Raw genomic sequence first — 56,119 nt, forward strand, 5'->3', positions numbered from 1 at the left:
AGTCTCCACTTCCCGAACAGGGTTGATCAATATGTGGATCTGTGACTTATGCTGACACAGAACTATGAACACCCTCGTTTAACATGACCAGGGCGACCAAATTGATACATCAACTGTTAGTTACGACCACAAATTGAGATCAACTTCCCATTTGTCGTTTGACACTCAAAAATTTTCGCCTGCCCATGCTGACATAAGCTCGCCGAGAGCGCATATATGCTGGAAAACAAATTACCAGCATTCCAATTTCTCCAAATCTAGATACTGAACCCACGCTGTTTGTTTGAGACGCGATTTTTTATGGTTAATAAAATTATCGTACAACAACATGATTTCTCGCGATATACAGATTGCAGGAAGATTACTTCAGACTAAAAATGGCGACTGGCATGCTGTTCCAGAAAATCACGTCCTTTTTCCAACACGTGAATCATGAATTCAGGTAGAGTCATTTCTCACTCTTACATCAATTGACTTTTTCATTATTTTTTATATCTATTATATAATCCTCTAACTCCTGAAAATTTTTCCTATAATCAATATTATGGCACTCAAAAAATGCATCTTCATCACCCTTATTTTCAATATTAACAACATTAATCAAAGCAGGTTCTTTATTCAAAAGTAATGTGTAATAATATCCATCACGAACTTTAACAAGTATTTCACCAGAACTGTCAAACTCCACGTACTCGGTCACTATGTTTCTAGATACAATAAATTTATCATCCTGAATAATTGAAATCGAACCATCTTTTATGGATACATCAACTACTCCACTATAACCATCATCCATTTCATATTCCGGATAAGTATCAAAATCTCCATGTATCATCTTACCTTGGTGTAAATCATTACAAACCAATTTATATTGAAAATCATTAATTACTTCTTCTGCCTTACAATTTATGGATAAAATAATAAGAGCTGACGTGAACATTCTATTAATTTTCATCCTGCAAACCCTGTCCATGCAAAAGCACCATCTCCATGATGTCCAACATGAAATTTTTGACTGTAATTTAACTTCTTCATTACTTTTTTGATCTTTTATTTATAAAAATCTCCAGAAATATCTTTACTTCTAGAAATTTTCATTGTTATCATTTTAATTATTAAAACAGTCTTGCTGATTTTATCACTATTACATAACATCAAAAAAGTCATATTTATCAAAAAATTCACTTCACTACCTCCATGTTATTAGACTTTATTTTTTATATACTTTATCAATTTTTCTGTTTCATCTTTTGTATTTGGGTTTTTGCACGTAAATATTTCTTCTTCATTCCCTTCATTTTCAAGATTGACATATTCAATATTTGACAATTCATTCATAAACGCAAAAGTGAAATATTTAGATGATGAAGCAATAACAGTAAATTGTTCACTATTAACTTCAACCGAATCGGATTTTATATCTATTAAAGATACAAGTAATCCTTGATGGTAAATTGTTATTTCATCATTTAGCAACTTGAAATCAATAATACCACTATATCCATCATCCATTTCGTATTCAGGATAAGACCCTATTTTACTATCGTAGATCATTCTCCCCTTCTGTAAATCATCACATGTAAATTCATAATTAAATGAATCAGAATTCACTTTTGCAGAGATATTAATTAAAAAGAACAATACTATAATATAAATAACTTTATGCATTCATTAACCACCCCTACCTTTCTCCGGATATTTTATCCCCAATATATACTTAAGATTTACTACTTACCAGTTGATTCACAATGAATAACTTCTTTATTCAAATCAATCTTACATTTTTGCTCATTCCAAGGAGCTACCACAAAAAACTCTAATACCACACCATCAAACTTTAGCATATATGGAAAAATTGTAGGATAATCAGACTCAAGGTTTAATTTACTTGGTAAAAGTTCGCAAAATCTTTTTTTAGTGCTTTTTGATTTATTGGCTACAATAATGCACGGGTCATCACTCTTAATATAAATTGCTCCCATAGACTCATCCTCAGGTAACTCTTTCCAAGTTTGATAGTATTCATAATTCTCAATATTTTCAGCATAAATGTATGTAGAGCTAAATAGTAATGCAAAAATGATTATTATTTTCATTTCAAATGCCTTCTTCTTCGTATAAATCTATTGTTATCAACTTTAAACTTAGTAACCCAAAAACTCTGATCATTCATAACAGTATAAAAGTCTGAACTAGCTCCACTTTTACTTTCTTGCAAATCCTTATAAATGGCTGGTACAACTTTTCCTCTTGAATTACCACGTTTATCATTACTTCCTGTGTAAACACCGACATATACTAAATCAATAATTACCTCTCTTACATTTTCAGGTAAATCATCCCAATCTAAATCATTCCCATTTATATAAGCGTTTCTAACATCATCTTTTGTTGTTAACCTTTTCGCATCATCTTCATAATAACCATAGATTCCCGTGAATATATAATATTGCATTTTTCTTGTTATTACTTGCTCACTTTCAGGTACTTTATTATTAAGTGTCAAGTAATATTCATAAGCTGAACCTTTAGTTTTACCCGCACCATCTAAGAGCCAATCATATAATTTTTTTGAGATTTTATTACAGCTTAAATGCGCGTCATCCAATATTTTCTTCACTTCAGACTTTGATCTTTTCCCTATATCAAGACCTCGTCCTATTGTAATACCTGAATCCCCGATCACCTCACCACTTTTGTTTGGCACATGTGGTTTTCGAGTAAAAAACACATTACCTGGGATATCATTACCTTCACTATCAAAAGTCAATTGACCATAGGGTACTTTCAACCACTTTTCATCCATTTCATCATCTAATAAAGAAGTGACACCCAGCGGCCAAAAATGCCACACCTCTGGCTTTAGTTCTAGTTTTTCAGGGTTGATGTCCTGCATCCAACTGGTGTTATCGATGCGCTCTTTTTCATGGATGGCAAAACTGTCGTATGACTGTACAAAATTTTTACGAAATTCCGACGACATATAACTTTCAGTTGAATCAAAATATCGGCTTAAACTCGCTTCTGCCAACTTTTGGCTCATTGCCAATACTTGATTAAACCAGTGCTCTTCAGCCTTGAAATACCACTCACTCGGGTGCTTGGCGATTACTTTTTCAAGTCTGTTAGTGGCGGCCTGATAGAAGGCAACCAGTTCGTTTTCTGAGATCTGACCGTCGTTATCTGTGTCGATTGCGCGGCGAATGTCGTTGAAGAAGGTGTTTGCCGGCTCCATGACGCCGGTACTGCTGCTGCCATCGATCACCTGAAAACCATGTTCTTCTTGTCCACCAGCCAGCGCTTTCAGGAAATATTCCGGCGGGCGATCGTTTGAGAACACTTCAAGATGAACGCGATATTCCTGATCAATATTGCCCTGGGCATTTTTCAGGTACTCGTACTTACCCAGATAACCCAGGTGTTCGCCGGCTTTAATGTTCATCGGTAGTTCAGGCACCTGGACGGTACCATCAGCGACGATGGGCAAATTATTTTCCGGGCCATTTTGGGTGTGCCATGGTGGCATTTGTTTGGTTAACGGCTCAGCCAAATTGTTCCAAAACTCCTCTGGATTGGTGCCTTCACCGTATTGCTTAATGGCCAGCCAGACCTCTTGATTCAGCTTCTGATCGGCTTCATTCTGAATCTTAACTTTATCCTTATTACCAACATACTGACCGACGCAAACCACCTTGACCTTAAGAAAGTCATATTCGGTATTTCTAATCTTGTCTTTGGTTACTGTTGCTCGTGAAGGATCAATAAGCTTCAGGATTGAATCTTTAGGCAGTAACACTTTCTTGTCAAAATCTGCACTTCCCGGCTCACTCCGAGAGTTCCAGTTCTTTTTCAAGCGGATATAGGATATCTGACTCGCACTCTCCGCCGCTGTGATTGAATCCTGGATTTCTTTCTGCGATTGCAAATGCATGTAGAGGGAATAGAAAGTATAACTTTCGTCTTCTTTATCCGGGTTCTGGAAGGTATGGCGCAGCAGGCAGAAGTTGTTGCTGTAACTGGATGTGGTCTCCTGATACTGTGTGGTCGGGTATTCTTCCGCCATGCGATAAGCCACCAGCTCACCGTCGGCCATGGCCTGAACTGGCTGGAAGTGCTGTGCCCAGAATGCAATGCGGTTATTGAAGTGAATGCCACCGTGCCAGCCACGGCCTTTGCTGATGATGTAACGGCCGCTGGTCTGCCCGTTCAGCAGCACCTTCAGCGCGGAAACATCGTTGAACTGGCTACCGTCGACCTGACAGATGGGAAATGCGGTTTTCATGCTCGTGTCACCTTAGTCTGAATACACATCGAGGAACGGAATCAGGCTTTCCTGTCCGGTGTTTGCTGTTGTGAAAACCACAGCAGTCACCTGGCCGACCGTGGAACTGTAACCGGAAACCTGGGTGTTTGTCACAATACTTTCTTCTGCGTTTTCAATTAGCTGCACCAACTTCTCACTTAACGAAGAAAAATATTGTGCCGTAATGTCCGGCAGAAGCCGCTTCAGGGTTTTCAAGCCGTCTTCATAGCGGGCAATCCCTTCTACTATCACGGTGCGGTGCTCGTATTCAGCCTGCAGTTTAATAAAGGCGAGATAATCGGCTATCACACCGACAAAATTGTCGATGTATTGACTGAACGACTGAGCGACAGCGTCCCAGTCCATATTGCGGATGTATTCGATACTGTTGCCTGTGCCGTGATAGCGCACACCACCCAGTAAAAAGGCCGGCGGCAGAAACTCGTCCGGTGTGAACAAGGCATCGAGAATATGACCCTGCGGATGGCACAGTGGCGCCAGGCTGTGAATCAGCGGTACGTAGTGATCGACTGTGTCTGCGTCGCGTTGAATCCAATCCAGTGCTGACACAAAGCATTCGCCAAACACTTTATGCTGATGTTCGGTGGCGAAATACGTGGCGCTGAACTGGCTTTCAAACCGCACCAGTGATTCGAAATCCGGATCAGAGAAGGTTTCCGACAGCAAAACGCCCCAGTCGTTGCGTACGCCACTGCGTTCCTGCCAGAACGGCACGCGATTGCCTGCCACGGCTGAGCAATAGCTGAATAAATCCGGGTACGGGTTTTCGACGCTATTTTCCGGCAGGTTATTGTAAGGCTGATACGGATCCTGAGATTCCTGAATATTGAAGAGACACAGGGTTTCTTCCAACCCGCTGACCACGGCCTGTCCGGAAGCATCCAGAGTGCCGCTGCCCAGCTCCGCCCCGCCTTCATCGGTAACCGTAAAAGGCGCATTTGCCAACGGAGCACCCGTTGGGTATCGGCAACTCAGGGTGACATCAAACGTTGCGGCTTCGTCTGGCGGTACCTCGACACTGGCTTGGGATACGCCAGACAGGCACATGGTATTGGCTTTGTTCATGGTCATCATGTCGGACAAGCGGGCAACCCCTTCGCCTTCGATTTTGACGGTTGCAGAGGCGGTGACAAAAGCGGCTTCTCCCTGAATTACACCAGAGACTATGCCCTTCTTGTCTCCGCCTTCATCGCCGGTACTGGTCGAGAATTTGCTGGGTTTGATCGCGATACTGTTGCCACCGTCCATGGTCACCGTTGTCGTTCCATCCACCAGATCGGCCGATTTGGCTTCATTGGAATAAGGAATCGGCACAACGGGTGGCCCGCACTGTGTCATACAAACATCCGGAATATCGGCGTTTGCTACGCCCTCCGAGCCTTGGTGGACAATACTCAACCCATCTGCACTTACTGTTACCGGCATTACCCGTCCTCATCTCATCAATAATTAGGCCATTTTATCAACAAGATAGGATTGCTTTCTCACTGGAATCTCAGTGAATAAGACGGATATGACTGTCGATTTAACGGTTTACCCCGAAGTGAGAAGCGGATTCCGTTTCTGTCCTGATGATTCGCGTTTGCTTTTATGACCTTGATTATCTGGTCTTATGATCTTTTCTTAGAGCGAAGACATGCCATGACACAACAGTATTATCCAGAACTGAACCGACTGAGACAGATTTTAATTCTGCAGTTATGGTAACTAAGTAGCGTGATTTTCTGAACGCATATGCAACAATGAGCTAATCTTTTATGTGAGTAACCTCTGTCGGGGAAGGCGAGGCCTATGTTGTTATGCCACCACTCTTTTTTAATCATTGACGATAGTCATATGGCTATTGCACTGACGCGCTCTATGCTGACTAATGCCGGTGTGCCCAACTCACACATTCAGGCCGCCACAGACAGCCTGAAAGCGCTTCGGTTACTGCGAACTAACCAGTTCGACGTGGTACTTTGTGATTACAACATGCAGCACCATATTGATGGCGGACTTATTTTTGAGGAAATCAAACATAATCATCTGTTATCACCCAGCAGCGTCTTTATCTGTGTGACCGGCGATAACAGCCAGAAAGTCGTGACCCATTTTCTGGAACTGGAACCCGATGATTATCTGATTAAGCCGTTTCGTTTTTCTGATTTCATTTCGAGAATCGAATACGTACTGGAGCGAAAAACGGTATTGAAGGTATTACTGACTGCTATTGATGAAAAACAGTACGAACAAGCCCTGCATCTCGCCTCGTCACTAACCCAGGACTTCCCCAAATATAAGGGCTACATCACACGCATACAGGGTGACTGTCTGTTGCGGTTACAACGCCATCAGGAAGCTGAAACCCTGTATTTAAAGGCCTGTACGGAAACACAACATATCTGGCCCATGATAGGGTTTGGTAATGCACTGCAAGGCTTGGGAAAACTCAAGCAGGCACAAGAGATTTTCCATAAAATACTGGCAAAACATCCGTACCACCCCAAAGCCCGCCAGGGGCTGGCTAACTGTCTGATCAGACAAAACGAACTGCCGCAAGCCTTACAACATTTTCTGATGCTTCATAAAATCAATCCAGCTAACCCGATCCGGGAACTTATCATTGCCAACTTATATGCCCACCAGCAGAACCATAATAAAGCCGCAACCGGCTATCAGCGTTTCATCCGCAAAGTCGCAGATACCAGCCAGTACAGTTATGGCGTGGAAGTGAACGCCGCCATCTCACTGCTATTGGCCAGCATCTATTCCCGTGATGCCAAACACACAACACAACTGATTGATGAAGCCCGTAGTGCGCTTGTTCAGCTAAATCAGAAAGCAGTGAAAGAAGATAAACGGCTCGAAAATCACCCCAGCTTTCTGGTTGGTCTGGCGATACTCGCCTGCATGCGCGGGGAGATTCAAAATTGCTACAGCATCGCAAGTCAAATTGACATGGATAGCGTAGAGACAGATGACTTTTACACCGCGTTGAATCTGGCACGTATGTATGGATTTTGTGGTATGCCGGACATGTATGAAGCGGCAATGGTCAAAGCGCGGAAAATTTGCGGTCAGACAGAAGATGAAGGACTGATGCTCAGTCAGATTGAGCTGCTGAACGGCTTTCAGGATGAAATTTACCAACGGCTGAGATTGGGGGGCGCACTGGTTAAGAAGGCACAGTCATACCGGCAACAAAACCTTGCCAATCAAGCGCTAAAACACGCTTATCGTGCTTTTTTCATCGTACCGTTTCACCATGAGCTGTGTTTTTTAATACTGGAACTCACCGCACTGGCTACCCCTGTCGGGCTACAGCATGATGAGGTCAATGAGATTCTGAAATCCTGCTACTGGCTTTACTGCCATGATAAGCGCCCTACTGAACAACAGAAACGGCGCGCGCTGGATCTGTACCGGTTAGCGGCCATGCGAGTGGCGTAATGCTCATTAGATCAAGGTGCGATCTCCCACATCAGCCACTAGGGATCCAGGTTAAATACATTATTGTCGAACAGCGAAGTGACGATTTCTGTGGCGGTTGAACTGATATCCAGATCCAAGCCGCCCAGGTCCAGGTTTTCCAGCACCACATTGTGCTCCCCACTCACCGTACTTACTGCCAGATTGATGCTGTCGCTGGTATCGATATTGGCATCAATGTTATCGAGCAGACGGGTTAAGTTATCAGCGCCGCCGTCCGGTAAAACATCCGACAAGGTCAGTACATCTTCACCGGGATTCAAATCTGTAAACACATCGGTATTGGCCGGCGTGGTGACAGACGAAGTATTGATTACAAAATTATCGGCACCTTCCCCGCCGGTTAAGATGTCATCACCGGGTCCGGCAATCAGGGTATCGTCACCGGCCAGTCCGTTCAGCGTGCTGCCCGAAGCTTCCGCTGCCAGCTGATCATCCGCTATGGTGGCAAAGCTGATATCAAGCAGCAGAGCGCCATTATTAAATAAAGTTTCCAGTTTTTCTCCGTCGGTTAATCCGGCCGGATCTTCGCCAAGCAAGCTGGCCTGACTGACACCTTCCAGCACTATGCTCTGCACAAGGACACCGCCGTCAAGAATATTGAGCAGCGTATTACTGCCACTGTCGGCCAGTTGAATTTGAGCAGTCAGATCATCAAAGGAACTGCTGCCGGAAGTATCCACCGCTTCGGTCAGATCCAGGCCGTCGATGCCGGCTTCGAAATCTTTCACCGTGTCCGTGGCTTCATTGCCGGCCGTGCCTAAATCAGCCGCAATCCACCTGAACAGATCACGAACCCCGTCACCGGTGCCACCTTCTTCACCGCCCCAGAGAATGTCATCACCTGCACCACCGACCAGAATATCCTGACCTAAGCCGCCAATCAGAATATCATCGCCATCCCCCCCCAGCAGCGTGTCCCCGCCATCCGCACTGATGACCAGATTCGGTGCGCCGCTGTCACCGGCCCCGATTTCCCCGCCGGTATTGGCCGGATCATCGACGCGGACTTCAATCGCGACCGGCGCTGATTCTGCCTGACTGCCGTCTACCTCTTCAGAAACCGCAACCACGGACAGATTGCTGATCCCTTCCGGCAAATTACTGACCAAGATATCACTGAGCTGTGCCGCAGTGACCGTCCAACTGCCATCGCCATTGTCTGTCCCGACCACAGCCCCGGTGCTGTCGACTAACTGACCCGTGCCGAGATTGCGAATCTGCACCGTCAGAGTTTCATTCGTATCTCCCGCGACGGCTTCAAGTCCCAGTAACGGTATGACCGCACCGAGCGCACCCCGCATCACTGCGGTCTGCGGGACAGACAGTGTCAGTGTCGGCGGTGTAGCCACCGGCGTCACCGTGACATTCACTGTGGTTGTGGCAGTTTTCGGGCCGTCAGTCCCAACGTTGCCCTGATCATTAACCGTCACTGTGACCGTATCTGCGCCATTGAAATCCGCATTTCCCTGATAATCCACACCCGCAGCCAGAATGGCATTGATCTCATCCAGGCTGCCTTCCAGCGTCACTGCGCCTGTCCCGTTATCGGTCACGATGACCGACGAACCACCGGGGACAGTCACGGTCAGCGTGCCCTGATCCGCGCTCAGCGTGGCGGTCATCACGCCGGTTGATCCGGCTTCGCCGAAATCAACATCAGTGACGGATAAACCGCTGAGAGTCAGTACCTCCTCTTCCGCCACGGTCTGATCGGGCAATGCTGGCAATTCAGGTGCATCATTGATGGCCTGCACTTGAATGGTCACCGTGTCACTGTCTTCCAGCGGGCCGCCAGCGCCCGTGTTGCCCTGATCATTGGACGTCATCGTCAGCGTGACATCGCCATTGAAATTCAGGTCCGGCGTAAAATTCAAACCACTGCCAAGCAGTGTGTTGATGTCTGTAACAGAGCCTTCCAGCACTAAGGTGTCTGTCCCGTCACCGGTGATCGTCAGCGCGCCCGTATTGCTGCCGCCCGGCACAGCAAGCACGCCGTCGCTGACGCTCAGTGTCACCGTCATGGTACCCTCGGACGTTTCATCCACGTCCACATCCGTGACCTGCAGTGCCGTGATCAGCAGTGTGTTATCTTCATCCACCACCAGCGGATCCGACGGTACTTCATTCACCGGGGCATCATTCACCGGATCGATATCCACCGTGATTGTGGTGAACACGGCCTTGTCGTCGGTGGCCACATCGGTTTGATCCACGGCGCGGATTTCAAGGTTCAGTTCGCCATTCCAGTTCTCTCGGTTGGCATCGCCCGGCACAAAGACCAAACGGTCCAGATCAGCACTATCGACCGTGACCAGCCAGGTGCCGTTGCCGTTGTCAGTCACCGTTCCGCTGGCACCGTCTGGCAGCGCAATACTGCTGGATTCCGGTACATTCGACACCAGAACCTGCAGCGTTTCCGGCGGATTTTCAGTCACATTTGCCGCCCCGTTCGTATTACTGGGCGCGTCATCGAACGCTTCAATATTCAGGATCAGATCGATGTTCTGATCTTCCGTGCCGCTGGCCGTCGGCGTGACATCGGTATCGACCCGATCTGCCACCGGATCGACCTGCAGTGTGAAGGTCGCAGTCTGTTCAGACGGCGTCGACAAACTTTCCTCCTGAGTGAAGACCGTCACCCCAATTTCTGCGTTTCCGCTGAAATCCATCGGCGGTGTGATTGTGACACTGCTCAGATCAAAGCTCGTACTGCCCGGTGGCACAGCAATGGTCCATTCACCGCCGCCATTGTTGGCCGCACCGCTGACCACAAACCCTTCCGGCACGTTGGTCAATTTGACAGAGAGAATTTGCTCGGAACCATCAATGTCGACGACTGAGCCCCCCAAGCCCGACAGACTGATGGCCGTGTCTTCATCGCCGACCAGCGGCACATCGGTGCCGACAAAATCGACCGAATCATTCACAGCGACCACCTCAAAGGTCACCGTATTACTGAAGGTTGCAGTATCACTTTCTGTCGCCGGTCCGGTGGTAATGTCATAACTCGCGGTATCTGTCACTTCAACCGACAGCGACAACGACACAGTGCCGCTGAAATCCTGCGCGGGCTGGAAGACAATGCTGTCCAGCTGGCTCAGATCCGTAATCGTCAGTGAGCTGACCGGATTCCCATTGCTGTCGAGCAATGTCCCGGTTGCCGGATCGGTGACAGTCACCACAACCTGAGTGATGGTTTCCAGCCCTTCCGCCTGTGTGGTACTGATATCGCCGACAGAGCCCGACACATCCAGAATGATTTGCCCGTCTTCATAGGCCGTGCCAGTCTGGATGACTTCGGCTTCGCCGCTGTCCGACACAGGTTGCAGATCCGCATCCAGCCCCTGCGTTTCCACCACGCTTAATGTGAAGTCCGGCTGATCCACCACAGGTGAAATACGGATGGGAATCTCATCAAGCTGCTGATCGGTATCGCCGCTGACCGTGTCTGTATTCACATACTGGACACTGATCGTAAAGTCCCCGGCAAAATCCTGCGGCAGATTCAGGCTCACGCCGCTTAAATCAATGGTGCCGTCCGGATTCACCGTCGTTTTGATCACATACTGATTGGTCACAAAGTTAAAATCAGTGCCGGAAATCGTCACGCCCGGTGGCAAGCTGCCTGCATCAATCACCAGCGATAATTCATCATCACCCTGATCACCTGCAGTGCTGTTCAGGCTGACGATCTGATTCAGAAAGCTGCCAAGATCGACCTGCGTGTCTTCCGTCCCTGTGACTTCAATCGTCTCGTCAATCTGAATCTCAGCAGCGACCTGATCCTCCGCGCCACGGGTGAAAGTCACCTGCACCGTATCGGTAAATTCCACCAGCGCGCTGACGTCGCCATCATCACTGAGATCCTGCACCCGGCCTGCCACTTCTACCGTAGCTGTGCCGTTAAATCCCGGTGGCGGGATCACGACAATCTGATCCAGATTGCCATCCGGCACATACCAGCTGCCATCTCCGTTGTTAATCGCGCCTTCGACCACAAAACCGGTCAGCAGATTACCGCCCGCATCGCGGAAGGTCAGAACCACATCGGTCACGACTTCATCACTGCTCGGATCCAGATCCAGGAAGTGAATCGAACCCTCCGAGCCGCCGCCCCCAGTCAGATCCAGACGGTCGCCCACCACCAGCGTATCGGTAAAAATGGGATCGCCATTGGTGTCTGTCCCGGTTTGAATGCCAATGACGCCATCCGGCTCGACCACAGCCGTGATATTCAGCGTGACCGTGCCAGCCACTTCTTTGGTTGCCACAGCCGGTGAATCCACATCGTTCTCTTGCACCATCACCAGGGTATTGATTGTGACATCCAGATCCGAATCTTCCGGCGCAATCAGCTGAAGCTGTGCCCCACCCTCCAGTAACGCAAATTCCGCCGCAGTCAGGGTGACAGAGCCGGAAGCATCCACCGTCAGGGCAGTGATAGTTCCGCCATTGTTAATTTGCAGGCTGTAGCCCGGATCGGTCGGTATATTCTGAAGCGTCAGCCCTGTGGCAAACTCTTTACTGTCGCTGAACGGTGGCTGCCAGTTGATGGTCACCGGTTGATCTTCCAGTCCCTGACTGGTCTGGGTGTAATCCCCGGCATCAATGACCGGCTCGATGTGAATCACAATCTGGCTTTCCTGTTCCAGTTGATCCCCATCGTTTTCTGTCACCACCACTTTGGCGTTCAGCACAATATCTTCGGTGCTGTGCAGAGGCGGCCTGACCGTAATCGTTCCGGCATCCAGCTTCACTTCATATTTCGGGGTGCCTGTGGCCGGGTCAATCCCGGCATAAACAATCGACTGAGGATTCCCATCGGCATCAAAGAACTGTGTGCCTTCCGGGATATTGCTGATCACCAGCGAGAGGGTTTCCGACGTATCCGTTGGCGCTAATACCAGCTCTCCGGAAATCACACTGAAATCAAGCACCGCTTCTTCGTCTTCATTGATCGTAGTTTCCACCCCCGGCAATCCACCGTCCGGCAGCTCGGTCCAACTGGTCCCGCCAATGTCAAAGTTCGGCGAATCAGCGACACCCGTCAGATCCACCTCGATGGTTTTCGCCGGAATCACCCGCTCATCGGTCGCCGTGGTGGTGGTGCCGTCTGCCAGAGTAATGTCTACTTCATCACGGACAACGCCTTCCACGGTGAACGAAAAATCGACATTGCTTTCAGGCACCGGTTGCAACTCAATCTCGCCGATGTCGGTATACGCAAATTCATAGACACCATTGGCATCCGGGGTGAGTGGTGTGCCGTTTTGCAGCAGTACGGCGCCATCGGGCAGGTCGGAAATCCGGACGAACAGGGTTTCGACACCAAAATCATCGGCGGTGTCATCCAGCTCGGTCAGGGTGATATGGTCACTGAGCGGAATGGGTTCATCTTCCAACCCTTCAACGCGTGTGACTTTGAGCTGTGCATCGTCCGCCACCGGCAGCACATTGATCACCACTTCCTGCACCACAGACTGGGCAGTTTCCGAACCAGCCAGAGGGTTCAGTGTTTCTGTACTCTGCGCGATCAATTCAAGGCGAATATCACCACTGAAGTTATCCGCCGGGTCGACAGCCAAGGTATTGATCTGACTGACAGGCACCAAGAAAGACCCGTCGCCTTGATCAATCAGCCCTTCACCGACTATCTGTCCCTCGCCTTCGACAATGCGCACAATGTATACCAGCTCTTCGGAGCCGTCGGTATCTTGCAGCAAGGCGTTGAATGACGGGCCGATATTGATGTTATCGCCATCTTCCTGCCCGTTGCCGTAGTGAACCTGTGCCGCGCCGTCCCAGACAGGCACATCAGCAATGCCCTGCACATCGACGGACAAGGTGCCGGTCAGTTGAGCAGGCGGCGTACCTTGTGTGACGTCAATCTGGGCGGTCACGGTGAAATCCAGCAAGAAGCCCGGCTCGGCAGCCGTCGAATAATCGGGCTCTGGTACAAAGGTCACCCCTTGCAGTTCAAACACACCGTCGCCGTCGGGATCAGTAAACGCGCTGGCAGGAATTTGGACCTGGCCGCCGCTCGGGGTGATCAGCACACCGTTAAAATAAAAATCCCCGTGCGGGTCAGCCGGCAGAACAATAAAAACATCACCTATGGTTTCGCCTCTGTCCTGATCGCCCAGGTCGATCGACATGGTGACAGGAATCCCCAGCGCAGGATCGGCCAGACTCTCGTCCGGGTCCGGATTGCGTCCCTGCTCTTCCACGCCCTGCGCAGGACCCACAATGAGCACCGGATTGTCATCAGTGATAGTCAAATTGATCAGGCTGGTGTCCAGATCGTTATCGCCATCGAGCACTTCGAACGTCAGCGTGCTGGTCAGGGCCGCATCGGCATGATCAATGTCAGGCTCTGACACGAAAAACGCGTCACCTTCCGGGTGGACGAATAACTGACCAATCAACTGGCCGCTTTCAAATATATCTACCGCGACAAACCCGCTGGCATCCGGCGCCCCGCTCGCTAAATCGGTCCGGTTACCGTCTGCGTCAATAATGGCCGTCACTTGGGCATCATCGGCCCCTTCCTGGCTGACCGCCAGCAGATCCAGCGTGCTGCTTTTCTGGCCTTCCACTAAGGTATCGAAAGTCACATCAGTCGTTACCGGCAGGTCATCATTCACGGTGACCGACAGGGTGATCGCACCGCTGGGATCATCATCCTGATCAACAGCTGTGACGGTGAAATCCAGCTGCAGGCTGGTATCGTCATCCGGTTGCTGGTGATCAAGCGCCCCGGTCAGCGTAAAGCTGTAACTGGCTGTCACCACATCAAAATCCAGAATGAACACTGTGACGCCATTGGCCTGCCCCAGATAAGTGTCTGTCCCGGCGTCATACACCAGAGTCACAGGATTGCCGCCTGAGGTCAGTCCGGTATTGGCGGCGTTAAAGGCATCGACATCCACGATAAATTCCGCCACTTGATCAGAGCCGGAATCCAGCGTGATCTGGCCGGTAGCAGACTCGCCGTCACCGCCGGGATTGGTGCCCGGATGGACGCCATTGCCGCCATCCAGATCGGCTTCTGTCACGCTCACCGCTTCAATGGCAGTGAGTACAGGATCATCACCGTCTTGAATCGTCACATTGACCGGCACCAGATTATCGAGAAAATCACCATCGCTATCCTGCACCTGAACCGGCAATTGGAATTGAATCTGATCATTTTGCGACACCACCAGGCCTGAGGTGTCTGTCCCGTTATGATCCAAGGGGGCAAGCTGCTCAACCACCAGTGTGATATCAAGCCCTGCGCCATCGGCGTTCTGGGTGGCGACCAGCGTCGCGGTCAGCACGGTTGCACCACCAGCGGTCAGGCTCAGTACCTTGGTCGCATTATCCCAGTTTGCTGTCACCGGCAGGCCGCTTGCGGTGATTTCCGCCTCCAGCTCACTGATCAGCTGGGCCAGCGTGGCAGCATCAAGGGTGACTGTGGCCGGGTCGAGCCGGTCGACACCCGGATTGATCGTTAACTCTGTCTGTCCCGAGACCGGATAACCGTCGGCCGGATCGGCCGGGGTGAGATCGCCTTCAGTAAAGACAATGGTATTCACACCGGTAAAGCTGCCGTCGGCGTTGGTGCCATCGGCAATGGTGATTGTTATCGTGCCCGGTGCGCTGACATCACCATCTCTGTCCTGTGCCAGTACCGTCAGGGACAGATTATTGTTATCCGGCGCATCAAACTGATCGAGCGGCTGGGTCTGGTTCACCACATAGTTGCCGTCTGTGTCTAGGGTGATTGTCAGCACAGTGACTGAGGGATCATCGGTGCGGGTCACTGTGATCGTATCGCCGCTGACCAGATAATCAGTGTCGAAGCCATTGCTGGTCAGGTTGTCCAGCGCGGCCTGCGTCGCATCAAAGAACACAGCAACAATATCGTCACTGCCGGTATCCACCGCTATGCTGCCGTTACCGGTTGCCACTCCGTCATCGCCTTCATTGAGGCTGGCACCGGAATCGCTGCCAAATGCCGGCAGATCACCGTCGATGATCGCAATCCGGGTCACATCCGGGGTTATCAGTAAATCACCGTCACTGTCGGCGATCTGCAAGGGCACATCAATGCGAATGTCGCTGCCATTGGCCAGTACGATGTCGCCGTTGAAATCGACATGCTCTAACGGGCGGAACTGCTCCACACTGGCGGCCACATCCACGTCGCTGCCATTCTGGGTGGCCGTGAATGTCACGGTTAATACAGGATCATTGCCGCCCGTTGTCACCAGGGTAATAGTGACAACGCCATCGACGGATTCATCGACAACTGCGGTTAACGCTTCACCGTTTGAGGTCAGAGCGGACAGCTCATTTTGCAGCGTGTCTGCCGCACCGGCTTCCAGCATCAGGGTGCTGGCGACCAGATCATCCGTCACGGCAGCAATTGCAAAGGTAGTGGCGTTATCAACCGGGTAGGCGTCTGCCGGAACCGTGGTGTCCAAATCGCCTTCGGTGATGCTGAGGGTTCGGTTGCCGCCTTCCGGATCCGGGCCGTCGGTAATATTAATGATCAGATTGCCCTGATTACTGCTGTCACCGTCCTGATCAACAGCGATAAGCGGCAGCACCAGCTCGGTGGCATCCCCTTCCTCCAGTTGCTCCAGCGGCAGATGCTGCACAACCGTGTATGTACCATCGGTATTCACAGTGACCGTCAGTACGGGAGTGCCGTCTGTGTCTGTCACCAATTCGATGACATTGCCTGTCACCGTATAACTGGTGTTCACACCGTTTGAGACCAGATCCTCCAGCGATGGCTGATTCTGTGCAAATTCAAGTGTGGCGATCGCATCGCTGCCAATGTCCAGCGGTATGCTGCCGTTGACCGTCTGTTCATCCAGGGTTTCAGTGAAGTTGGTGCCGCTGTCGGTCCCGAGTGAAGGCAGAACGCCATCGGTAATGGTGACCTGGGCATTGACAGGCTGCTGCAGTGAATCACCATCCACATCCGCAAGCTGTACCGGAATACTGACCACCAAATCCGTGCCATTGACCGATACCAGCCCGGTATTATTACCGGCTTGATGATGATCAAGCGGTAAATGCTGGGTGGTCGCAAAGCTGAGCGTCACATCCTGGCCGTTCGCAGCCTGTGCGGCGGTCAGGGTTATCGTCAGGGCAGGCGTACCGTCAGACAGCGCGCCGGTCAGCTCACCCGTTGCGGAGTCATAGCTGAACGTCAGCGCCTGTCCGCCTGATGTCAGCTCTGCTTCCAGTTCATCAATCAACCCCTGCAACTGAGCGGGGTCGATTTCAATCGTAGACGGGTCAAGCCTGTCCTCCCCTGCGATAACATCCGCCGTGGTTGAATTGGTGGCCGGGTAGCCGCTCGGTGACAGGTCGGGCTCGGCCAGCGCAAGGGCAATCGTTCCGCCACCGGCAGGATCATCGCCGTCGGTCACAGTGACAGTGATAATGCCGGTATTGGTATCGCCATCCTCATCTGTGATGATGAGGCTCAGCGGCAGATCCAGGCTGTTGCCGGTATCCTGATCCAGAGTGCCGATCAGCAGCGTATCGTAGCTGCCATCTTCTGCAACAGTGACTGTCAGTATGAGATTACCATCGGCATCACTCACTGTGATTTGATTGTCACTGACCGCAAAGCTGACTGACTGGCCATTGCTGCTGATACCGGATAATCCGGGCTGATCGGGCGCAAAATTCAGAGTCGCTATGGCATCTGAGCCGATATCCACACCAATGTTGCCACCGCTGTTCAGCACGCCGTTATCCATGGTTTCATTTACGGTGACGCCTGTATCTTCCAGCAGCGCGGGAATATCGCCATCGCTAATCGTCACCGTCGCGTTAACCGGTGTAATCAGGCTGTCGCCATCGACATCATCGGCCTGGACATTGAAATTTATGGCAATACTGTCGCCGCTGACAGACACGAAACCATCGCTGTTGCCTGCCAGATTATGGTTGAGCGGCAGGTTCTGAGTGACTGCCAGATTGAGCGACACATCATTGCTGCCTGTGACCTGAGTGGCTGTCAGCACAATACTGACAGCGACTGTGCCGTCAGCCAGTGCGCCCTGCAGCACCCCGGTGGCCGGATCATAGCTAAACGTCAGCGGCGATGTACCCGATGCCACTTCGGCATTGAGTTCATCCAGCAATGCCTGCACGTCGGCCGGATCGATTTGTACCGACTCCGGCACTAATCTGTCAGCGCCTGCGGTAATGACGATATCTTCACTGTGGCTTTCCGGATACTGGGTGGGATCAGAATCCGGCTCGGTGATAGCAACAGCGACACTCTCTCCGCCAGCGGCATCACCGCCGTCGGTAATATTGACAGTGATAGTGCCCGGCGTGGTATCTCCGTCATCATCGGCCAGCAGCACGTTCAGCGGTATCACCAGAGGATCAGAATCTGTCTGATCAAAAGTGCCTGTCAGGGTGACATCGTACGCACCGCTCTCGTCAATACTGACCGTCAGGATCACATTACCGCCAGCGTCGAGCACCTGCAGCGTATCATCATCTACCCGGTTAACCGTAACCGCTTCGCCATTACTCTGTATCCCCACCAGGCCCGGCTGAGTCGGTGAAAACGTCAGGCTGGCAACCGCATCGCTGCCGATATCAATGCCTATGCTGCCGGGCAAAGTGGCACCCTGATCATCAGTTTCGTTCACTGTGACTTGAGTATCATCGAGAAAGGCCGGCAGCTTACCGTCAATAATAGTCACGGTAGCAGCAACCGGTTGCGCCAGTGGGTCTCCATCCGCGTCGCTGGCCTGAACAGGCAAATTAATCAGAATCGTCCCGCCATTGACAGTGACAAAACCGTTGCTATTACCGTTCAGGTTATGATCAAGCGGCGCATTCTGAATCACATTCAGTGTCAGGCTGATATCATTGCTGCCCGCCACCTGTACGGCAGATGGCAGAATACTGAGAACGACAGTTCCATCTGCGAGTGTGCCTTCCAGCACCCCTGTCGTCACATTGACGGCAAAAGTCAAAGCTTGTCCGCCTGAGGTCAGCTCTGCATTCAGCTCTGTGACCAGCGCCGCAAGCTGAGCTGGATCGATCTCGACAGTTTCCGGTACTAACCTGTCTTCTCCTGCTGAGACGATCACGGTTGCAGTGCTTTCAGCGGGATAATTACTGGGCTCCAGCTCCGGTTCATTCACTGTCACCGCAATCACTTCACCGCCCGGAGGATCTTCGCCATCAGTGACAGTCACAGTGATCAGCCCCGTATCCTGATCACCGTCATTATCTGTGATGACGAGGTTCATCGGTATGTCCAGCGAATCGCCGGTCAGATGATCTAACGTGCCAGTCAGTATCACACTGTACTGACCATCAGGTGTGATCGTGACCGTCATGATCACTGTGCCATTATCATCCTCCAGCGTGATCTGATCGCCATTCGGGACCAGAGTCAGCGGATTGCCGTTACTGGTGAGCGTCAGATCCGGCTGGGTATCGTCAAACACCAGTGATGCAATACCGTCGCTGCCGATATCCAGGCCAATGGATCCTGTCAATGTCTGGCCGTTATCAGCCGTTTCATTGGCAGTTACCCCGGTATCCACCAGAAACTCAGGTAAATCACCGTCATTGATCACTACAGTGATCTCTGCTGGTGTCGCTAAACTATCACCGTCGGTATCTTCGGCATTCAGCGGCAAGGTTAATGCAATCGTCTCACCGTTAGTGGTGATATATGGCGAGATCACTGCGCTGTCGAGATGATCTAACGGCACATGCTGGGTTACTGTGATGCTGACCGCCAGATCTTTACTGCCGGACTGAGCCACGGTAAAACTGATTGCTAACGCCAGTGAATTGTCTGGCAACCTGCCTTCCAGCACACCTGTTGTTGGATTGACCAAGAAAGTGATGGTCTGCGCATCCGAGGTCAGTACCGCGCCCAGGTCATCAAGAATGGCTTGTAACTGCGCCGGATCCAGCGCCAGCGAATCGGGCACTAAGCGGTCGGCGCCAGCCAATATCACAATGTCATCGGTGCCGGTCTGCGGATAGTTATCCGGCTCAGAATCAGGTTCAGTGAAGGTAATGCTGCCTGTTTCTCCGCCTGCCGCGTTGTCACCATCCTGAATCGTCAGGGTGATCTGCCCCTGCGCTGTATCGCCGTCGTCGTCCGTTGCCAGTACCGCCACAGGCAATATGATCTGGTCATCGGCGCTCAGCTCATCGAACGAATCGGTGATGATCACTTCATAACTGCCGTCAATGCTGATGGTCGCGGTCAGAATGACACTGCCGGAGGCATCGGATATCTGCAGCTGATTGTCACTCACGTTGTAGCTAACCGGATTGCCGTTACTGGACAGGGCGCCAATCGCATCAGCCAGTGCCTGGTTATCGATGATAGTAACGGAGGCTACATCATCGCTGCCGATATCCAATACGATCTGGCCTGCGACGGCAATGCCGTCATCCGTTGTTTCATTGACGATAGCACCACTGTCATCACCAAAAGCGGGAAACACACCGTCTGTCATTGTGCTGGTGACCAGCACAGGATCATCCAGAAAATCACCGTCTGTGTCCTGCGCCTGCACCGGAACAGTGATCACTATAGTATCGCCGGATACTGCAACCAGCCCTTCGCTGTTCCCGCTCTGATTATGATTTAAGGGGAGATGTTGTGTCAGCGTGGCACTCACCGTCATATCCAGGCCATTGGCCGCCTGAGCAGGCGTCAGCACAATATCGACGGCCAGCGTGCCGTCCGGTAAGCGTCCTTCGATTGTATTCGTCTGTGGAAGGTAAGTGAATGTCAGGGGTTGATCGCCAGATTGTACTTCTGAGGATAACTCAGCCAGTAATGCAGCGCTCTGCGTAGTATCAACGGCCAATGTTGCAGGGTCGAGTCTGTCGACACCCGCTGTCACTGTGACTGAATTTGTGTTTGCTACCGGAAAGCCGCTTGGCGACAGATCCGGTTCAGTGACAGCTAAATCAATCGTTTCTCCGCCCGGTGCATTGCTACCGTCAGTAATGATCAACACCACTGTGCCAGGCGTGGTGTCTCCATCAAAGTCGATGGCTGTCACCCCCAGATTAAAGACGGTTTCATCTGAGATCAGCTCATCAATAGGCTGGAACAGTGTGAAAGCATAGGCACCATCCAGTGTAATACTGACGGCGAGGACAGTATTGCCTTGAGCATCCACCAACGTTAACTGGTTACCATCGACGCTCAGCGTCGTTGGCAAACCGTTGCTGGTCAGCCCGTTCAGCGCCGGTTGATCCGCATTAAACACCAGGGCTTCAATAGCATCACTGCCGATATCCAGTGGTACGTTGCCCATCTGCACCACGCCCATATCTGCCGATTCATCCAGACGTGTACCTGGGTCTGCGCCAAAGGCAGGATCCGTACCGTCCACAACAGTGACTGTCACGCTGACAGGAGTATCTAAGGCATTACCGGCGACATCAGCACCCTGCACATCTGCCAGAATCGTCAGAACATCATCAGCGATAGCAACCCTGCCGCCAGCACCGCTGTCGAGGTGATCAACCGGACCACTCAACACAGTCGTTAACGTCACAACCACATCCCGGCCACTCGATTCAGCCACCAGAGAAACAGTGATAACAGTTTGCCCCTGACTTTCCCCGACAATGGCATTCTGGCCAGCGTCAAAACGGAAAATGACGGGCTGACCGCCAGATGTCACTTCGCTGTTGAGTTCATTCAGTAAAGCATTCAGAGTGCTAGCGTCAAAAGTAAAACTGGTGGGATCGAGCGGTAGTGTACCGGCTTCTATCAGCACAACTGACGTTGTTTGGCTGGGATAGGTGTCCGGCGCTAAATCGCCTTCCGTCACAGACAGTGAAACAGATTCCCCGCCACCTGCGGCGTAGATGACATCCGTATCTTCGTCTGACTCAGGAAACACAAATTCATAATCTGTATCAAAGCCCGCTTCGGTAAGTATGCTGTCGCCATCATAATCAACAACCACGAAACCACTGTTGGCGGCCTCACCACTGGAACCTGCAGCAGCAGCTTCAAACACTTCCGTTGGATCTTCCCCGGCCAGGATCAATGCCTGGAGCTGTTCGATATCCAGCCCAACCGGCGGTGCTTGATCGCTGTCAGGCTGTTCAAACTGAACATCATCGGCAAGATCCGACACCCAGACTCCGGCGCCATCCAGCAAAACACAGGTCGGACAGGGACGATCGACCAACACAGGCTCACCGTTTTGCATCATGACATAACGGGCATAGCCGTTCGCGACCACCAGCTCATCGGGCTGAACCTGGTAGGCGAAGTCGACCGGTTTCACCGAGCCATCGGGCTTGATAACAAACACCACTCCGTTTTCAACGGTCAGGGTTGCCAGACCATTTGAGACAGACTCTGCCATAACGCCTCGCTGACACAGGGAAGCAATAACCTTGTCGTGAGCAACGATGTCTTGCCATTCGCTGACTCACTGTCGGGTCAGTGTTCCTCATCTGATAATTAAGAATTGTAGAATAGAAGTGATACACATCACCTTTTCTTGTTCTATCCTTGTCAATACGGAGTTATTCAGTGGGTTAGCATCACACTGTTATCGATTTCGCATTCGGACTAATAGCCAAACTACTGAAGTCGGAGCGGGAAGTTGAGTGTTTAACCAGGTTATTTGCTCTCAGTCTTGCTATTGAGACAATTTCGCAGCTTCAACAAGAGCGCCGACAGATATGAAGACGCCGTCAGTGAACCGCAAGCATCTTGATTTTGTGGATGATAAAACCGCCGCTCTGCTGCTCAACACACCGAGCAGTGCCAGGCTAATACTCTGGGTTATTGTTATTTTCTTTATCGTGGCAGGTGTCTGGGCATCCCGCGCACAGCTGGAACAGGTAACGACAGGAAGCGGGAAAGTTATCCCCTCCTCCCAGCTTCAGGTGGTGCAGAACCTCGAAGGCGGTATTGTCAAAGCGCTGATGGTAAAAGAAGGCGAACAGGTACAAAAAGATCAGCCCCTGCTGATGATTGACGACACCCGTTTCCAGTCCGACTTCAATGAAAGGGCACAGGAGCTGGCCAGCGCCCAGGCCGATGCCATCCGGCTTGATGCCTTGCTCGATAATGTCACGGTTAATCAGACAAAAAAAACCGTGTCAGTATCCCGCCCGCCGCTGGTTTTTCCTGACACCTTCCTCAGCACGTATCCGGATCTGGTTAATCGTCAGCAGGCCGAGTACAGCGATAATCTGTCAAATATTGAAAGCCAGCTCGCCGTTGCCACCCAACAACTGCAGCAAAAGCAGCAGGAACTGATTGAAGCCCGCTCCAGGCTAAGCGGGCAACGACAAGGCTACAATCTGGCCAGCCGGGAATACAACATCACCAAGCCGCTGGCAGATGAAGGTGTGGTGCCTGAAATAGAGCTGCTGAAACTGCAACGCCAGCTCAACGATACCCGCAAAGAGATGCGCTCTACTGAGCTGCAAATCCCTGTCATTGAAGCGGCTATCCGGGAGGCTGAATTCAAGCGTCTGGATGTCGCCCTCAAATTCCGCTCAGACATTCAGGCCGATCTCAATCAGGCCACGGCCAGACGCGATGCACTGAACCAGTCCAGTATCGGTTTAGAGGATAAAGTCCAGCGCACCCTGGTGCGCTCTCCGGTCAATGGCACGGTGCAGACCCTGTATTTCAATACCATAGGCGGTGTGATTCAGCCCGGCATGGACATAGTCGCCATAGTACCGACCGAAGATAACCTGGTGATCGAAGCAAAAGTGCTGCCACAGGATATTGGCTTCTTACGTCCAGGTCTCAAGGCAATGATTAAATTTTCGGCTTATGATTACACTGTCTATGGTGGTTTAGAGGGCACACTGGAGCAAATCAGCGCCGATACGATTCAGGATGAAGAAGGCAACAGTTTTTATCAGGTAAAAATTCGAACAGAAACAAACAATCTCGCGGATAACAGCGGTGAGCAGCTGCCCATCATACCGGGAATGACAGCGTCGGCCGATATCATTACCGGCAAACGTACCGTGTTGCAGTATTTACTGAACCCGATACTGAAAGCCCGCAATTCCGCCCTGAGGGAGTAGACCAATGCACTATCCGTACACCAAGGTATGTACTGCACTGACCCTGGCGCTGATCACCGGGCTGGCCTCGGCACAATCGCTGGAGCAGGCGGTTGCCCAGACGTTGTCTTCCAACCCGGAAATCAAAGGGGCCTATAACGATTTCATGAGTCGCTATGAATCTATCCGGGCATCGAGAGGGCAATATCTGCCTTCTGTCGATCTGGAGGCCGGCATTGGCTACGAAGACTACGATGACACCACCAACAGCACGGGTGATTATAATCCGTCGGATGCCACCATCAGCATCAGCCAGCTAATCTGGGATGGTTCCATCACCTATCACGATATCCAGCGCAATAAGTCCGAAGCCGAGGCACAACGCTATCAGTTACTGGCCGATGCGCAGGACAAAGCGCTGCGGGTCGCAGAGGTGTATCTCAATGTTCTGCAGGCGCAGGAAGTGCAGACACTCTCGGAATCGAATTACCAGATCCACCAGCGAATTTATACCGATATCAAAAAACGCACCGATGCCGGTATTGGCTCGATTGCTGATTTGTCACAGGTCGAAGGCCGGCTGGCACGGGCAGAGTCCAACCTGATAGCTTCACGTAATAACGTGCAGGACAAAGTGACGGAGTTTTACCGGGAAGTCGGTGAACAGCCGGTCAATCTGGTTCAGCCGGAAGTGGATATCAACTACCTTCCCCCATCGCTGGATCGGGCCATCGAGATAGCAAGGGAAAACAACCCGACACTGAAAACCGCCAGCAATGATATTGATGCGGCCCATTATCAGTACAAGCAGGAACGCGGGGATTTCTGGCCGACTTTCTCGATTGAGGCCTCTCAGGAGTGGGGCGAAGATTTGGAAGGCACACCCGGTCATACCGACGAATTAAAAGCCGGGTTACGCATGCGTTATAACCTGTTTAACGGCGGTACTGATATGGCAGAAAGCCGCCGGGCGGCGTACCAGATCAATAAATCCAAAGATATTCGGGACAGAGCGCACCGTCTGCTGGATGAAAGCACCCGGCTGGCCTGGAGCGCTCTGGAACTCTCTGAACGCCAGACCCAGTATTTACAAAAGCACGTCGATGCATCGGCCCGTACCGTAATCGCCTATGAGAAACAGTTTCAGATTGGGCAACGTACTTTGCTTGATGTACTGAACACAGAAAATGAACTGTTTGATGCGCGCAAAGCCTATTTGCAAGCCTTTTACGACGGCATACTGGCCAGATACAGAGTCCTGAATGCCACGGGTAAATTGCTGGATGAAATGCGTGTGGATATCCCGGACAAATGGGCTGAGTCAGTGCGCTGACGAGTAAGGAGGTGACATGCAACGACAAGTGATGTGTTTCTTGCTGACACTCGTACTGCCGGGCTGCTCAACCACGGTATCGGATCCGCCCGTCGCCGAACAGTCGCGTGATCTGCTGGATCAGGATTCAGACGGAGTGATCAATGCGCGGGAGCGATGTGCCGACACACCACTGCCGGCTGTGGTGAACAATGACGGCTGTCCTGAGTTAGTTGAAAGTAAGCGCACCAATCAGCTGCATATCTTGTTTGCGAACGATTCTGATGTCATCCCGTCAGGTTTTCGCAGCCAGATTCAGAAAATGGCCGCCTTTCTGAAAGCCTATCCGGAAACGGCAATTGAGCTTAAAGGCTATGCCAGTCCGGTGGGGGCATCGCCGCATAATCTGGATTTATCCAAACGCCGTGCCGCGAATGTGCGCACATTGCTGATTGACCAGGGTATCACGCCTGAAAGAGTCAGAACTGTTGGCTTCGGAGATCATGAACCGGTACCGGGACAGACACGCGAACAGACCAATATCCTCAGCCGGCGTGTGACTGCAACCGTGACGGGGGCCGATGCCGGGGTGCTGGAACGCTGGACTATCTTCACCACAAGGAATCAATAACACCATGACAGTACGGCTTACTCCGGCCCCCTGCTGGCAACGCCAGTGACGCGGTGGCTGTTGATGACATGGCTATTACTTGCGCTCCCGCTGAATGCATTAAATGAACAGGATCAGGCGGTGATTGATCGCGTCACGGCTTTTTATGGTGAACGCGCAGGCAAGCGGATGATCGCCTGGCGGCAACTGCTGACTTCGGTATCCCATCAGCAGGAATGGCAGAAACTGGAGCAGGTCAACCGCTTCTTTAACCAATTCTCTTTTCTGAATGATATTGAAATCTGGGGAGAAAATGACTACTGGGCGACGCCCTTTGAATTTCTCGGTGCGGCAGGCGGCGACTGTGAGGACTTTACTATCGCCAAATATTTTTCGCTGCGTGAACTGGGTGTTGATGACCAGAAACTCCGCCTTGTCTATGTTAAGTCACTCAAGCTGAATCAGTTCCACATGGTACTGGCCTACTATGCCAGCCCGAGTGAGGTGCCTGTCCTGCTGGATAATCTGGACCCTGACATCAAGCCCGCTACCGAGCGTCGCGATTTATTGCCCGTCTACAGCTTTAACGGCAGTCAGCTATGGCTGATGAAACAGCAAGGACAGGGACAGCTCGCCGGTAAATCTTCGCGCCTGAAACGCTGGATCAACCTGAGAGAGCGCTTCGACGCGCAGAAACTGGCACGCCCGCTCATTAACCTGGACCAGCCATAGAAGGAAAGGACGCATGACACTCTACAGGCAAATCATTCTCTGGTTATTACTGGTCTTTGTGCTGCTGCTGGTGAGCGTGTTCTCGGTTCAGATTCACAATACCCGTAACTACCTGCTCAATCAGCAAACCATTGAGACAGGCAATGCCGTGAATGCCGCCGGTCTGGCATTAACCCCTTATCTGGCTGAAAACGATTTGATTGGGGCGGAATCTGTGATTAACGCCATGTTTGACGGCAGTTTTTACCAGCGGGTTTCCCTGAACATTGTGACACCTCAGAGCCAGATTCTGAGGGAATACCCGCCGGGGGCATTTGCGGTGCCCGGTTTTTTCCGCCGCTGGCTACCCATAGATCCGCAGACACGTTCAGTGACACTCACCAGTGGCTGGATGCAAACCGCCGAGCTGTCGGTGACCAGCAATCCTGCGGTTGCTTACCAGCAGCTCTGGCAAAGCGCCATTCAGTTATTTCTGGCCTTGTCCGCCATACTCGGTCTGGGTGCCGCCGCTTTACTGCTGGGCCTGAACCTGATTGTCCGCAAACCGCTTAACCGGCTTCGTACCAAAGCACAGGCCATTTCCCGTCATGACTTCGGGGCGCCGCTGCCCCTGCCTGCCACCAAAGAACTGCACGATGTGGTAGACGCCTTTAATCAGATGAACCAGCAGATACGCCACCATTTCAGGCAACAGGCTGAAGAGGCGGACAGGCTTCGCATTCAGGCTTATCAGGATGCCGTCTCCGGGCTGGCAAACCGCCGTTTTCTGATGTCAAAGCTCTCTGCACTTGTTCAGGATAAGGGCCACGGGGGTATCGTCTTGTTACGTGCCGACATCGTTAAAGACACATACCAGCAACAGGGATTCCGGGCCGGCGACAGCCTGGTGTCAGCCCTATCCCGCCAACTGACGACACTGTTTGCCCCGAAGGCCACCCTGGGCAGGCTCAATCAGTCAGAATTTCTCTATATCGGGCCGGCTCAGTCGCGAACGGACTTGACAGAGATTGCCAGACGCATGCTCGATATCACCGATAAATGTCATCCGGTGCAAGAGGGGGTGGCTGAACATAACAGCTGCGTGGCCGTTGCGATGAAAGAGAAGATCCATTCTGTGTCTGATTTGCTGGCAGCGGCAGACAATGCCGTCAATCAGGCGTCCACTCAGGCAGACCTGCCACTGTGTGTCACAGGCGACGAAATCAGTTTACCCACTTTTGGTCGCCAGCAATGGCAATCCCTGATTACTCAGGCCATCAAATCAGATCAACTGGCATTCAGCTTTCAAACAGCCATAGATCATAAACACCAGCCTTTATTCAGAGAAGTGTTTACCAGTGTTGAACATCAGGGCCAGACTTACCGGGCGCAATTATTCCTGCACGCACTGGATACGCTGGAAGATGGCGCCAGCCTTGATCGTGATGTACTGAGCAAGATGGCAAAACACTTAGGCTATCGTGATGATACTTCTCTGGTGCCCTTAACCGTCAACCTTAGCCTCAGCAGCATTCGCACTGCGGGTTTTCTCCGCTGGCTGGCAGGGTTTATGGCCATGCACCGTCACCTTAGCAGCAAACTGTTGTTAGAAATTCCTGAGGCGGCTTTTGTTCAGCATTTTGAATTTACCAGCCTCCTTTGCAACATCATTCGTCATTATGGATTCCGCTTCGGTATTGATAACTACGGGCACCATTTCAGTACCCTTGGCTATCTGCAGCGATTTAAGCCTTACTATGTCAAACTGGACTACGCCTATACCGGTCAGTTAGATCAGGATATAAAAACCGATGTCCTTCGCGCTGTCACCCGGACCGCAGATAATCAGAATATACTGACCATCGCCACCCGGGTTGAAACCCAAGCACAGATGAATACGCTGGCGGCACTGTCAGTCAGAGGCTTCCAGGGCTATGTGGTCGACAGTCTGCTGAGGGTGTCACCATGACAGATCCTCTGCTGCTCGCTTTAATCTACGTCAGCCGCCACTATGGGGTAGCTAACACACCCGATGCGTTAATTGCCGACCTGCCGCTGCCAGACGGACAACTCACGCCCTTTCTGCTGCCCCGGGCCGCTGAAAAAGCCGGACTTGAAGCGAAAGAGGAAAAACTGGCGGTAGACAAACTACCGCCTATGCTGCTACCGGCCATACTGCTGCTAAAAGGCAACAACGCCTGCGTCGTCGTCAGCATTAACCATGAAAAACAAAAACTTGCCATTCTATCGCCGCAGTTTGACAGCGAAGAGCGCTGGCTTTCTTTTTCAGAATTCAATGACAGCTATATCGGCCACCTGTTCCTGCTCAAAAAACGGTTTCGCTATGACGAGCGATCACCCGAACTGCTCAAACCCACTCAGGGCCACTGGTTCTGGGGCACCCTCTGGTTATCGAGAAATATCTATCGCGATGTGTTTATCGCCTCGCTTCTGATCAACCTGTTTGCCATTGCCACGCCGTTGTTTACCCGGCTGGTTTACGACAAAATTGTGCCCAATCAGGCATTTGATTCACTTTGGGTGCTGGCCAGCGGCATCACACTGATCTTTGGCTTCGACTTTGTGCTTAAGCTAATGCGCAGCTATTTCATTGATGTGGCAGGGAAAAAATCCGACATTCTGATATCCGCCAAGCTCTTTGCCAAAGTCATGGGTCTGCGAATGGAAGCCCGGCCTCCCTCTGTCGGTGCGCTGGCCCGGCATCTGCAGGAATTTGAAGCGATCCGGGAGTTTTTCACCTCGGCGACCATCAGTTCACTGATTGACCTGCCCTTTGCGTTATTGTTTCTGGTCGTGATCTGGCTGATTGCCGGTCCTCTGGTCATTATTCCCATTATTGCACTGGCCTTGCTGATCCTTTACAGCCTGCTGGTACAGCGGCCTTTGCGAAGAAGCATAGAAGAAGGCTCGCGCCTGTCGTCGCAGAAACACGCTAACCTGATTGAAAGCCTGTCCGGACTGGACACCATCAAACGCTTCGAAGCGCAAAGCCAGTTTCAGTATAAATGGGAAGAAGCGGTTGCCCACATGGCCAACTGGAGTATCACATCGCGACGCCTGACCGATTCGGTACAGAACACCGCCGGATTCTGCCAGCAATTTGTCACAGTCGGCATGATAGTGTTTGGCGTGTATCAGATTGCCGCCGGTGAATTAACCATGGGCGGTCTGATTGCCGTATCCATGCTCAGCAGCCGCGCGGTTGGACCATTGGTGCAACTGGCTTTGCTGTCTACCCGCTACCATCAGGCAAAATCTGCTAAAACGATTATCGAACAACTCATGGCTTTACCTGTCGAGCAAGAAGCTGATAAGCGATTTCTGCATCGTGCCTCCTTACAGGGCCGGATTCAGTTCAGTCAGGTCAGTTTTCAGTATCCCGGCCAGCAGCGTATGGCAATCAAAGACTTGGATCTGACCATAGAACCGGGGGAAAAAGTCGCCGTTATTGGCCGGGTCGGTGCCGGAAAAACCACCATAGAGCGTTTGATCATGGGGCTATACAAACCCTCGGCAGGTTCGATCAGCCTTGACAACACTGACATCGGCCAACTGCACCCCACGGACATCCGGCGCAATATCGGCAGCGTGCCGCAGGATCTGATGCTCTTCTACGGCTCTGTCCGCGATAACATTGCGTTAGGCCGCTCACAAGTCAGTGACGATGCCATTCTCCGAGCCGCTGATCGGGCCGGTGTCACCGCCTTTACCCGGCAGGATGAAGCCGGGCTGGATCGTCAGGTCGGCGAAGGCGGACAGGCACTCTCCGGCGGACAGAAACAAGCCATCGCCATCGCCCGTGCCCTGCTCACAGAGCCCAAAGTTCTGGTTATGGATGAGCCCAGCAGCAGCATGGACAACAAAGCCGAACAGGCACTCAAACAGGTATTAAACAGGCTCGACAACGACGAAACCCTGATCCTGTTCACCCATAAAACCAGCATGCTGGATGTCGTCGACCGCATTCTGGTTCTGGAACAAGGCCAGCTTGTTGCCGACGGTCCAAAAGAGCAGGTACTGCAGCAACTTAGGGACGGAAAATTAAATGGCGGAAAAATGGGAGCTGGGTGAGATCGGAGTGACATAAAATGCTCAATCAGTTCCTCCCCCTTTTCAAGGGGGAGGAAATCTTTCGTGTGCAGTGCAAGCTCTGCTTCAATAATCACATGGCAGGATTATCAACCCGGCGCCAGAAGCAGATTTTCTGATTGCTGCGCTGATCCACCAGCCAGGTATAGCTGCAGTTATCATCGTAACTGTAGCGGCCAGTCTGAACCTGATATGGCCCAAATCTGGTGCCTTGCATCGACTGGAAACGCCCCTGATACAGCAGTGAAAAATGCAGATGTGGCCCGGTTGACGAACCGCCTTCACACAAAGCGGTCGAGCGATTGCTGGCGTAAGTCCCCAACTTGGTATTTTTGGTAACCCATTGACCGTTAGACACCTGAACACCATCCATGTGGTAGTAGTTTGTTCCCCAACCATTCGGATTGGTTACCCGCACCTGACAGCGAGATAAAACCGTGGCATAGCCGTCGTGAGCGGCGGTGACACTGTACGTCGCACCGCCCCAGGCCGGCCAGTCGTACGACACATCAATGGAAGAAAGTGGAAAGCCGGATCCACTGTGAGCATGCGGCCCGTTAGGTACCCAGCTGTAGCCCTGAAACCAGGGCATCTGCATAAAACCGGAAGGAGGAGCGAGCGTGCTGACGGCACGCGATTGCGCACGACTCTGACGCGTTGGCGCCGACTCGCCAAACCAGGCCACATAATGTTGCGACCATTCTGCTGCGCGCTGCGGATCATTCAGTGTGCTGAGAATCGCCAGTGTAGAGGCATTGGCCGGTAACACTGTGTCAGCCTCGTAGCGGTAAAAGTATTGCGAGAGATGGTTAGCAACGCGTTTAATTGCTTCTTTAAGCTGAATATCTTGTGCTTCATTAAAATCCGCATCCGGATGCCAGTCTTCCGTTAACAGGACAGTGACCAGTATGACTCTGGGATCGACACCCGTCGCGCCACTCCAGTGCATCAGGGTTTCTTTCAAAGCGATCCAGTTCGGGGCATAGCTATCAAAAAATGCCTGTTCATCAAACGGGTTCTGATAAGGTCTGAATACAAAATCTGCGTCAGAGACCAGAGAATGAACGTCCGTACCCTGATCAATGACTTGTTGAATGACCGGAGAACTGGGCACAGCAGGATAAAGGTCATGAGCCAGCGCGACAGAACTGGCAATGAAAGGTAAAGCCACTAACGCTATCGATTTTTTCATCACTAATATCTCCAATTGCTTATATGCAATGTGGAGTTTGGCAGGCGGCGATGGCTTCAGAAAAATAATCTGCTGATTTGCGAGTTAACAGAAGATTGAATGTAAGTATTTGTAATTGACAGATAATGCAGTTTGATTCTGCGTGATATCTAACCGTAAGTGTGGCCACTTTTCTGGCTGGACAGCCGCGAATGGAGCAGCGCTTGCAGGCGCATTACCATTCGCAGTGCCCTTCTAATATACCAGGTTCAATGGCACTTACAGACGCTCTTCAACCAGGAAGCGCTTGAAGAAATCCGACAAATCGATTTTCGCCAGATCCTTGAACTCTCCGGCATCGTAAAAACGGCCTTTACAGGTCGGGCAGCTTTCAAACCAGATATGAGGCTGTTTCGGGTCAACCAGTCTTAGCAACTTATTGCTTGGGCAGACAGGGCATTCGATCTGATCGATACCGTTAAATGTCTTACCGATCCCGGCATCCCCGATATCGACAGCATCGGCCAGCGGCTTCATTTTTTCGATTTCATACGCGTCCAGCCATAAACCTTTGCAAGCGGTACAGCGCTCAATATCACCCAGCGAGGTATTAATATGCTCAAACTTCGAATGACACTTAGGACATTGCATTCGAGACTCCTTTTATTATTGTCTTTAAATTCAGTTGCATACTACATTCATGCCGCAAATGAATAATAGACAAATTGTTTTATATCCTTCTGTTTTGTGATTCTCATGGAAATGTCATCGATTTCTGCCGCCATCGAAATGATGCTTGTCCGGCAACTGCCGAAAAAAAGCCGCTCAGAGCGAGCGGCTTTGGCTTCAGTTTCCCTGCCGGGACTGGAGAATATGCTGCAAGGCATCCGTCACCAGTTGATGATCCTCTTCCTGAGGCAACCCCGATACCGTCACCGCGCCCACTAACCCGCAGCCTTTAATACGTAGCGGAAAAGAGCCGCCATGCGCGCAGTAATCCCGCGCATCTATATGGTGCTGGCTTTCAAACTCACGCTGTTTGCGGGCGTTATACTGTCCAAGGTAATAAGAGCTTTTACCAAACCGCAGCACGCTGTTGCGTTTGCGGCGAATCCAGTCCTGATGATCCGGGTTCGTTTCTGGCATCGCGTAGCTGAACAGGGTCTGGCCAAACGCGTACACTTCGATCGCGACACAGGCCTGCTTCGCTTCTGCATTGGCTTTTAGCAACGAGCCCAGCGCCCAGGCGGTCTCATGATTAAACTGCTCAAGCTGCAAGTCCGCTTCCTGCTGCGCCAAAATGTCCAGTGTCAGCTTCATGCGTCCACCTTCATGGTCTGCCCTAACCGACTGCTTTCCATTGCCAGCTGAATCAGCCTGATATTCAGCAACGCTTCCTCAGCCGACACCGGGTTCGGAGAGCCTAAACGAATCGCGTCTGCAACACCGGCAAAATAATGCTGATAGCCTCCCAATTCAGTCGGAATGATTTGCGAGCCTTCTTCCTGATGCAACTGGCCATAGTTGGCTGCGTCCTCTGCTGCCCATTCTGGCTGCTCGGGTTTTACGCCGGCTTTGAGGTAATCTTCCTGTGGATCCAGGCCATATTTCTCGTATTTACCCAGTGAACCCAGCACTTTAAAGCGCAAATTCGGCTCCGGACTGTACAGGTTGGAATGCAGCTGGACCAGATGTTCAGGGTACTGAAGGATCAGGTTGTAGTAATCGACGGTTTTCGCACCCGGCCGCATGGCCATACACTGCGCCGTCAGTGCCTGAGGTTTGCCGAACAGCGCCAAAGCCTGATCCAACAGATGCGGCGCCAGATCAAACAAAATACCGCCACCGTCTTCGGCCATTTCACGCCAGCGCTGACGCACCACAGGACGAAAACGGTCAAAGTGTGATTCAAAGTACTTCACCTCTCCCAGCCTGCCCGCTTCCACCAGCTTTTTCACCGTCAGGAAGTCGCCATCCCAGCGGCGGTTGTGGAAGACACTCAGTATCAGCCCCTTCTCTTCGGCTAACGCAATCAGTGCTTCGCCGTCTTCCACTTTGGTGACAAAGGGTTTTTCGACGATGACGTGTTTGCCGTTTTCCAGCGCCAGTTTCGCCAGACGAAAGTGAACGTCGTTGGGCGCCGTGATGATCACCAGTTCGGCATCACTCTCGATCAGCAGGGCATCGGCATCACTGAAACAGGTCACGGCAGGATAATCGGCGGCAACCGCCGCTGTCTGACTGCTGCTGATAGCGGTCAGCTCCAGCTCATCCATCGCCGCAATGAAAGGCAGGTGAAAGGTTTTTGCAGAAAAACCGTAGCCAATGACTGCTGTTTTTACAGGAGAATATCGCATATCAAAGCTGTCCTTGTGTTGTGGAAGCCACGATCACTTGAATATCGTGGCTGTCAAAGAGTTCGGCATAAGTGGTTGTAAGTGGTTGGTCTGTGATTAGTACATCAATGCCATCCAGGCCGCAGACGTGATGAAAATTATTCTGGCCCAGCTTGTGCTGTTCACACACCACAACAACCTGCTGCGCCTGCGCCATCATGGCTTTTTTGAGCGAAGCTTCCTGCTCATTATTGGTCGATAAGCCATGTTCTGATAATGCGCAGACCCCGATAAAGGCTTTGTTTACCCGATAGTCAGCCAGCTGCTTCTCAGCCTGATGGCCTAACACAGCGCGGTGGAATGCATCAAATTTGCCGCCCAGCAAATGCACGGCAACATGAGGGTTGTCTGCCAGTTGCTGCAGGATATCGACAGAGTTAGTAATGACAGTAGCAGGCCGGTGAATGTATCGCGCCATTAATGTCAGTGTGGTGCTGGTATCCAGCAACAGATGATCATCATCGTCGATTAATTGTGCCGCGCACTGAGCAAGCTGTTGCTTGGCTTCACTGATCACTTTACCGGAATAGGGCTCAAGACGGGCCGATACCGAAGTTCTGACCGCGCCGCCACGAATACGCTGGATTCCCGGCTGCTGAGTAAGCTTCACCAGATCACGGCGGGCAGAATCGCGAGAAACAGTAAATTGCTCGCAGATGTCATTGAGGGTCACCTTACCTTGCTGTTCTATCAGCGAAGTCAGATGAATTAGGCGTTCTTCCTGAGTCATACACTCAAAATCACTTAAGTAATTTTAAGTCATTCTGACAGAGACGAAAGCAAGTGCCAATCAAATTCGTATTGAGTCATGAGTCACAGCTCATTTTATCAGCATGGTACTGGTGAGCCTGTAATAACCCAGAGCAGAGCAGGAAAAAAGGTTCAGGAAAGCTCCTCCTGAACCTTGTTGGTGACTAATGAAACTTAGGCATTCGACATGGCCAGCCGGGCAGCAAAGCCGATAAACAGTGTCCCCATCAAAGCATTGCCTATCTTCTGCATGCCTTTGCTGGCGCGCACCAATTGGGTGATGTAGGCGCCCGCAATAATCAGCACGCTGAGAAAAATCAGGCTGATAATTTCAAGTACCACCGCCAGAATAAGAAATGGCACCCCAGGGCTGGCGTAACTCATATCAATAAACTGCACAAAGAAAGACACATAAAACAAAATGGCCTTGGGATTGGTCAGGCTGAGTATCAGTGCTTTGCGAAACACCTTCTTGCCCTGTAAAGTCGGAGAAATCTCTGCCGATTCGCGGGACTGAAAAGCGCTGTATACAATCTTTCCGCCCAGAAACAGCAGATAAATAGCACCGAGATACCGAACCAGAGTAAACAAAATCGGCGTTGTCTGAATCAGGGTAGCAACACCGGCATAGGCGCAGAAAATTAACACAGCATCGCCGATAAACACGCCCGTTGCCGCCAGATACCCTTGCCTGATCCCCTGCCCCATACCGATTTTCAGCACAAACAGAGAGTTAGGTCCGGGCAGCAGCACAATAAAGATAGCGCCGACCACATAGGCCCAAAAATTCAACACCCCGTATTCCGCAAACATCGCCCTCCCCCTTAATCACTTCAGACCATACTGATATACAGCAATATATACGTTTCAGTATTGTATGCAATCAGAGCATAAAATCGCGCATATCTTCAGCAGCGCAGACACTTTCATGGGCTATAGCCAGTGTTGCCAAATAGGATTATCAACCAGCAACCAGATGGCTACTACCATCAGCGATGCGAAGTAAATATAGCCTTGTACTTTCTGATTTTTGCTGTCGCCCGCCAGTTTTGCTAACAAGCCGCCAGCCCAGATCCACACCAGATGCATGGAGATATTGAGGATGGCAAGCCAGACCACTAACACCCAGACCGATTGTTCCCCGTATTCCTGATAGGCTTTTTCTGAAAACAGAGAAAACATCAGTAAGACCAGCAGCCAGCCTTTGCTGTTGAGTAATTGAATGATCACGCCATCGTAAAACCCTAAGCGCTTTTGCTGCCCGTTATGCTCAAGCAGGCTGGCTTTCAGAAAACCCACGGCCAGATAAATAATATAGATGGCTCCCGCGCACTGAAGTAACTGCAGCGCCAGCGGATACTCTTGAATGAGCGCGCCCAGCCCCAGCCCAATCAATAACGACTTAATCAAAAACACTGTGTCTATCCCCAGCAGCAATGGCAGAGACCGCCGGACCCCGACACTGGCCCCCGAGGCGGCAAACACGATATTCGCCGGCCCCGGACTGAACACTAATGGAAACATGACCCCCAACCACAATAATAAGAAACTCATCCGTTTATCTCCGCTTAATTCAACACATCTGTTTCAAGTAACCTCAGGCTACACGGATAGGTTAAACATCGGGCAAAGTGGCTTCTTGTATGAAATTGCAATCGCTAAGGTTGGATAGAGTAATGCTTGGGAGGCACGCCAAAAGCGCGTTTAAAGTTGCGGGTGAAATGGCTTTGATCAAAGAAACCGCAGTGGAGTGCGGTATCGACACAGCTGTGGCCCTCCAGTAACAGACTTTTGGCTTTCTGCACCTTTGTCAGCAGCAAAAACTGGTGCGGCGTCAGTCCGTAATGCGATTTGAATGCCCGGATGAGTTTGAATTTGGTCAGGCCACTCACGGTTTCCAGCTCATCCAGAGTCACGTTTTCTTGCCAGTTATCGTGCAGGTAGTCCCGGATAACGCCCGTATGCTTCTGAGCATTCCCAACCCTGTCAGCATCACGTCCGGCATTGCCGTATTGAGAAAACAAGGACTCAAATGCTACAGTCAGCAAGGACTGTTTAGTCAGCTCAAAACTGGTTGCTTCGAACGCCACATGCAGTTGAAGCAGCAAATCAAACAGAGCCGGATTGTTGATCACAGAGCGGTCGATGACAGGATCGACGGATTTCTCGCTGCCAGCAAAATGCTGTTCGATCATCTCCGGGGCGAAGTAAAACATCCGGTATCGCCACCCGTGCTCACTGCCCGCAAAACCCGTATGCACTTCTGAAGGATTAATCGCCACGATGTGACGCTGAGGCACCACAATGTTGCTACCCCGGTAAAATAACCCTTCCGCACCTTCCTCTATCACACCAATGGCCAGTTCTTCATGCCAGTGACGGGAGAATTCAAACTGAGTAAACGAGGCGGACAGCAGTTCGATACCGGAAAATCGCGCTGGCCGCCAAAGTGTAGAAAATTCCCTGTTTCCTGCTCTCAACTCAGTCTCCTGCTATGTCTGTTCAACCATCAGTGCGCAACAGGCGACATAATCACACCCGCGGGATCAGATTACAACGACCGGCCATCAAAATGCGTCACCGGAATCGCATCCAGATCGATATCGTCAAGACAACGGATATTGATGGCGGCCATGGCATTGCCCTGCGGGTCACTCCCTTCCCCATAAGGATGAATCCCGCACGTCGGGCAAAACCTGTGCTGGATCGCATGCTGGTTAAAGGTGTAAGTGCTTGCTGCGCTCTCTGCCGACAGCAACTTGAATTCACTGCGGGGCACAAACCACAATAACGAACCTTTTCGCTGACAGATAGAGCAGTTACAAGCCAGTGCTTCCTGAATCTCGCCTTCGACCTCAAAAGCGACATTGCCGCAGTGGCAGCTTCCCTGGTATTTCATCGTCTTTCTCCCATCGGTTTCCTTTCACGCCAGTGTGACCGCAACAGCTGTTTTCAATCGGTATGAGTATAGCTGGTTGAAAAACGGGATGACTCAAATCGCTTTTCCATCCAGAGCGAGCTGATGTATTCACCCTGTTTTCTGGCATAGTCATGAAAGACACCGACCTCACGAAATCCGAATTTCTGATGCAGCGCCACCGATGCTTCGTTTGGCAAAGCAATGCCAGATAAGGCACAGTGCACCGGCTGAGTCGCTAAAGCATCAAGTAAGGTTTTCATTAATGCGCTTCCCAAACCGTGCCCCTTCGCATCGGGGTGAAGATAGATGGTCACTTCAACGGTTTCTGCAAAAGCGGGACTGGGCCGGTAAGGCTGGCTGCAGGCAAACCCCATTACTTGATGGTTTTCGAGGGCAACAAAAAGCTGATGTGGAGAATCGGGACGGAATTGCGTAAACCACTCATTACGATTACCCAGTGTCATCGGCTCGGTTTCAAATCTGGCGTTCGTGTGCTCAATGTAATGATTAAAAATAGCTGTGATCGCGGGGATGTCGGTGATGGTGCCAGAGAGTATGTTCATTGGATGTATTTTTAGACCTTTTAGTACGAAAAGAAAAAGCCCTGATAAACAGGGCTTAGAATCATGAAATTATACTAGGTGCAGGGTCTGTAGGTGCTTCAACTACCGTTTTTTGATTCTTAATCCAATCCTGAACAAGAGCTATCCGTTTAGATTCTGATAGAAGTTTCCATCTTTCAAATGCATCCCTATCCATTTCATCTGATGGCTCAGGCTCTTTCAGCCAAGGTGCATAGTGAATACCCTGACCAATAGTTGGAATTTCTATATTGATTTCATTTAATCCGGCATATACATCTTGATTTGCGGTATCTAATTGAGCAACAGCAAAAGATAAATTCATTGTCCCACTGGTTAATATGTCACCAAATGGTCTTAATCCTTCAACTTTTTTCCCGGTTGGGGAAATGTAACTTAAAGGCACTTCCATCGCGTAGATAGTATAAGTTTTACTCTCATCTAAATCAGATGACTCTGTTCGAATTTTATCCATTGCATCTTTTACAAAGCTCTGCAATTCATCACTATAGTGAACTTTACTACCATCAGATATTTCATCTTTGAAACGCCATACATCATAGTTAGTACCATAAGAATTATTCATGTTTTCATAATACTGGCTAAAAGAGAATTTCCCCTGAAAACATAACGGCGCATAATAGATCGGACCATAATTTATACTTTCACCAGGGAGCAATCCATTATCTACACCAAACATCAACTGCATAGACATATCTAATTTATCCCATGAAAGCTTGGTCGTCTTATAATGTTCAATATTATCTTTTTCCGCTAAAAACATTATATATACAGACGTTGGATTCTCCTCAATCGACGTAAGGTCAGAGAAGGTCTTTTTATCCGCTAAAGTTTGTTTGGCAAGATAAAATTCTTTTAACTCTCCTGACTTCGTAAATAATGTAACGCCTGTCTCTTGCGACTTAACACCAACTACATGTGTAGCAATATTTTCTATTATGGGAACTGGTTGAGCATTCTTCGTATCAGTTGTGAGTGTAAATATCTCATTAAGAGTATCTTTTTCTCTCAAATAGAGAGCAGCCTCACCAAAGTTCCGATAAACAGTAACTTTAGATTTGTTTTCGGAATGTACACCTACATTTACATCTTTATTCAAGAGTTTAATTATTTTCGTTCCAAGCTCCTGATCACTGAATTTTTTAGGCAAATACATTTTAAAGTCTCCATCGCTATCACTAATCCATAAGCGATATTTCATCGAACGGAAACCACCGTCATTCACATAACGTTCAAATTCACTGACTTGCTCATCTTCTTCGATAATCCCTAAATACTCCATCAATTTATTTGTATAATTGATCGTATTGTAAATGTGTTCACCAGTATCATGGGCAAACTCATTAAAAACAATTCTTCCTTTAGAGGTCAATGGCTTCATGCCAAGAATTTTAGCCTCACCAAAGTTATAAAATGGCGTAAATTCGACAGATGAAAGCGTTTCAGATTGTTGCTTTTCAAAGTAGCTTGCTAATTCTCCACCTGGATCACATGAGAAATCAGTCACTTTCATTGGATATAATAACGCTTCATAGGATGGACCATCTAAGTTCCATAAACCATCAATTCGATCATATCCAAGTTTAACAGCCATTACTTGGTTGTATTGAGTATTTAACACTAATTGCAGTTTTACTTTGTGATATGGCGAAATACGATTCGACCTTTTCTCCCCCAACCAGCTATGATAAGTCTGCCAGTTTTCACTATTCGGTTCAGCGATAAGCAACCGGCAAAATCCAATGTCTTCGGCTCTCACAGCCCCTTTTATGATAGAGAAATTGTTTGCAAACTCTACAAACAAGTCTTCATCACCTTGCTCAAAAAGTTTGGTCTGAACAGGAAATATTCTGTTAAATGCGCCATTAACTGTTCTTACAGGAGGTTGAATACTAACGTTTTTTTCTTTCGGTAAGGGTGCCGGATAAACGTCAGCTTTTCCGCTTTCTAAGGTTTTTTCAGCAGACTCTTTTACTTGTTCTTCTAACTGCTTCAACTTATCGGCATTTTCATCATAGAATCGATGCAATCTAATGCTGTTGATCCAGGCTATACCTAAATTTTGTGTCCAAGTAAATACTTTCCAATCATCGCTGAAAATGTAACTTGTGATGTATTCTTTCACTCGAAAGAGTTCTAGTTTTTCTTGGCTGACAGTACCATGTTCAAACTTTATCCATGCGAGAATATACATTAATCCATTTAATGCAAATGCCCTTAACTTAAAACGCTTCAGAAGTTCTTGGCTCGTATTTTTATCTTTTAAGAACTTTCCGACTTCTTCATATGAGTTGTGCGTCTTATTTAAGTCAATATCAATTTTTTTAATTTCATTTAACATTTCCATGTTTAATCTGGAAAGTATAACAAGATTATCCAGTTTTTCTATATTTTTAAAATACTCTTTGATATTGTGATCAAATAACGTTTCATCCATTACAGTCATCGCTGACTTCAGAACTTTTCCACTCTCAGAAACAACCAATAACCCACGAGCAAATGGCGCTAACACCGGAATAAACTGGGCGAAATTAATAAAGCTATCAAAAACTGCCAGCTGCAAAGCTGTTTCTGCATCGTCTTCTTTTTTCATTGCATCTACAGCAGTAAGACGATTACGCTCCATCGCCTGATAACCAAAACGGCTCGGGCTATATACAACGTCTAAAGAGACTAGATAAATGTTTACAACAACTCGTCTGTTCACTGCAAGTTTAGGATTATCCCTTCTAATTTCACGGGGGTCATCAGGAACATAAATGGGTGCTGATTCGCCATACGCCTTCACGGTAATGAATTTATGAAAGCTTTCAGGAAACAATGCTTTAGTATTTTCAGCTCGCTCTCTCGATACTCTCATATTGATTGCTTCTGAGCTTACCTGACAAGCATGACCTTCAATTTCAATTCTAAGCTGAGATTCACTTGTTAAAGCTTCAACCAAGACATCAATCACACCTTTGTTATCATCTAGTTCTTGCTTTCTTGAATTAAAATGAAAAAGAACTCTCAATCCGGTCCCTCGTTCATCTGTAATTAATTCAACCTGATCCTGAGCATCTGGGTTTCTACTTTGCAACATAGAACCATCTGCAATTTTCTGTTTAGCTTGGGTTATTGCTTTATTAATCCTATCAGCATCCTGATACCAGCTTTCACGAAGTACTGGAATTTTATCTAAATAATCATCTGCAATAACTGTTAAATCTTTTCTGGCACCAACCGCTTTCTTTTGAGAATCAACTAAGCTCTTATAATTATCATATAGGGACTTCATCGATGTTGCCGTAGAAATAAAACTTAGCCCTTTATCAGAGAGCCCTGAAATACCACCACTCCAGGTTTCAGCAACACGTCCGCTCAATGAAGTGAATTTTTTGTTTTCGAAGTCACTCATGAAGCCTTGAATAAACTCTTTCCCTTTCGATACACTTAAAACCTTCTCAGAAAATAAAGCTCTGGCTCCTATCCCCCGCTCTGCATTTGTAAGATTATCCTTGGATAATTTTGCAAAATGATCCCACGCTTCTTTAACACCAAACAAGCCAAAGTAAAGCTCTCCTGTAGCTCGCATTGCTGCAGGCATATCACCCTGAAGGCTATCCCAATACATTTGACTGACAGAATTTAGCGCCGCTATTTTACCTTCTTCAATATATTGCCCTTGCAACCCTCCAGTTAAGCAACCAATCCCCAATTGAGCGGACGCGTCACGAACAGATTTTAATGTTGACAAGCTATTCAAGGTCGGACTTGATACACCTTCTGCTCCCTTGTCATTTGATAAATATCGTCTCATCCCATTCAAAAACTGTGGGAATTGGTACATCAACGTCTCTTCAAGGGAAATCATGTCGCCATTAATGATGGCTATTTTACCCAGCGGTGAGTCAGTATTAAATTTAATATATTCTCTTAAATCATATGAATACTCTTCACTTAGCTCTTTAATTTTGTGTTTTATATTTGATTTAACGAATATTTCAGGTATTTCAGAACCCTTCATGTTTTCTGATTTTATTCTTATACTAATAGTATATAACCCGTCTTTAACCTCATCAGGGTTTAAATGAAAAATTGCACACGGATTAGAGACATCACTATTAGCTTCTGACACTGAAACTTTTGCAGAAGAAGACAACCTACCTTTAAATTTATCCTTGCCATTTTCATCATAATAATGTAGTGAAACAGTTGCATTCTCATAATGTTCATGTGAAAAAACAACAACAACAGTGGATACCGTTGGTAATATAAATCCTTTTAATGGTTCTCCATTTTCTCTCACCTCCTCCAGCCATTTATTATAATCACTCTGTTCTTTAGTTAACTCACCATTAACTTCTGCTTCATAAGGTTTAGCCAGTTGTTCCACATTAATAGTTGTTAATTTAAAACTTATATCTCTATTTGATATTTTTTTTGATAATTGACGAATGTTCTCGCTTAGAACTTCATAGCTAACATTACCCTGAGCTAACTTTGCAAGTATAGGTAGCGGAGGAAATTTCAACTGATAGGTCTTATCTGACAAAGCATGAATTGGACTGGAATGTGCAAGAATGGAATAGTTTTGATCTGAATCTCCCTCTTTTCCTTGATTACCGTGCCTAAGCGCGCACAGACGATAGTTAACGTCTGTTGCCCATAAGTCATGCTGACCACTATCATTTAAAGATACCACAGGGATCAATCTTAGAGGACGTACGTTTTTGAGTGCGCTTTTTACTCTTAAATCTGACTCATCATGCCATGATGGGTATTCGTAACTTTCACTTTCATCACTGAATGACTTAATAAAATGTGCACTAAAAATATAATAATTAGGTGCTAAACACATTTCAACTAACATTGTTATTCCCTATTTTTCAAAACTGCCGCTGTTTGCAAAAGCATTATAAAGAGAAGGTTCTGTAGCGCTATGACCAGTAGCGATTTGCACCCAAGATTTGTAGTTATCGTCGATTTGTTTATTATCGTTTAATTTAAATGAAACTGTTTTTCCTGAACCATACCTAACGTAATTAGCATTCAGTCCAATGATTTCGAAATATTGATATTTACCAATTCCTGTACTTTCTTTATTCTCAGAACTAAATGTTTTATTGTGTGTGTCAATTAGAAAACGCTTACTACCGCTTTCCCCCCAAGCAAATCGCCCGGTCGGACTAATTGAACGTTTTATAAATTCATATGTGTTCAGAGAACTTTCATCAGGATTAACTCCCACAGAGTATAATCGTGAATTGGTTTCTTCATCATACACAACCACACCAAATTGATTCAGTACATATCTTTTCCCATCGTAGATGACTGAGTATTCATTATACTGAACATCTACCTCATCTATCTTTAATGTCAATAGATTATATTTCCAGTTCTGCCATTGATCTGTGAAATAAAGATAACTGCTGTCCTCTGCCCATAAAAATTCTGGATGGCCACGTGATTTACCCAGCTCAATATATTCTCCAGTTTTCAGGTCCTTAATCACTTTAAACATGCCTCTATCATTGGCATACGCTAAAGCCAAATAACGATTATTCGGGGATATTCTCATTAAACGCACTTTGCCTTTAAACTCATCTGCAACAAGTCGTAAATCAGTCCCGTCCGTTTTTATGCTCCATACTTTGTCTTTTCTTTCATAATAATCTTCTTCCGATGAGCTATCTCTAGCGCCATTATCCCAACGAAAAACAACGCGAGGTAAATCATAGGAGCTTTCGTTATTTATGTCTTCGCGCGGCCATTCTTTCGCTTTATAAACATAGTACTTTGGCTTGCCGTTATTATCCTGATAACTAACATAGTTATGCTCGGTAATGTAAATCCGGCCATCTTCCCATTCCTGAGCATTTTTTTGCTCTACGATTGAGAGCTCTTTTTCTGGTTGTTTGCTTTCAACAGTGATTTCATCTTGCCCACAACCGACAAGGAGCAAACCTGTCAAAATACTGATTATTGTTATAATTTTCATAGATTTATATTTTCCTATCTATTCGTTTCCAACCAAGCGGTAGTAATTAGTAAAAAATTATAACGCATCAACTAGCATCACTGTGAACATCATTTTTTTCGAAATTACCATCATTTGCAAATGCATTATATAGCGATGGTTCAGTTGCACTGTGTCCAGAACCTATTTGTCTCCAAGTATGGTAATCTTTAATCTTTTTGTTTTCGTCAAGATGAAATAAGAAAACCTTAGCTGCACCTCCACTACGAGCGAATTTTGCGTCTAAGCTTAAAATATTCAACTTTTCATAGTCTCCTGGCTTAGAGCGATCGATTTCCTCTCTGTCAATCTTTCTATTTTCCACATCAATCAAAAAACGATACTTATAAGACTCTCCCCAAGCATATTTTCCTGTTGGACTAACCCCTCTTTTTCTCAAATCATATTCATTAACAGTATCAGAGGTTTCTTCTAACCCAATGCTGTATAATAAAGCATTTTCTTTTTCATCATATACAGCGACACCAAAATCATTTACAACAAACCTATTCTCATTACTGATTACTGAATATTGGTTGAATTGCACATCAACATCTTCGATTTTTTTGGTTAAAACATTGTACTTAAAACTTTTTCTTCCTTCATAAAAATACAAATAGTCGCTTTTCTCTGACCATAACAAGTCTTTTCGACCATACCTTCGACCCAATTCTATATATTCATTAGTTTTCAAGTCTTTAATGACTTTATATATTCCATCAAAAGTTGAGTAGCTAATTGCTAAATATCGATTATTAGGTGACATTCGCATCACCCTTACTTCCCCATCAAATTCATCCGCAACTAACCGCAAGTCAGTCCCGTCCGTTTTGATACTCCAGACCTTGTCTTTCCGTTCATAATAATCATCTGTTTCACCTTCACCATTATCCCAGCGGAAGACAATACGAGGTAAATCATAAGAGCTTTCATTGTCTAAGTCTTCGCGCGGCCATTCTTTGGCTTTAAAGACATAGTGACGGGGTTTTCCGTTGTTATCCTGGTATCGAACATAATTATGTTCGGTAATGTAAATCCGGCCATCTTCCCATTCCTGGGCATTTTTTTGCTCTACAATTGACAGCTCTTTTTCTGGTTGATTACTTTCTACAGTGGCTTTATCTTGCCCGCAACCAATAAGGAGTAGAGTTGTCAATAAACTGAGTTTCAGTGTTGATTTCATACTTTTTTTCATAGTAATCATTCTTTCTTTCGCCAACGTCTTAATTTAATAGTTCGGTGATATCTACATCTTTGTAAATTATCACAGGTTCAATCTCATCAAAGTCTTCGCTGCCTTTATTGGTTCGGCTCAATGTGACTTTTTTCACTTCACTTGGCCAACCGGAGAACCGAATCATCCGATGTTTCTTGTCAATAAAGTCACAACTTCTTAAGTACACTTTTTGCGACCATTCGTTTTCAGTGTCAGACAATTCAAAAAAATCATCAGGCTGATCAACCTGAGGGTGCGCATAATAAGTAAACCGAATCTCTGGCAGAGGGGGATTGAGATATACGGCAGCAACGTTCTTGTCGACCTGATTATTGATCAGATTGTATTTCACAGAATCTGAGTTGAGTGATTCTGGCACAGTTAAACCTTGTATCGCCGCTGTTGTATCAGTGAATGCTTTATCCTGACTGTATGTATTCAACCCCGTAATTTCGGTTGCATTTTCTGCATACTCATTCTCGAGCTGAGAGAGTTGTGTTTCCGTTTGCTGCTGGCTGCAAAAAATCGCATGCAGCGGCACTTCTTCACCATTGATTTTATAGGGAAGCCAGATATGCGGCATTTCCCGCCCTTCGGCCTCACGTAATACCGCCCGGCCGCCTTTCTTTGGGCTTTCCTTAGTGGCTAATGTAAAGGTCCTGACCGGCAAATAGTCAATCAGGACGATGTCTACTTCTTCAGCCGTCAGGCCAAAAACACGGGCCATACCTGAGCCATCCAGCACCGAGGAAAACACTGTTTTACCATCTTGCTTAATCTCATAAGGCTCATACGAATAACGTGCCCCTGACTCTTCACTGACCAAAGTAATGTCCACATGCCTTTCTACGACTGATGCTTTTGACTTATTTTTGTTTGTGCCTAGCGTCAAATTCACCTCGCTGAAATAGCCTTTTTCAGTGACCTGAATTTCGCGCCACAGTTTTCCATCGAGTAAAATGTAAAGATATCCCGACTCATAAAGCGATGCTTGCGCCGGATCGTTATCTTCTGTTGTGAAATACATGGGCACTGCTGGCACCAAAACAGTTTCCCACTCGTCCAATTCGGTTTCTTTTTCTACTGGCATCAAGCCTTCAGCCAGCAGAAGCGTGATAGGACTTGGATAAACGCGCGATGGAATCACAAGGTATAAATTTTTTGCTTCATTCTCGAGGCCTTTAAACTCAGCCAAACTGCAGTGTTCATGTTTGGCATCCGCACGAGGTTTCGCAATTTTCTCGCTCTGAAGATCCGTTTTTGCCAGTCGCAAATAAGCGCTGTTCCCAGGCCACTGTCCCGCCAGTTCCACCACCAGTTTGTGCTCTGGTACGGGTTCTATCGGTTGATTGACCACATTGCGGGGCAACGGGGTGATGTCTTCCAGCGGCGTATAATTCGCCTTTACATATCTCACTTTTTTCATTTACTTTTTCTCGTTTTTCTTCGCTTTGGCGAAACTAAACCACGTTAGGCTTGAAGGAAAACAACAGCGAGAAGCTAAGCGCTTACCAGCGGCCAACATGAGTGAACCAGGAATAGTGTCCGGGCATGAAAACATCGGACCTTGTTTAAATGTGTGCGAGAAGGTGTATCGGCTATCGGGTTGCTGAATCAGCCCACAATGGCAGTACATCATGATGACGCTCTCCGCAGCGAGTGTGCGCTTATTCGTGCTGTCGGCGGCTGTGCGATAACAGATCAACGAATAAGCCCTGCATGGCTCTTTTTTCATCTCTGTTCAGTACATGAACACACTGGGTACGGTCATCAAGACGTACAGCGGAAAACCCTATCAGATTGAATACCCTAATCAACTGATTTAATAGCCTCTCCCACCTGAAAATGTCACTTTGTGGTATTGAGCCAAAAAATAATTTCTGTTTTGGCTCATTGCGTTACCGTTTTACGTGACTGCCGTGTTCGGTTCCGACTGCGTTAATGTCATCATCGCCCGGCTGTCATTGGCTCCGAACAGGAACACACTGCGCACACGCTGGCTATCGGTGTGGTGTAACGCTAATGCCAGGGTGGCAAACAATGAGGCTTCGCCTAAATACCCCCACAGGCTGTGACTAAGCACAAGCTGTTCAGGGTTAGTCAGCCGTTCACCTCGGGCACCAATGGCAAAACCGTATTCTTCATTTTGAGATCTCAGGTTGGTCATATCGCTGAACAGCAAGCCAAAGTCATCCACGGCTTTGCTTTGCTTACGCAGCGCGCTGGACATCAATTGCTCGCCCGCACCCTGCTCGCAGTGCCAGCTGTCCAACCTGGCCTGTGGCGTTAATTTCAATGCTTCGACCAGACTGCGCGATGCCAGTACGGCCCCTGCTGCGCCCTCGCTGGCAATCACTCCCCAGGGATGCTGAGCCGTCTGCAGCAGATTACGCTGTGAGAGCGCATCCAGTGCCAATATTGGGGAATCCAGAGAGATCGCCATCACCACTTCTTCTTCGTTCAGGCTTTTTAACACATCAGAAAAATGCGTATGTTCTGTGTGGTGACTCAGCACCACCCGGCCTAGTACCTTTTCTAAGCCGCTATCAGCACGCCAGGTTTGATACCAGTTTTCCAATTGCGACTGCGTGATGGCTTGTGGCATACGCACATAAAGCGGCGCTGGCGGCAGGCTGCCCGGCAGGTTCACCGCCAGTTGGGTCACCAGCAGGGCCAGCATGGCAAAGTATTTGTCGGCCGTGTTTTCTTCAGCATCCAGATAAGTGATTGGCGCAACCGTCGCTTTGCTGTCGTCATCTGCCACTGCCCGGGTCTCGTACATGTCTAAATCCGCCTGCGCAACGGCAACAGAAATATCCAGGTTGAAACCCGCCGCGGTGACGGCATCTGCGCAAAGAATGTAACGAGCAGTTGATAAACTCATACAGCAGCCTTTTGTTCAGAAATAACAGTATTGACTAAGTCAGCCTCCTGTCCCTGGCAAGGAAATGCAGCCGACCAGGTGGCAGTGACAGTCAAAGCATCGGCATCCACGGATAGCGTATGCAGCGCCATGGTTTGCAGGCGCTTTTGGCTGCCAAACGCCGCTTCGGCGACAAAGGTACGTCGCGGTAACGTAAAGTACAGCGTCTCTTCATGACTGAAACCAGACACTATGATGCGCTCACCGCCAGCCAGTAACCCTTTTGTCTGCTGATCACTCGGTGCTGACTGGTAAAACGCCGGTGAAAAATCAACAGGATATAGCGGGCGCCGTTCGTCTGACCATTTGTCATCAAACGTCCCCGCCAGACGGGCACGCGCCGCATCAAAGACAGCCAGCGGACCAAAACCGGCTGGTTGCACCTTAGCGGTATCTGGCTGCCAGTCCTGTTTCAAATAGAACACTGAAGGCACAGGCTGGTTCAGCAAATCCATGGTTTTGTTCGCAACCCCGCAGCCAATACGGTTACGGGGATCGTCTCCCCCTAAAGCATGGGCATAAGACACAGGACGCTCGATAAAAGGGGCAGGGACAGTGACGCCTACCTGACCGGCTTGAGTGATCCATTGCCGATCACCCACTACCGTCAGTGTTTTATCGATATGCTCTTCAATCAGCAAACGGCACTGCACACGGGTAACGGGTTTCTTACCCAGACTCCGGGCGTGACCTTTCACCAGCACGTCTGTATTGGCTTTACTGACGGCAAAATCCTGATCCGCCACCATGGCGGAGAAACCGGGCTCACCATCAAACACAGGGGTTGAATAGATCTCTGGCTGCGTCTGTACTGGCTGCCACTGGCCTTCGCACTGCTGCCAGCCGGTTTTTAAACACACCACCCATACCGTCTGTCCGTGATGATCACGCACAAACTGCCCTTTCATGGCATAAGGTAAATTAGATTCAACGTCCCACAGCTGCATCACGCATCCTCTGGTTATACCGCTCCGATGCAGTACTGTTTTTAGAAAGTGTATTGATGGCCCGCCGTTGTTTTTCCGGCCAGCCCATTGGGTCATAAGGCACATAAATGCCACCATTGAGGCATAAATCCCGCCAGACCCAGGTACGAAACAAGGCTGGCATGGATGGGCTTTTCAGCACATCGATACTGGTGGCATAGCTCAGCGAGCCGCCCATTCTCATCATGGGCACCTGTACCGCTTCGGGTTCAAGGTCCTGCCACCAGTGCATCAGTAACTCTGCGGCGTGCTGTGCGTTGTACTTCACGCCCAAATCGGCGACACGAACTGGCATTTTCTCTCCCAAAATCAGAAAAATCGCACTCACCCAGTGTTCCTGCTCTACTTCATCCTGAGCGCTGAAAAGCGCTTCAATCATAGGTTCCACAGCGAGCGGATCACCTGCCAGCGCCGCTTTCAGATAAGCGCGTTTATCATTCGCGAAATCGGGCAGCGTGAAAGATTCAGGTAAGCGATTCACAATGGCGTATTCATCCACCTGTTGGAAAGCTTCTTTCTGGGGCAGGATGTCACCACGAAGCCAGGCGACTTTGTCTTTTCGCACCAGCAAGTGAGTAAATAAAGATTGAGCAGGATCGCCATGTTCAATCACCCAGTTAATACCGGCCTCGTGTCCTGAACAGGCCAGCTGATGCCGGGCCATCCCGCTCACTTTCGTAGAACCTTCCCGGATACACTTATTGGCGAACTCTGTATTCAGTTCATGACGGCGCACCAAAGCCCGCATGGCCAGTTCAGACTGTGGGATCTGACTGATAGCCGCAGACTGCAATGTCTCGATAAGCTGTGTTGATGTCGCCAGAGAAACCGTATCCAGCCACACTTGTGGCTGCAGTTTGTCGGCCAGCAACAATGACAGTCTTACCGCGCTCGGATTAAGCGGATCAATCTCTGCTGAGCTCAACACCCACAGCAGCACTTGGGGATGCGTGTCAGCCAATCCATACAGATAGCCCGGCTCAACCCGAAAGAGCGCCACAAACACGGCCATCAACCGCGCCAGTTTCCTGTTCAGCAAATGATAATAACGACTGTCGCTGTCAGGCAAACCGCTGGCTAATGCACGATGACGCTGAGCCAGCAGGAAACGCACTGCTTCAGCAGCGCTATCCGCTTTCTCTCGTGCAAAACGCTGTATACCCGGTGCTGAGGCTTCAGCGCGCTCAACCGCCTGCTTCATCGCGGCGGCCAGCTGCTGCAGATCCTCTTCCGTCAATACGCTAAAACCTGACACTTCAGGCTTAATCTGGCTGATCATCATGTTGGCGCCCATCAGTTAATCGCTATTATTGCACCCTGAATTTTCTGGGATTTTTCCGCCTGGCTGTTGATATATTTGGCTTCGGTCGTCACCCGGCTGTTTTTTCCGTCGTATTGCGTCTTGGCATCGCGACTGGCAACAATCAACTGCTCTTCAGCTTCAATGCGGATGTTTTTCGCTTTCAGCACCAACTCGTCACGCTGTTCAATCAAGGAAAAGAAAATGTCGGTGACCAGAGGCAAATTTGGATCATTACCGATGAATTCAATGCGACACGACAGTGCATTCTGCACAGCTAACTCAAGCTCAACCCGGTTAAACTGGCGGCCAAGCCTGGCAGCCAAACCGGATGGCATATCACAGCCATCAAAGGTGACGCGAACACTGTCCCCTTCAATGGCCAGAATATGGCCGAAACGGGCATGCAAAGGAGCCGGGGATACCCCGGCTTCTGATTCAATCATTAAATGGCTTTGTGTCTGCTGCTTTTGCATTAGTTCACCGATACTTTTCCGCCCTGAACAACCACTTTGTCTGAACCATTAATCAAAATGGAGGTGCCTGTGATTTGAATCGAGCCATCACTATTGAGGACTAGCTGAGAAGATCCTGCTTTTAGCACGATCTTTTCTTTACTGATAATCTGCGTCGAACTTTTGGAATCAGACGTCACATTCCCGGTTACTGTCAGGGTGGAATTCCCTTCTACATTCAGGTTATTGTCTTTCTCTACCTGAGTCTGACGGGCACCGTGGATCGTAATGGTCTGGTTTTCCATCACTTCCAGTTCATCGTTTTTGCCGATTTCAGTGGTGCGATTCTGATTGATCTTCAGATCCGAATTCTTCACCACAGTCACGGCTTCATTACTGTTGTAATTCACCGTGACATCCCCATCGACCGTTTCTGTGAAGGTGCCTTTCACTTCTGTGGTTTTGTTGCCTTTGATGGTTTCCAGCTGATTCTGACCAATCTCGTTGGTTTTATGGCGAGCAACCGTCAGGGTGTCATCATTACCGATCTGTTCAAACCGGTCATTCAGCACCTTCACTGACATGTCTTTCTGCGCACGCAGATACAGCTCTTCATGATTGGTTTCATCATCCAGGCTGATCTCGTTGTACCCTTCTCCTTTGTGCGTTTTAGAACGCAAGGTGGTGCGGGTTTTCTTCAGCGGCAAATCATAAGGCGGAAGATGCAGACCGTTATAAACCGACCCTGTGACTAAAGGTTGATCCGGATCGCCTTCCAGAAAGCTGACGACCACTTCGTGCCCGATACGCGGCAGGAAAACTGCGCCCCAGTTCGGACCGGCCAGGCTCTGGCTGACGCGTACCCAGCAGCTTGAGTGTTCATCCGACGCACCCAGTCTGTCCCAATGGAACTGAATCTTGATGCGGCCCAGGTTGTCGGTATAGATTTCTTCGTTCGCCGGACCGACCACCACAGCAGTTTGCGGGCCTTCCACAACAGGTGCCGGCAAGGCCGATGCCCGGTAAGTCATATCGGCCGGGAATGCGATCACTTTGTTGTGATAGGTGGTGGGTTCATCACCGGCTTCTTCTGCGTGAGCCTGCGGATCGCTCCCTTCGTGCTTCACTTCCAGCAGGATGAAATCACGGTTCAGAGACTGGCGCGGATGGCGTTCCATCAGGAAGCTGTAACCGGGGATCAACCGCATGACACAGGTTGTCGCTTTCAGCTCAGTGCCGGACACCTTATGGGCTGACAAGCGGTAATCAGACTGTAACTTACCCTGAGGTTGCTGGCCGTAACGTCCCGGATAACGATACACGGCCAGATCGGTATAGACCTCGGCTTCATCCGATTCCGGCACGTCCGCCATCAGACGGGTTTTAGGCGTTAGGTAGTTATAGTCGTTTTGTGAAACCGCACCGGTATGAACACGGGTGGCAAAATCGGCGTCAAAGATATGTTCGCGATCCGGCACCCCGCCCGAGTCGGCATGATACAGGATGGGCGTTTGCTCGGCGCCGGGGATCAAGGTGGCGTTTTCGGCAGTGCTGGGCAGCGCGTTGACCAGTTCATTCTTATCAACAATCACCAGTTCATGGCCGCTGTGGGTATGATCGAAGTAATACCACAGTCCATGCTGAGACATCAGGCGATGGATAAATGCCAGATCGGTCTCGTGATACTGCAGAATATACTCCTGCTTCTCGCCTGCATCGGCAAGCATACGTACCGCGGTTACGCCAGCTTCTTCCAGCACGGCTTCGATGATGTCATTGATCGTTTGATCCTGAAAAATACGGCAGTCCTGCCGCTGAGTCAGAAACCAGAGATCGGGCACCAGCTTTAACTCATAGCGGCTGAACTGGCGACCTGTGCCCAGGAAGCGGGCTTCACTGACTGTGCCATGGAAAACACGGGATACACCGCTCCCCTGACCGAAAAGTTGCAGCACCCCTGCCTTACGGATAACGTCCTCAAAAGCAATATCTGCATCACGTGAAAGCAATGTGACGTTAATTTCAAAAGGTTGAAACAGACGCTCGGTGATCTTAAATTCTTCAACACGGAATTCGTGTTCTGTTTCTTCGATAGAGAAGGAAAATTGAACCGGATTACTCATTACTTTTACCTGATACAACTATGACAAAAGGGGCCGGAACCGGCCCCCATGAATCGGCGTTATTACGCTTCGCGCGGCGTACGCCAGTCGTCGTTACCTGCAGTACCACAGACTTCGTGGGTCACTTCAATGGCGCGGTAAGTCAGTTTCAGTACTTCTTCAACCACACGATCAGAGGTAGCTGCATCCTGGCAGTGCGCCATACGGGTTTGCATATCAACCAGCAGTGCATCAATCAGTTTGATGGTGTAGTAATGCTCTTGCTTGCCTTGAGTCGAAGTGCGGTAGAAGTTGATGTAAGCTTCTGGCAGCTTCTCACCGCTGACCAATGCGTTGAACAGCAATGGCGAAGTACGGTCTTGCTGCTTAGTCACGATAATTGGACGGTGAACACGCTGACCTGTTGGCTGACCGCTTTGTGGGTCACGAGGAACAGTCAGAACATGGTCCAGTTCCTGAACCAGGAATTCGTCAACGTGTGCTTCCTGCCAAGTGTTACCAACAGAGTCTGCCGTGTAAGCATCTTTAGTAATGTGGCCCTGAGTTTCACCATGAATAGACATATAAGCTGGAGTTGGCATAATCACTTTCCCTTAAATTTTAATCATTTAGATAAGTAGAGCATAACGCTGCTCTTTGCGATGATTAATATATTGCAACCACCGTGCCAACTTTAAAAACATATCAAAAACAAACAGTTACGATTTTTCGTGAATTTTAAACTCATTTTTGTTGCCAACTTTTTGGAAAATTTTCTAATTTCTTAGCAACTTCTTTACGAATTTTCGTTATACAACTCTTAACCACCACTCTGTGCCGGATTCAATTTTTCCATTTTCTATTCACTGCGCTCTTCAGACTACAACGCAGCATATAAATCGCCCTGAGATTGATGACCAATTTTCAATCAAAATCACCAAATTCATTTCATTGCGCACTTGGTTCAATAAATACGGGTTCAATTGAACATTGGCTATGCTTTCCAGTGTTTTTGCTTTAGGTATTTCGGTACACTAAGACACTAAAAACAAAGGATTTCAGCATGAATATTTACAGGCTAGGACTTGCATGTACGCTGTCATTATTAGCGGCCTGCAATGACAACAATTCCCCCATCAAAATCTCCAGTGAAACCGTCTCGCAACAACAACTTGATACCATAGTTACTAATATCGAAAAGCGTTACCCTGAGGCCACCCAGGAACAAAAACAAAACGCCGCCGACGTGGTGGTTCGTGCCATCGAAAATATGGTGTTTGTTGAAGGCGGCAGTTTTGACATGGGAGATTTTGGTGCTCCTTGTGAAATCCCCAGCGGTACGGTCAGCCGGATGGACTGGTCTCCGGATGCTGAATGCTTGAGTTCACCGTTTAGTCAGGAGACAGGGGCTGCCTTTCTCCATAAAGTCACACTCGATGCCTACTCAATCGCTAAGTTTGAAACGCGATTTATTGATATGGAGTGGATGCGCCAAATCAACGGACTGCCTGTGGCCAAAGATAATTCGCGTGATGGGTCAATTGTTCAACGGGATTCTGAACGATACGCACGATTAATCGTAAGTGAACAAAAAAATGACCCCGCCAGCGCCAAAGCATGGCAGGAAGCCAAAGATTACTGTCAATGGTTAGGGCAGGTCAGCGCATTGCCCTTCGACTTGCCTACCGAGGCACAGTGGGAATATGCTGCACGAAGTCGAGGCCAGAAATACTATTATGCGACCAATAATGGTTACCATCAGGTTTTGGAAGATGCCTATTTCGATCCCGAGATTGATCGTTACGTCGAATACACTGAAAGTGGTGCAAATACATCAACAAATACCAAAGAAGTAGATCGCTATCCCCCGAATCCTTTAGGGATTTATGGTATGTCCAATCCAGTCAGTGAATGGGTGGAGGACTGGTACTCCCCTGACTACTACGAATACTCCCCAGAGCTAAACCCAAAAGGACCAAAGGAAGGGACGGAAAAAGTACTTCGGGATGCGGGAGGAACAACTATGACTTTTTCAAGGATTCATTCTGTGCCAGTAAAGAGTACATATTTTTACAGCACAAGTTTCCGCTGTGCTCTTCAGCAATCAGTCCCTGCAACAAATAAATAAAGCCCCTTCCGGGGCTTTAATTATGCAGTTTGTATATCGCTTGTCTGATGGCGTTGAGTAATCTGTTGGTTAACCTGTGTTCTTTTACTGGCTCAGTCGGGTGGGACTTCAAGTAGATTTCTTTTTATCCATTGTGAACCCTATTCAAAAAACACCTGTGAATTTCATGATTTAGCCACCAGTTTTGTGTTTTTGTTTCTGGGGTTTCGGTAAACTAAGGCACTAAAAATAAAGGATGCCCGCATGAAATTTTACAGGCTAGGACTTGCATGTACGCTGCCATTATTAGCGGCCTGCAATGACAACAATTTCCCCATCAACATCACCAGCGAAACCGTCTCTCAACAGCAGCTTGATACCATAGTTACTAATATCGAAAAGCGTTACCCTGAGGCGACCCAGGAACAAAAACAAAACGCCGCCGACGTGGTGGTACGTGCCATCGAGAATCTGGTGTTTGTTGAAGGCGGTAGTTTTGAGATGGGGGATTTTCGTGCCCCTTGTGATATTCCCAGCCGAACTGAGAACCGTATGGACTGGACGCCTGAAGCCAGTTGCTTAAG

At 48.9% G+C, this 56,119-nt stretch carries 34 protein-coding genes and 1 pseudogene; 9 read left to right on the top strand and 26 right to left on the bottom strand.

Features of this window, described 5'->3' with window-relative positions; genetic code table 11:
- Window positions 1-466 precede the first annotated feature (466 nt).
- From Q4491_RS19340 to Q4491_RS19360, 5 genes are all read right to left on the bottom strand, one after another.
- Window positions 467-955, bottom strand: coding sequence for a hypothetical protein (locus Q4491_RS19340; protein WP_303460032.1), 489 nt, complete (start codon window positions 953-955; stop codon window positions 467-469).
- Between the two features lie 248 nt (window positions 956-1,203).
- Window positions 1,204-1,668, bottom strand: a complete 465-nt coding sequence (locus Q4491_RS19345; RefSeq protein WP_303460035.1) for a hypothetical protein — start codon at window positions 1,666-1,668, stop codon at window positions 1,204-1,206.
- 59 nt (window positions 1,669-1,727) lie between these two features.
- Window positions 1,728-2,096 carry a hypothetical protein gene (locus Q4491_RS19350; RefSeq protein WP_303460037.1) on the bottom strand — a complete coding sequence of 123 codons (369 nt, stop codon included), beginning with the start codon at window positions 2,094-2,096 and terminating at the stop codon, window positions 1,728-1,730.
- A complete protein-coding gene (locus Q4491_RS19355) occupies window positions 2,093-4,282 on the bottom strand; it encodes a pesticin C-terminus-like muramidase (protein ID WP_303460040.1) in 2,190 nt (729 codons plus the stop codon). Before Q4491_RS19355 ends, Q4491_RS19350 begins: the two co-directional genes overlap by 4 nt.
- Window positions 4,283-4,294: 12 nt before the next feature.
- The gene (locus Q4491_RS19360) at window positions 4,295-5,749 is read right to left on the bottom strand and encodes a DUF4150 domain-containing protein (RefSeq protein WP_303460043.1); all 1,455 of its coding nucleotides are present in this window, start codon (window positions 5,747-5,749) and stop codon (window positions 4,295-4,297) included.
- A gap of 366 nt (window positions 5,750-6,115) precedes the next feature.
- Here Q4491_RS19360 and Q4491_RS19365 point away from each other — a divergent pair, with 366 nt between their 5' ends.
- A complete protein-coding gene (locus Q4491_RS19365) occupies window positions 6,116-7,756 on the top strand; it encodes a tetratricopeptide repeat-containing response regulator (RefSeq protein WP_303460046.1) in 1,641 nt (546 codons plus the stop codon).
- A gap of 38 nt (window positions 7,757-7,794) precedes the next feature.
- Here the strand turns inward: Q4491_RS19365 and Q4491_RS19370 are convergent, their stop codons facing one another.
- Window positions 7,795-22,194 carry a retention module-containing protein gene (locus Q4491_RS19370; protein WP_303460049.1) on the bottom strand — a complete coding sequence of 4,800 codons (14,400 nt, stop codon included), beginning with the start codon at window positions 22,192-22,194 and terminating at the stop codon, window positions 7,795-7,797.
- A gap of 322 nt (window positions 22,195-22,516) precedes the next feature.
- Between Q4491_RS19370 and Q4491_RS19375 the strand changes: the two genes are divergently transcribed.
- The 6 genes from Q4491_RS19375 to Q4491_RS19400 all read left to right on the top strand — a co-directional run bounded on the left by Q4491_RS19375 (window position 22,517) and on the right by Q4491_RS19400 (window position 30,591).
- The gene (locus Q4491_RS19375; RefSeq protein ID WP_303460053.1) at window positions 22,517-23,887 is read left to right on the top strand and encodes an HlyD family type I secretion periplasmic adaptor subunit; all 1,371 of its coding nucleotides are present in this window, start codon (window positions 22,517-22,519) and stop codon (window positions 23,885-23,887) included.
- Window positions 23,888-23,891: 4 nt separating this feature from the next.
- Window positions 23,892-25,199, top strand: coding sequence for a TolC family outer membrane protein (locus Q4491_RS19380; RefSeq protein ID WP_303460056.1), 1,308 nt, complete (start codon window positions 23,892-23,894; stop codon window positions 25,197-25,199).
- Between the two features lie 16 nt (window positions 25,200-25,215).
- On the top strand, window positions 25,216-25,809 hold the full coding sequence (locus Q4491_RS19385) for an OmpA family protein (protein WP_303460059.1): 594 nt from the start codon (window positions 25,216-25,218) through the stop codon (window positions 25,807-25,809).
- A gap of 63 nt (window positions 25,810-25,872) precedes the next feature.
- The gene (locus Q4491_RS19390) at window positions 25,873-26,520 is read left to right on the top strand and encodes a transglutaminase-like cysteine peptidase (RefSeq protein ID WP_303460062.1); all 648 of its coding nucleotides are present in this window, start codon (window positions 25,873-25,875) and stop codon (window positions 26,518-26,520) included.
- A gap of 13 nt (window positions 26,521-26,533) precedes the next feature.
- On the top strand, window positions 26,534-28,468 hold the full coding sequence (locus Q4491_RS19395) for an EAL domain-containing protein (protein WP_303460065.1): 1,935 nt from the start codon (window positions 26,534-26,536) through the stop codon (window positions 28,466-28,468).
- Complete coding sequence (locus Q4491_RS19400; RefSeq protein ID WP_303460068.1) at window positions 28,465-30,591, top strand: type I secretion system permease/ATPase; 2,127 nt, start codon at window positions 28,465-28,467, stop codon at window positions 30,589-30,591. Before Q4491_RS19395 ends, Q4491_RS19400 begins: the two co-directional genes overlap by 4 nt.
- Window positions 30,592-30,682: 91 nt before the next feature.
- Here Q4491_RS19400 and Q4491_RS19405 read toward each other — a convergent pair whose 3' ends face one another.
- From Q4491_RS19405 to Q4491_RS19500, 20 genes are all read right to left on the bottom strand, one after another.
- Complete coding sequence (locus tag Q4491_RS19405) at window positions 30,683-31,801, bottom strand: M23 family metallopeptidase (RefSeq protein ID WP_303460071.1); 1,119 nt, start codon at window positions 31,799-31,801, stop codon at window positions 30,683-30,685.
- Between the two features lie 258 nt (window positions 31,802-32,059).
- A complete protein-coding gene (locus tag Q4491_RS19410; protein ID WP_218385207.1) occupies window positions 32,060-32,431 on the bottom strand; it encodes a zf-TFIIB domain-containing protein in 372 nt (123 codons plus the stop codon).
- A 195-nt stretch (window positions 32,432-32,626) separates the two neighbouring features.
- Window positions 32,627-33,100 carry a heme-degrading domain-containing protein gene (locus tag Q4491_RS19415; RefSeq protein ID WP_303460074.1) on the bottom strand — a complete coding sequence of 158 codons (474 nt, stop codon included), beginning with the start codon at window positions 33,098-33,100 and terminating at the stop codon, window positions 32,627-32,629.
- Window positions 33,097-34,137 (bottom strand): oxidoreductase, encoded by a 1,041-nt coding sequence (locus Q4491_RS19420; protein WP_303460077.1) that lies wholly within the window; start codon window positions 34,135-34,137, stop codon window positions 33,097-33,099. The genes Q4491_RS19415 and Q4491_RS19420 overlap by 4 nt, the downstream gene beginning before the upstream one ends.
- A 1-nt stretch (window position 34,138) precedes the next feature.
- Window positions 34,139-34,906, bottom strand: a complete 768-nt coding sequence (locus Q4491_RS19425) for a DeoR/GlpR family DNA-binding transcription regulator (RefSeq protein WP_303460079.1) — start codon at window positions 34,904-34,906, stop codon at window positions 34,139-34,141.
- Between the two features lie 194 nt (window positions 34,907-35,100).
- Window positions 35,101-35,739 (bottom strand): leucine efflux protein LeuE, encoded by a 639-nt coding sequence (gene leuE / locus Q4491_RS19430; RefSeq protein ID WP_303460082.1) that lies wholly within the window; start codon window positions 35,737-35,739, stop codon window positions 35,101-35,103.
- A 120-nt stretch (window positions 35,740-35,859) separates the two neighbouring features.
- The gene (locus tag Q4491_RS19435) at window positions 35,860-36,480 is read right to left on the bottom strand and encodes a LysE family translocator (protein ID WP_303460084.1); all 621 of its coding nucleotides are present in this window, start codon (window positions 36,478-36,480) and stop codon (window positions 35,860-35,862) included.
- 104 nt (window positions 36,481-36,584) lie between these two features.
- Window positions 36,585-37,406 (bottom strand): AraC family transcriptional regulator, encoded by an 822-nt coding sequence (locus Q4491_RS19440; protein ID WP_303460087.1) that lies wholly within the window; start codon window positions 37,404-37,406, stop codon window positions 36,585-36,587.
- Window positions 37,407-37,477: 71 nt separating this feature from the next.
- Window positions 37,478-37,825, bottom strand: a complete 348-nt coding sequence (locus tag Q4491_RS19445; protein ID WP_192016363.1) for a GFA family protein — start codon at window positions 37,823-37,825, stop codon at window positions 37,478-37,480.
- 53 nt (window positions 37,826-37,878) lie between these two features.
- Window positions 37,879-38,409: a GNAT family N-acetyltransferase gene (locus tag Q4491_RS19450; RefSeq protein WP_303460089.1), complete on the bottom strand. Its 531-nt coding sequence runs from the start codon at window positions 38,407-38,409 to the stop codon at window positions 37,879-37,881.
- Window positions 38,410-38,470: 61 nt separating this feature from the next.
- On the bottom strand, window positions 38,471-43,300 hold the full coding sequence (locus tag Q4491_RS19455; protein WP_303460091.1) for an OmpA family protein: 4,830 nt from the start codon (window positions 43,298-43,300) through the stop codon (window positions 38,471-38,473).
- 9 nt (window positions 43,301-43,309) lie between these two features.
- Window positions 43,310-44,428, bottom strand: coding sequence for a Tricorn protease domain-containing protein (locus tag Q4491_RS19460; RefSeq protein WP_303460094.1), 1,119 nt, complete (start codon window positions 44,426-44,428; stop codon window positions 43,310-43,312).
- A 67-nt stretch (window positions 44,429-44,495) separates the two neighbouring features.
- Window positions 44,496-45,641: a Tricorn protease domain-containing protein gene (locus tag Q4491_RS19465; protein ID WP_303460096.1), complete on the bottom strand. Its 1,146-nt coding sequence runs from the start codon at window positions 45,639-45,641 to the stop codon at window positions 44,496-44,498.
- Window positions 45,642-45,669: 28 nt separating this feature from the next.
- Window positions 45,670-47,088 (bottom strand): hypothetical protein, encoded by a 1,419-nt coding sequence (locus Q4491_RS19470; protein ID WP_303460099.1) that lies wholly within the window; start codon window positions 47,086-47,088, stop codon window positions 45,670-45,672.
- Window positions 47,089-47,568: 480 nt separating this feature from the next.
- Window positions 47,569-48,546 carry a hypothetical protein gene (locus Q4491_RS19475; protein ID WP_303460102.1) on the bottom strand — a complete coding sequence of 326 codons (978 nt, stop codon included), beginning with the start codon at window positions 48,544-48,546 and terminating at the stop codon, window positions 47,569-47,571.
- A complete protein-coding gene (locus Q4491_RS19480; RefSeq protein ID WP_303460105.1) occupies window positions 48,543-49,532 on the bottom strand; it encodes a DUF2169 domain-containing protein in 990 nt (329 codons plus the stop codon). The genes Q4491_RS19475 and Q4491_RS19480 overlap by 4 nt, the downstream gene beginning before the upstream one ends.
- Window positions 49,513-50,853, bottom strand: coding sequence for a hypothetical protein (locus Q4491_RS19485; protein WP_303460107.1), 1,341 nt, complete (start codon window positions 50,851-50,853; stop codon window positions 49,513-49,515). The genes Q4491_RS19480 and Q4491_RS19485 overlap by 20 nt, the downstream gene beginning before the upstream one ends.
- Window positions 50,854-50,864: 11 nt before the next feature.
- On the bottom strand, window positions 50,865-51,347 hold the full coding sequence (locus Q4491_RS19490; RefSeq protein ID WP_303460110.1) for a hypothetical protein: 483 nt from the start codon (window positions 51,345-51,347) through the stop codon (window positions 50,865-50,867).
- Complete coding sequence (locus tag Q4491_RS19495) at window positions 51,347-53,449, bottom strand: type VI secretion system Vgr family protein (protein WP_303460113.1); 2,103 nt, start codon at window positions 53,447-53,449, stop codon at window positions 51,347-51,349. Before Q4491_RS19495 ends, Q4491_RS19490 begins: the two co-directional genes overlap by 1 nt.
- Before the next feature lie 62 nt (window positions 53,450-53,511).
- The gene (locus Q4491_RS19500) at window positions 53,512-54,030 is read right to left on the bottom strand and encodes an Hcp family type VI secretion system effector (RefSeq protein WP_192016345.1); all 519 of its coding nucleotides are present in this window, start codon (window positions 54,028-54,030) and stop codon (window positions 53,512-53,514) included.
- A gap of 461 nt (window positions 54,031-54,491) precedes the next feature.
- Here Q4491_RS19500 and Q4491_RS19505 point away from each other — a divergent pair, with 461 nt between their 5' ends.
- Both Q4491_RS19505 and Q4491_RS19510 read left to right on the top strand, forming a co-directional pair.
- Window positions 54,492-55,556 (top strand): SUMF1/EgtB/PvdO family nonheme iron enzyme, encoded by a 1,065-nt coding sequence (locus tag Q4491_RS19505; protein ID WP_303460117.1) that lies wholly within the window; start codon window positions 54,492-54,494, stop codon window positions 55,554-55,556.
- A gap of 243 nt (window positions 55,557-55,799) precedes the next feature.
- Window positions 55,800-56,119 (top strand): annotated as a pseudogene (locus tag Q4491_RS19510) (hypothetical protein); the annotation flags it as partial.

The organism is Photobacterium sp. 2_MG-2023 (assembly GCF_030547675.1).
Classification (GTDB): domain Bacteria; phylum Pseudomonadota; class Gammaproteobacteria; order Enterobacterales; family Vibrionaceae; genus Photobacterium; species Photobacterium arenosum.

Bases quoted from the DNA above. Each gene is read 5' to 3' on its own strand.
- Q4491_RS19410 (WP_218385207.1), bottom strand. From the start codon at position 32,431: ATGCAATGTCCTAAGTGTCATTCGAAGTTTGAGCATATTAATACCTCG.
- Q4491_RS19380 (WP_303460056.1), top strand. From the start codon at position 23,892: ATGCACTATCCGTACACCAAGGTATGTACTGCACTGACCCTGGCGCTG.
- Q4491_RS19385 (WP_303460059.1), top strand. From the start codon at position 25,216: ATGCAACGACAAGTGATGTGTTTCTTGCTGACACTCGTACTGCCGGGC.
- Q4491_RS19340 (WP_303460032.1), bottom strand. From the start codon at position 955: ATGAAAATTAATAGAATGTTCACGTCAGCTCTTATTATTTTATCCATA.
- Q4491_RS19460 (WP_303460094.1), bottom strand. From the start codon at position 44,428: ATGAAAATTATAACAATAATCAGTATTTTGACAGGTTTGCTCCTTGTC.
- Q4491_RS19425 (WP_303460079.1), bottom strand. From the start codon at position 34,906: ATGACTCAGGAAGAACGCCTAATTCATCTGACTTCGCTGATAGAACAG.
- Q4491_RS19345 (WP_303460035.1), bottom strand. From the start codon at position 1,668: ATGCATAAAGTTATTTATATTATAGTATTGTTCTTTTTAATTAATATC.
- Q4491_RS19455 (WP_303460091.1), bottom strand. From the start codon at position 43,300: ATGTTAGTTGAAATGTGTTTAGCACCTAATTATTATATTTTTAGTGCA.
- Q4491_RS19505 (WP_303460117.1), top strand. From the start codon at position 54,492: ATGAATATTTACAGGCTAGGACTTGCATGTACGCTGTCATTATTAGCG.
- Q4491_RS19415 (WP_303460074.1), bottom strand. From the start codon at position 33,100: ATGAAGCTGACACTGGACATTTTGGCGCAGCAGGAAGCGGACTTGCAG.
- Q4491_RS19390 (WP_303460062.1), top strand. From the start codon at position 25,873: ATGACATGGCTATTACTTGCGCTCCCGCTGAATGCATTAAATGAACAG.
- Q4491_RS19405 (WP_303460071.1), bottom strand. From the start codon at position 31,801: ATGAAAAAATCGATAGCGTTAGTGGCTTTACCTTTCATTGCCAGTTCT.
- Q4491_RS19355 (WP_303460040.1), bottom strand. From the start codon at position 4,282: ATGAAAACCGCATTTCCCATCTGTCAGGTCGACGGTAGCCAGTTCAAC.
- Q4491_RS19395 (WP_303460065.1), top strand. From the start codon at position 26,534: ATGACACTCTACAGGCAAATCATTCTCTGGTTATTACTGGTCTTTGTG.
- Q4491_RS19475 (WP_303460102.1), bottom strand. From the start codon at position 48,546: ATGAGTTTATCAACTGCTCGTTACATTCTTTGCGCAGATGCCGTCACC.
- Q4491_RS19400 (WP_303460068.1), top strand. From the start codon at position 28,465: ATGACAGATCCTCTGCTGCTCGCTTTAATCTACGTCAGCCGCCACTAT.
- Q4491_RS19370 (WP_303460049.1), bottom strand. From the start codon at position 22,194: ATGGCAGAGTCTGTCTCAAATGGTCTGGCAACCCTGACCGTTGAAAAC.
- leuE (WP_303460082.1), bottom strand. From the start codon at position 35,739: ATGTTTGCGGAATACGGGGTGTTGAATTTTTGGGCCTATGTGGTCGGC.
- Q4491_RS19420 (WP_303460077.1), bottom strand. From the start codon at position 34,137: ATGCGATATTCTCCTGTAAAAACAGCAGTCATTGGCTACGGTTTTTCT.
- Q4491_RS19485 (WP_303460107.1), bottom strand. From the start codon at position 50,853: ATGATGATCAGCCAGATTAAGCCTGAAGTGTCAGGTTTTAGCGTATTG.
- Q4491_RS19480 (WP_303460105.1), bottom strand. From the start codon at position 49,532: ATGCAGCTGTGGGACGTTGAATCTAATTTACCTTATGCCATGAAAGGG.
- Q4491_RS19365 (WP_303460046.1), top strand. From the start codon at position 6,116: ATGTTGTTATGCCACCACTCTTTTTTAATCATTGACGATAGTCATATG.
- Q4491_RS19490 (WP_303460110.1), bottom strand. From the start codon at position 51,347: ATGCAAAAGCAGCAGACACAAAGCCATTTAATGATTGAATCAGAAGCC.
- Q4491_RS19445 (WP_192016363.1), bottom strand. From the start codon at position 37,825: ATGAAATACCAGGGAAGCTGCCACTGCGGCAATGTCGCTTTTGAGGTC.
- Q4491_RS19500 (WP_192016345.1), bottom strand. From the start codon at position 54,030: ATGCCAACTCCAGCTTATATGTCTATTCATGGTGAAACTCAGGGCCAC.
- Q4491_RS19495 (WP_303460113.1), bottom strand. From the start codon at position 53,449: ATGAGTAATCCGGTTCAATTTTCCTTCTCTATCGAAGAAACAGAACAC.
- Q4491_RS19375 (WP_303460053.1), top strand. From the start codon at position 22,517: ATGAAGACGCCGTCAGTGAACCGCAAGCATCTTGATTTTGTGGATGAT.
- Q4491_RS19470 (WP_303460099.1), bottom strand. From the start codon at position 47,088: ATGAAAAAAGTGAGATATGTAAAGGCGAATTATACGCCGCTGGAAGAC.
- Q4491_RS19465 (WP_303460096.1), bottom strand. From the start codon at position 45,641: ATGAAAAAAAGTATGAAATCAACACTGAAACTCAGTTTATTGACAACT.
- Q4491_RS19350 (WP_303460037.1), bottom strand. From the start codon at position 2,096: ATGAAAATAATAATCATTTTTGCATTACTATTTAGCTCTACATACATT.
- Q4491_RS19360 (WP_303460043.1), bottom strand. From the start codon at position 5,749: ATGCCGGTAACAGTAAGTGCAGATGGGTTGAGTATTGTCCACCAAGGC.
- Q4491_RS19435 (WP_303460084.1), bottom strand. From the start codon at position 36,480: ATGAGTTTCTTATTATTGTGGTTGGGGGTCATGTTTCCATTAGTGTTC.
- Q4491_RS19450 (WP_303460089.1), bottom strand. From the start codon at position 38,409: ATGAACATACTCTCTGGCACCATCACCGACATCCCCGCGATCACAGCT.